This is a genomic window from Acidimicrobiia bacterium (genome assembly GCA_040878325.1).
GTDB lineage: Bacteria > Actinomycetota > Acidimicrobiia > Spongiisociales > UBA11373 > JAUYIV01.
This window is the reverse complement of record JBBDMM010000014.1, coordinates 1-56,747: the sequence shown is the minus strand read 5'-3', so window position 1 is coordinate 56,747 and position 56,747 is coordinate 1. Positions and strand designations below refer to the sequence as shown.

The following is a 56,747-nucleotide window of genomic DNA, read 5'->3' as shown; positions in this document are numbered from 1 at the left end:
GGGCGTTCGCCCGGCAGACGGAGGGGGCAGCGGAGACAGCGAGCACTCCAACCACTTGGCCTCTGGGAAATCGGATCCCGGGCGGAAGCCCGGAATCCGAAGAGGCGGGCAACCTGCCCCCACAACCTTCTCTCCAGGGGTGGCGTACTCTGGCTTGGTGACTCTCACTCAGAAGATCTCGATTCCAGCGCTGGTGGCTCTGGTTCTCGGCCTTCTCACGGCGACACCGGCCGGAGCGGGCTTCGGTCCATTCTGCGACGAAATCGCCTACGACTCCGGTGACCCGACCCATGTTCTGTACGGCGACGGCAGCCCGGTCGACCCGGTGTCGGGGTTGATGCTGCTCGATCTCGGCAGCGCCGGCGGTGGCCGGGTGGTGTTCTGGGACGGGATGTTCCCCGGGGGGGCCGTCGGCGTCCTGATCTTCGGCTCGGACTTCGGCGATGTGATCTGCGGGACGACCGGCGACGACGAGATCTGGGGTAAGCAGGGGAGCGATCGCGTTTTCGGGATGGGCTCGATGTCCGACTTCGACCCGGACACCGGTGTCGGTGGCGACCGGCTGTTTGGGAACCGAGGCCACGATCTGGTGGTTGCCGGCACGGCGACCGACGCACCCTCCTCGGAGGGAGCGCTACTCGGGGGCGGGCGGGGTCGCGACACCCTGGTGTTGGGTGACGGCACTGGCGCGCTGGGTCGGGGCGGGCAAGACGACGACACGGTTCTCGGGGGGAGTGGCGCCGCGCAGGAGCTGCGCGGGGGCGACGCTGCCGATGTGGTGCTGGGTGGTGCGGGTGCCGGCCAGAGCCTGTACGGAAACGCAGGGGACGACGACCTGCTTGCCGGATCCGGGGCGAGTCAGCTTCTGGTCGGCAACAGGGGCGATGACACGCTCGGCGGGGGCATCGGGGCCTCGCAGCGGCTGTTTGGTGGTCGAGGCGACGACACCCTCACCGGCGGTTCCGGCGCGGGCCAGGGGCTCTACGGCGGTGACGATGACGACACGCTGACGGGCGGCGAGGGATCCGTTCATCTGCTCAACGGAGGCCGGGACGCCGACCTGCTCGCCTCGGGGTCAGGTCCTTCGCACACGGTCTACGGGGGCAAGGGGGTGGACACCCTCAGCGGTGGAACGGGGGAGGGACACTCGTTCCTCGGAGGCGAGGGCCACGATGCGATCGTCATCGGCCAGGGCGTCGGCCACGCGGGCTACGGCGGGCCCGGCAACGACTTGCTCGTTGGCGGTGAGAACCCTTCGATGATGTCCGGTGACGACGGCGGTGACTCGCTCGAGGCCGGAGACGCCGGAGACACCCTCCTGGGCGGCGCCGGAATCGATTTCCTCGCGGGGGGTGCCGGCCCCGACGACCTCGATGGCGGTGAAGGGAACGACGAACTCCATGGAGGCGAAGGCGCCGACACCCTGGCCGGGGGCACGGGACACGACCTCTTGTACGGGAATCACCCCAGTGGTCCCGGGGGATTCGACGTTTCCGACGACGCCATCGACGCGATGTCGGGCGACGCCGGAGACGACACCTTCTTCGGTAACTGCGACGACGGTGCTTTCGACACCGCAGACGGGGGGCCGGGCGACGACGATCTCTCTTTCAGCACCGCCGACAACACCGGGGTGGAACTGGCCCTCGACCCGTGTGACTGAGCCCCCGGCCGGCTAGGCAGCCCGGGGATATCATCGACAGCCGCGCCGTGCTCTCATGTTCGGGGGGTTTGTGACGAAACCGACGATTGCGGGGGCGATTCAATCGCTCGATGAGCGGTTCGGCCTCGCACCCCTCCCCGAGGCCGACGGCCCGGTGTTCGTCCTCGCCAGCGGCTGGCGCTCGGGCTCCACTCTGATGCAGCGCCTGGTCGCCTCCTCCAACGAGATCCTGATGTGGGGTGAGCCGTACGATCTCGCGGGCCTCGTCGATCGGATGGCCGACTCGTTGCGCCCCGCCGGTGACCGCTGGCCCCCGAAGGATTCGATCGTCGACAGTGCGCCTGACCCGGGGGATTGGACCGCCAAGGCGTATCCGCATCCGGAGCACCTGCTGGCGGCCCACCGCGCCCTGTTCGATCGGCTGTTTGCCACCCCGGCTCATGAAGCGGGGTTCGGCCGGTGGGGCCTCAAGGAGGTGCGACTCGACGGCGAGCATGCCTACTACCTCCAACGACTCTTCCCCGACGCCCGGTTCGTCTTCGTGCACCGCAACCCCTACGACGCCTTTCTGTCGTATCGGGTCTTCCACGACCTTCGACCCAAGATGGGGTCGTGGTGGTGGCGGTGGCCGGATGTCCAGGTCACCACCGCCGAGGACTTCGGGGCGATGTGGCAGACCCTCACCGAGTCGTTCCTCGAATGGTCGCCCCGGCTGGGTGGTGAGGTCATCGGGTACGAGGACTTCAGTACCGGCACTGGTTTGGACCGTATCGAGCGGCTCATCGGGGCCTCGATCGACCGGAAGGTGCTGCGGGTGAAGCTCGCCCGCAAGCCAGGGAAGAGCAACGACGACGGAGTCGCGCAAGCGCCACTGTCGGAGGCGGAGCGCGCCGGGATCGAGGTTACCGCCGGTGCGCTGGCTCGGCGGCTCGGCTACGAGGGGCCCACCGGAGATGCTCGATGACCCGGGGATGGCGGCGAATGGTTCCGGGGCCGGTGAAGCGGATGGTCAACCGCTATCGGACGGGGAACGCGGGCAGCGGCCGGAGCGGAGGGAACTCTTCGCAGGCGGCACGGGACCTTCGCAAGGCGCGCCAGAGGATCGCCGTCTTGAAAGAGCGGACGCGTTCCGACGGGGACCGATGGGCACGCCAACTCAAGGACCTCGTGCCCCGCCAGAGCCAGCCCTTGGACGACCTCGCCTATTACCCGGCCGGCAACTGGAACGCCTACATGCGGCTGCTCTACGCCCGGGCTCCCGAGTTCGGATTCGCCCCGCGGCCGCTTGACCGTATCGAGCGCGTCGACGACCTTCCCCCGACCTCCGTGCTCCACCTCCACTGGACACGGTCGGCCCAGGTGGGCGCCGAGACCGTTGCCGAGGCCCGGGCGAAGACCGAAAGCTTCATCGAGCCGATCGAACGGTTCGTGGCCCGCGGTGGGGTGCTTGTCTGGACGATCCACGAAGAACTCCCTCACGATTGCCGGTTCCCTGAGGTCGAGGTCGAACTGCGGCGCCGGCTTGCAGGGTTGGCGCACGGCATCCATGTCCTCCACCAGTCGACGGAGGAAGCGGTGGCCGGGCTGTACCCGCTGGATCCGGCCAAGGTTTTCGCGATCGAACACCCCCTCTACACGGGGGCATACGAGGACTTCGTCGGCCGCGACGCGGCCCGTGCCCTGCTCGACCTTCCCGACGACGCGGTGATGCTCCTCGGCTTCGGCGCGATCAGGCACTACAAGGGTTTCGATCGGCTGGTGGGTCTCCTCCCCAGATTGCGCGGGGAGACCGGCCAGGACGTGCGGGTGATGATCGCCGGCCGGACCCTGGCAACCGACGACAACTCCGGGTTGCGACGGCTCGTGTCGTCGACGGCGGGAGCTTCGATGACCGAGGATGGACCGCCGGAAGCCGCGGTCTCCATCCTCTTCAGGGCTGCCGACGTCGTGGTGCTTCCCTACCGGGAATTCTTGAACTCGGGCGTGCTGCTGCTCGGGCTCTCGTTCGGCGTGCCCGTCATCGTGCCCCGGACCGCGGTGTCGGCCGACTTTGAGCGCTCCGGTCTGGTGAGGCTGTTCGAGGCCACCGACGACGAGGATCTCGCCCGGGCCCTCCGCGAGGCAGTGGGCCACCGTGTCGCGGTGCCCCGACAGGTTTCGGCCGAGGTGTTGGAGCGCCACGACCCGCATCGGATCGCCGGTCGATTCGCCGAGCAGGCGCGCGAGATCGTCACGCTGGCGCGCCGATGACCGACAGGTCCGGTGGGGCGGTCCCCAGGGTTTACGCGGTGGTGCTCAACCACCGGCATTCGCGGGATGCCCTGCGGGCGGTGGCGAGCCTCTTCGAATCGACCCCGCGGCCCGCCATCGTGGTGGTCGACAATGGGTCACCCTCGCGCCAACTCGAAGTTCTCCGGTCGGGGCTGCCGGCAGATGTCTCGTTCGTCGAGTCGCGGGAGAACCTCGGCTACGCCGGGGGCAACAACCTGGGAATCTCGGTGGCATTGCAGGCAGGCGCCGACTTCGTGTGGATGCTCAACGCCGATGTCGTCGTGGAACCCGAGGCGCTGAGCCTGCTGCTGGCGGCCGCTGCCTCCCATCCCCGGGCGGGGATCATCGGATCCCGCGTGCTCCACGGCCACAGCGAGGAGATCTGGTTCAACGGCGGGGAGATCGTGTGGGGGAGGGGGGGAGCGACCCGCCACCTCGCCATGGGAAAGCGCGATTCGGAAGTACCCGCGCTCGGCCCGTCCGTCGTCGACTACGTCACCGGGGCGGCGATGCTGGTGAGGTCCGAGGTGTTTGCCGACGCCGGACTGCTGCCCGAGGACTACTTCCTCTATTTCGAGGAGACCGACTTCAGCGTGCGCGCCCGGCTGGCCGGGTGGTGGGCGATGCACGAGCCGCGCTCCCGGGTCCGCCACTTCAAACGCTCCTCAGGCGCCCTGCCGCAGCCCTATTTCGTCTATTACTTCATCCGCAATCGGATCGTCTTCGGCACCAGATACACCGGGTGGACCGCGGCGCGGATCGTCGAGGACCAGCAGCGATTCATCGAGTCATGGCGGCGCCGCGTCGCCAAAAGAGCCTACGACTGGCTCCCGGTATACGAGCGCCTGGTACAGATGGCGATCGACGACGGCACCACCGGTCGAACAGGGCGCCGAGAGGACATCGAGGAGGTGCCGGGTCCTGGTCACGGCGAGGCTCGGTAGAGAGGTTGGTCCTGTGAGGGTCCTCCGTTGATTTCCTTGCGTCTCCCCCCGGTATTTCCGGGGGGAGTGCCCCGAAGGGGCGAGGGGGGCAGCCGACCCTGCGAGCAGGACTGGACCCGTCAGGCCGTCTTCGGTTGACGGGCGGCCCGTCAACCGTCCTCCAGAGGCACCGTGGTCAGGGTGCTCGCTGTCGGCTCACTTCGTTCGCTGGGCTGCCCCCTCCTCAGGAACCCGGAGGGTTCCCCACCTCCCCCGTCGAAGACGAGGGAGGATGCCACCGTGAGCGGGACTGGGCCCGTCTTCTGGCTTCAACCGGACTTTGCGTCCTACTGATGGCTCATGATTCGGCGATGCGAGATGAACTGAGACCACTGAAGCCGTTCGCGAGCCACAACCGGGGCCGGATGCCGCTGGGGGAGGTCCGACTCTGGATGGAACTCCGGAAAGGTGCGCTGGGGTATCGGTTCCGGCGGCAGCATGTGATTGGCCGATACATCGTTGACTTCGTGTGTCTCAAGGAGAGACTCGGCGTCGAGGTGGATGGCTCACAGCACTATCGATCTGAGACCGATGCCGAGCGAGATGAGTACTTGAATCGCCACGGTTACCGGGTCCTGCGGTTCTGGGCCTGGCATGTCCTCGAGTTCAGCCCTGCCGTCGTTGCGGAGATCACTCGGGTCCTCAACGGCCACCCGATCGTCGAGTCGCTTCAGCCCGGCGACGAAGTCTTCGAACGCAAGATCCGTGCGGCGACCGAAGCCGGCGAGTTCGGACGGAGCTAGGAAGGGAACTGGGCCATGTGAGCGTCCTCCCCCTGCCGTCTTCGGCGGGGGAGGCGCTTCTTCCCTGCCTCCTGCCCCCTCCGCCACTGCCGAAGACGGCGGCGCGGGAAGCGGGAAGCGGGAGGCGGGAGGCGGGCAGGCTTCCTGCATCGGTGGGCCGGATCGTTACGCTTGCGACGTTGAAGCAGTCTCCCGAGATCGCCTGCATCGTGGTCAGCTACCGGAGCCAACGGGACATGGTGGCCGCCGTCCGATCCATCCTCGTCCAGGACGTCCCCGTCGAGGTGGTTGTGGTCAATTCCGGGGGCGGGGAGCCGGCCGCCGCCCTCGCCGCAGCCGGCATCGAAGTTCCGGTCATCGACCATCCCGAGAGACTGTTCTTCGGCGGTGCCGTCAACCTGGGGATCGCCGCCACTAGCGCCCCTTTGGTGTCGTTCCTTGCGGCGGACTGTATCGCAGAGGCCGGTTGGCTGGCGGCGCGCGTCGAAGGGCACAGATCGGGTGCGCCAGTCGTGGCCGCTGCGGTCACCAACGCCTATCCAAAGAACGTGTTCTCCTGGGCGGCACACGTGTTGCTGTGGTCGACACGCATGCCCGGGATCCCTCCGGCGCAGGCGCTGCTCTACGGTTTCTCGTTCAAGCGGGAAGTGCTGGAGGCAGTCGGCGGCATCCGGTCCAACCTGCGAGCTGGGGAGGACACCGACATCAAGGAGCGCCTATCAGGCAGGTACCAACCGGTGTGGGAGCCCAGGGTTCGGACCGCCCATCGCAACCCGAGGGGCATCTTCTCCCTCCTTGCCGATCAGTACCGCCGTGGTTCCCGCAGCGTTCGGACGTGGCGGGACCTGGGTCAATTCGAGGTGAGCCGCACGGTGGCCCGCAACGCGCTCCGCCGCTTCCCCTCGCTGATCAGGGTTGCGTGGGCGGCGGCGCTCCCCGGCGAGCGTCGCTGGATCGCCCTGGCCACCCCCCTGGTGCCGTTGGGTGCATTCGCTTACGCCTTGGGAGCGGCGATCGGGCGTGGAAAGGCCTGAGCCCGACCCACAGCCGCTGCCCGCGTGGCACGGGCTACAGCTCCCGATCGCGCTCCGGCAGTCTCCCCCCAACCAGCAGCCGATACGAGCGGGCCAAGATGGGGTGAGCCCTCAACCAGGTTTGTAGTCGCACAGCGCGCGAGGAGCGCAGCAGCTCCAGGTCGGCCTGGAGTGACTCCACCTGGACGGTCAACTCCCGGGCGAGGGAAACGGATGCGGTCGACGCCTCGAGGGCGGCATCCAGCCGCTCGCGGAGCACCCCGATCTCGGCTCGGGCCGCCGAAACGCGTCGTCCGATGTCGAGCTCGGTGTACCCCTGGGCCTCCCGCATCGCCTGGGGAATCACCAGGGTGTGCAGCCGGTGCAGATACGCTGCCAGCTCGGCTGCCTCGGAGGCAGCGGCGACGCCGGCTTGTCCGGACCAGCCGGCAATCACGTCCGCATACACCTTCTCGATGCGATCGACCGCTGCCTCGATGCCAGCATGTTCTCTGATCCAGGCCTGCACTGCAGCGGCATCGACAGGGTCGTATTGGTCCAGGCGGTCTCGAATCAGATCGATCCGGGGCGCATCATCCAACGCAGCCATGCCGAAGTTGGCGGCGGCAAGTCCCTCGACCGTGGCACGGGTCACCATCGGTCCCAAACCCTCCGCGTCGCACATGACCACGGCGCACCCGACCGCCATGGCCTCCATGGCGGCCCGGCCCCGGGCGAACACGATGTCGTAATCCGCCAGGACGTCCTCGGGCCGATCGAGGAATCGCCCGGTCTGGACCCCAAGGCTCTCGACCTCGATGCCGCGCTCCTCACACGCGATCACCGCGAGATGATGAAAGCCTTCACCCGGTACCGCATTGTTGCCGAACACCAGGGCGCGTTTCGCCCGCCCGGGAAGCGGCTGCGGACGCGGACGGAACCGCGCTAAATCGACGAAGTTCGGGACCACCTCGACCATTTCAGGGGGGATGCCCTCTTCGGTGACCAGGCGATCGCGGCGTAACGCATCGACGGCGACATAGCGCACGATGCGAGAGAAGCGAGGTGGCATCTCCTGCCACGGCAGCCACCCGTGGCAGAAGAAAACCGCCGGGACTCCCGGAAGGTGCAGCAGGGCTTCGACCGTCGGGAGGTGGTGCTGACCGTGGATAAGATCCGGGGGATCGTCGAGCAGTGACAGGTCCCGGACCACCGGTACTCCACATTCCCGCACATCTTCGGCGGCCCGTCCGAGGAACGGGGAGTAGGCCATGGGGTGATGACCCCGCCGCCTGAGCGCCGCGGCGACGTCCCGCAGATACAGTTCCGAGCCTCCCCTGACATCGAGCTGATGGTTGGTGAGCAGGATTCGCACGGGTGGACCATAGACTCTGCTGAGTTCGAGAGCGGGGGAGCCTCATTCCACGGTTTCATCTTCCACGAGTGTTGACGCGCCGTCGACCCGCCCGCTTGTTGTCGCTGCTCGCCTTCCGCGACGAGATGCGCTTCCTGCCCGGTTACTTCGTCAATGTGGCTGCCGAATTGGACGGGGTCGTGGCACTGGATGACGGATCCACCGACGGGTCCGCGGAATACGTGATGGGCCGGCCCGAGGTCCTCGAGCTGATCCGGCAGCCGGTGCGGGAGCCGCACCACTGGGACGACGCCCGTAACCACCGTCTCCTCGTGGAGGCGGCCCGACGTCATCGGCCCGACTGGCTCCTGGGCCTGGACGCTGACGAGCGCCTGGAGCACGGATTCAGGGCGCGTGCCGAGTCCGAGATCAATCGGGCGCGGCGCGAGGGGTATTCCGCATACTACGTATGGTTTCGCGAGGTGTGGGGCTCCCCAACGACGATCCGCATCGACGGCATCTGGGGACGGAAGCAGCAAGCCCGCATGTTCGCATCCCGCGACGACCACGAGTTCCACGAGCAGAGGCTGCACGGTCATTGGGCACCGCTAAACGGTCGCCTGGCCGACGGGAGCTTCCCGTCGGCTGATCTCATCATCTACCACCTGCGCATGCTGCACCCCGAAGATCGGATCGCTCGCCGGGACCGGTACAACCGCCTCGACCCCGACCACAAGATGCAGGCAATCGGATACGACTACCTGACGGATGAAACCGGCATCGAGTTGGCTCGGATCGATCCCGCGCGCTCCTACCGCCCGACCCCCGCCTGACCGGAGGCGACTGGCGATTCGCCGTACCGCGGCGCCCGCGGAACGATGTCTTGAAGGCAGGGACGGAACGATGTCATGAAGGCTGCCGGGAGGCGGGAGGAGGGAGGCGGGAGGCGGGCTGCCACTATCGTCGCTGGGCGACCATGAAGAAGATCGACCTTGGACTCCGCGGACCTGTCTTGCTCGACCCCGACGTCTTCCGTGACGACCGTGGCTTCTTCATGGAGAGTTGGAATCGGCGGACCTTTGCGGAGGTCGTGGGGGAAGACGTCGAGTTCGTGCAGGACAACCACTCGCGATCCTTCTCGGGCGTGCTGCGAGGCGTTCACTATCAGTTGCCGCCACATGCCCAGGGGAAGCTGGTCCGGGTGACGCGGGGCTCGGTGTGGGATCTGGCCGTCGACCTGCGGCGGAGCTCACCCACCTTCAAGAAATGGGTGGGGGTCGAGCTGACCGAGGACAATGCGCTGCAGTTGTGGATTCCTCTCGGATTCGGCCACGGCTTCCTCACCCTCAGCGAAGTGGCGGATGTGCTCTACAAGTCATCGGCTCATTACGCTCCCGACGTCGACCGCTGCCTGCGATGGGACGACCCCGAGATGGCCATCGACTGGCCTCTGGACGGACGGCAGCCGACGGTCTCGGAGCGAGATGCCGGGGGCGCAACCCTCGCCGAAGCCGCGTTGTTCGACTGATGAAGGCACCGGCATGACACGTAGATATCTGGTCACCGGCGGAGCGGGCTTCATCGGCTCGAACTTCATTCGTCATGTTCTCGAGAATGAGGCGGGTGCCCAGATCACGAATCTTGATGCCCTCACCTATGCCGGCGTCGAAGCGACCATCGACGAGTTGAACGGGCTCGAGGGCCACACTTTCGTTCATGGCGACATTCGCGATCCGGAACTCGTCGAGACCGTCGTCCCCGGGCACGATGTGGTGGTCAACTTTGCCGCCGAGAGCCATGTCGATCGCTCGATCACCGGTCCTGTGGTGTTTCTCGAGACCAACGTGGTGGGAACCGGCATGGTGATCGACGCCGCCCGCCGCCACGGGGTGCCGACCTTCATCCAGATTTCGACCGACGAGGTCTACGGCTCCCTCGAGAGCGGCTTCGCCTCCGAGGCCGCTCCGCTGGTGCCTTCCTCCCCCTATTCGGCGTCGAAGGCCGCGGCCGACCTCCTGGTGTCGTCGTACGGGGTCACCTATGGCTACCAACCGATCGTCACCCGGTGCACCAACAACTACGGCCCGTACCAGTCACCCGAGAAGGTCATCCCCCTGTTCGTCACCAACCTGATCGACGGCGGGAAGGTGCCGCTCTACGGCGACGGGGGCAACGAGCGCGACTGGCTTCACGTCGACGATCATTGTGCGGCCATCCACCTGCTTGTGGAGGCGGGTGTCCCCGGCGAGATCTACAACATCGGCGCCAACGCCCAGATCACCAACATCGACCTCACCCGCTCCCTGCTCGAACTGATGGGGGCCGACGAATCGGCGATCGAATTCGTCACCGACCGCCCCGGCCACGATCGGAGGTACGCCGTCGACTCGTCCAAGATGAGAGCGCTGGGGTGGGCCCCGCGCCATACCCTCGAGGAAAGGCTCGCTGACACGGTGGAGTGGTATCGGCAGCGGCAGGACTGGTGGAGGCCGTTGAAGGCGCAACCATCATGAAAGGCGTCGTTCTGTGTGGTGGAACCGGCAGCCGCCTCCGACCGATCACCTACTCCATTGCGAAACAGTTGGTGCCGGTCGGCAACAAGCCGATCCTGTTCTATGGCCTCGAGGACCTTGCTTCGGCCGGCATCCGGGAGGTGGGGCTCATCGTCGCCCCGGACACCGCCGGGGAGATTCGGCAGGCGGTGGGGGACGGAGCCGCCTTCGGCCTCGAGGTGACATACATCGTTCAGGACCAGCCGCGGGGGCTGGCCCACGCCCTCAAGACGGCTCTGCCGTGGGTCGACGGCGACGACGTGCTCATGTACCTGGGGGACAACCTGCTCAAGCATGGCGTCAACGGGGTGGTCGACGACTTCCTCCGCGAGCGCCCCAACTGCCAGATCCTCCTCGCCCGGGTGGAGGACCCTGGTGCTTTCGGCGTGGTTGAACTCGACGGCGCCGGCGCCGTGGTCCGCCTGGTGGAGAAGCCCAAGGATCCGCCCTCCGATCTCGCCCTGGTGGGGGCATACCTCTTCGACTCCACGGTCGCTGAGGCGGTCGGCGCCATCGAGCCATCGGCGCGCGGCGAGTTCGAGATCACCGATGCCATCCAGTACATGGTCGATTCCGGGCGGACCGTACGGCCCAGCCTGGTCACCGGGTGGTGGAAGGACACGGGCAAGAAGGAGGACCTCCTCCACGCCAACGAGCTCGTCCTCGAGGAGCTCGAGGACGACATTCGGGGGCGAGTCGTCGACTGCACCATCGAAGGGCCGATCCACGTCGATGAAGGGGCGCAGTTGGTGGGCTGCACGGTGCGGGGACCGGTGGTGATCGGGCGGGATGCCGTGCTCGAAGGGGTGTCGGTAGGCCCGAGTACCTCGATCGGAATGGACTCGATCCTGACTGATGCCGTGGTGGAGGAGTCGATCGTGTTCCCCGGCGTGCAGATTCACGACTGGCGGCTGCGAAACAGCGTCGTCGGTCGAGACAGCCGCTTGCTGGGCTCAGGCCCGTCGGGCTATTGCGAAATGATGCTCGGCGAACGGTCGGAGGTCCGGGGCGAGTGATCCTGGTCACTGGAGGATCGGGGCAACTCGGTTCGGCGTTTCGTCGACTGCTACCCGGCGCGTCGTTTCCCTCACGACGACAACTCGACCTGACCCAGCCCGGCACCATCGGGGAGGCCGTGGCGGCGCTGGCTCCGACATCGATCATCAACTGCGCGGCCTACACCGTGGTCGACGAAGCCGAGGACGATGAGGAGATGGCTTTCGCCGTCAACGCGGTGTCGGTGGGCGTGCTCGCCCGGCTGGCCGCCGAGCGGTCGCTGCCATTCGTCACGTTTTCGTCCGACTATGTCTTCGATGGCCGCGGCGACCGCCCCTATGTCGAATCGGATCCGACCTCACCCGCGAACGCCTACGGGCGGTCCAAGGAGGCGGGGGAGCAACTCGCCCTGGAAGCGCACCCCGGCGCGCTCGTCGTCCGCAGCTCCTGGCTCATCTCGGCGACCCATCCCAACTTCGTGGACACGATTCTCCGACTGGCCGGCGAAGGTGCCGGTGAATTGCGGGTCGTCGACGACCAGTTCGGGTGCCCCACGATCGCCGACGACCTCGCTGGCGCCGTCCTCGGAGCGGTCGACGCCGAAACGACGGGGTTGCTCCATCTGACCAACCAAGGTGAGACCACCTGGTTCGGGCTCGCTCGAGCTGCGGTGGGTTTCGCCGGCCTGAATCCGGAGCGCGTGGTGCCCGTTTCCAGCGCGGAGTATCCGCGCCGAGCGGCTAGACCCGCGTACTCGGTGCTCCGATCGGAGCGCCTCGCCGGCCTCGGGTTGGACCCCCTTCCACCGTGGGAGGCGTCGCTGCTACCGCTGGTCGCGGGGCTGCAGCGGTTGCGCTCGCAGCGGCGCTGAGCCGGGCCGTCAGGTCGAGGGGCGGCTGAACCGCGGTTCAAGGCGTTCGAGCCGCTCCTCGACATCGGCCGGGATGAATGCCTTGGTCACCTTGTGGAAACCGCCGTTCAGGTGGGGGTTGTAATAGGGATCGGGCTCGTCGAGCTGCGCCCCCCACAGGAATCGCATCCTCGCCAACGTGTAGGGGCTGCCGGCGCCGAGGTGCCCGCGGCTGGCCGACTCGTCGTGGGTCAGGGGATAGGTGGGGTCGTACATGAATGTGCCGCCGGTCTCGGCCGCGAGCCGGAGGCAGAGCTCGACGTCCTGGAAGTCGATGGCCAGGTCCTCGTTCATCCCCCCTACTGCGTGGAAGTCGGCGGTCCGCACCAGGAGGCATGCAGCGGTCAGACACGACACCTCGCGCGCCTGGTCATGAAGGCTGCTCGGCCGGGGCCGATTCGGCTGGGTCCTCGCGTAGTGGCCCGCGAACGGCCCGAAGTTGAGCCGGACGCCGCCGTGCTGGACCCGTCCATCGGGGTAGAGCAGCATCGGCCCCGTGCCGATCACCTCGGGATCTCGCAACCATCCCGAGAGCTGCAACAGCCAACGGCGGTGGCGTATCTCGATGTCGTTGTTGAGCAGAAGCACGAGGTCGGAATCCGGCCCCGCGGCAACACCCTCATTGCACAGATGAGAAAAGTTGAACGCGTCGTCCACGGTGTGGACGGTGACGTCGTCGCGCTTCCCCACCTCGTCCAGGAACTCGATGGCGGCGGGTGCCCGGGACCCGTTGTCGACGATCACCAGATGGGTCCGGATTCCGTCGGTGCGGCTGAGCACCCCATCGACTGCGCGGCGGAGCAACCTGGCGCGATCGCGGGTCGGCATCACGACCTTGACCAGCGGCGGTTGGGGCTCCGGGTCGAACAGGACGCGGTAGTTGAAGGGAGCCCCGTTCCCCAAGGAGGCGCGAGCGTTCCACCCCCTTCGCTGGATTGCCTCGTCGACGATGGCGATACCGCGAGCCTCGATGTGCAGCTTGTCCTGGGGCTTTCCGGCGGCTGAGCCCTCCCAGGCTCGCCAGTGATACAGGATGTTGGGCAGGTGGGCCACCGACATCGGGTGTTCGGACAACCGCAGTAGGAGGTCATGGTCCTGGACGCCGTCGAGCCCTGTGCGCAATCCACCGGCCTGGCGAAACACTGAGGTCCGCAGGCAGGTGATGTGGTTCACGTAGTTGACGCCGAGCAGGAGGCGGGGCGACCAGGCCGGCTTGAAGAATGCGGCGCGATGTCTTCCCTCTTCGACCTTGTCCTCGTCGGTGTAGATCAGGTCGGCTTCGGGGGCGCAGGTGCTCAGCCAGCCGAGGGCGGTGGGGACGAGGAGATCGTCCTGGTCGAGGAACACCAGATATTCACCTGAAGCCAGCTCGGCGCCGGCGTTGGTTGCGCCGGCGATGCCAAGGTTCGTCTTCAGGCGCTCGACGCGGATTCGCTCGTCCAGCCCGGCCAGCTTGTCCAACTCGCCGATGGTTCGAGGATTCGACGAGGCATCGTCGACGAGGATCAACTCCCAGTGGGGATGGGTCTGTGCCAGCACCGACTGCACGCACTTCCGGAGATACTTCGGGGGGGCGTCGTGCACCGGGCAGATGACGGTGAATCGCGTGGGACCGGGATCAGGCGGCTCGATCGACCCGTAGGCGTCGAGCCATTCCTGAACCGTCGGCAGGCGCTTCTTAGGGTTCTTCTTGCGCTTGCGCCCGCCTCGGCCTCTCTTGCCCTGGGGCCGGCGGCTTCGATCCTTCGGCTTGTGGCGTTGGTCGCGGAGGCCCTTGGCGCTCGGGGTTGGATCTGCAGTCCGGCGCAGTCGCCGCCACACCAGCCCGAAGGCGGCTCGCCAGCCGCGCCGTCGGCGCTCTGCATTGAACCGCTTCATGGCCCGGGCGACTCGGCTCACTGGCCCTCCGGAGTGGGGAAGGCTCCCGATATTACGTCTCCAGTCTCCAGTCTCCAGTCTCCAGTCTCCAATCTCCAGTCTCCAGGAAGACAGGAAGAGAACAGACGTCCTCCCCGCCGAAGACCGGGGGGAGGACGCTTCTCGGACCCTCTGTCTCTGGGGACTGGGTACTGGAGACTCGGGGAGGGCCATAGCCCTCCCTCAGGGCGTCAGCAACTCGAGGCCAATTCGACCCCACCGCAGGTATCCGTCCCGGCGTCGCCGGATCCGGTGTCGAAACCCGATCCGCCTTGCAGCTTGTCGTTGCCTTCCCCGCCGTGAAGAGCGTCGGCGCCCACGCCGCCCCTGAGGAGGTCACCCTCCGCGCCGCCGTGCAGGGTGTCGGCACCAAGGGCGCCTCTGAGGATGTCGCTGCCCTCGTGGCCGTAGAGCGTGTCGCCCCCGGCATTGCCGATGAGCAGATCGTTCCCAAGTCCTCCGTAGAGGGTGTCCGGGCCGCCCCGCCCCTTGATCTCGTCGTTGCCGGCGTCCCCATAGACGACATCGACTCCCGATCCGCCTCCGATGACGTCGTCACCGTCGCCGCCGTAGGCGATGTCGTCACCGGGTCCGAGGCAGATGGTGTCGTTGCCGGCCAGACTGACGACGGTGTCGTTGCCGCCGGCGGTCCAGATCACGTCGTCACCGGTGGTGCCGACGATGGCGTCGTCGAAGGGAGTGCCGACGATCGTCGGTACCAGCCCGGCGCACTTCCTCAGGATCGTGCCGAAGAGCCATGTCGACGCCGTCGAGCTTCGCACGATGATCTCGACATCACCGGCGTGAGGGTCGGCCAATGTCGTCCGGGATGCGACGCATGGGTCTGGCGACGCCATCGTGTCGACGCAGCCGGGCACGGCCACTCCGTCCTTGAACACGACGATCGCCCTGTCAACGGTCCCTGCGGGGATAACCGAAGCATCGAGCGTGAAAGTGATCACCAGTGGCACCGTCGCCGTCTGGGCCGGCGCGGTGATCACTACCTGGGTACCGAAGAGGGTGTAACCGCTGACCAGCTCGCCGGTGGTCTCGGTGATCGTCACCGGGCCGGCGTTGCCCCCAACCGGGATCGACACTTCCACTTCGACCGGTACCTCCGATGACGCCCCATCGGCGTCGAAGTCGGTCGTGAGGGATTCTCCGGTTCCGACGGTTTCCGAGATGCACAGCTCGTAGAGGTCGTCCGTGGTCAGCCAGGGGGTGAAATCCGCGCCGGGCGACACCGTGCTGCCCGAGCCGGAGCCATCCCCCGATGGGCCGGTGGCGTCGCCCCACCAGTTGCACTCGGCATCGGCCGACGGCGCCCCTGCCTCGACCACGACTCCCGTCGTCAGCGAGGTCCCTGCGATCGAATTGTGATTGGCGGTGGCATCGATGTCCTGGCGAATTCGGATCGCGGTGGTGTTGTCGGAGAACGTGTTGCCGGTCACGGAAACCGCGATCCCCGAACTCGCCGTCGAGCTGGGGCCGAGCCGCAAGCCGTTTTCGAAACCCGCAACGATGTTGTCGGCGATCACGATGTTCGACCAGGCACGTGAGCCGACGAAGTCGTTGACCCGGATGCCGTTGGTCCCTGCTGTCTGCGGCGCGATCGTGGAGGCGACCGTGTTCCCGACGACGGTCACGTCGTCGGACTCCACTGAGATGCCCACGAAGAGGTGCTGATCGAAGGTGTTCCCGCTGATCGTCACCGATCCCGAGGTGTTGGGGTTGATATAGATCGCCTCGGCGCCGTTGGCGGCTCCCGACCCGGTATCGGTGGGGTCACCATGGAAAGCGTTGCCCGAGATGACCAGGCCACCCACGTTGGCGTCCTTGCCGGTGGTGATTCCGAGCCCCTGCCCGGCACCCGCCGCGCCTGCTCCTACCCCCATCTGAATGTCGTTGTTACGGATCGTGACGTCGGTGACATCGGGGCCGGCGAGGTCGGAGATGAGGATGCCCCAGCCCCCGCGGTTGTCGGCGGCGCCGTTGAAGTCGAACGAGATGCTCTCGATGATGGTGCCGTCGGCGGCATCGTCGATGTCGACGTCGGCGTTGGCGCCGTGGCCACCCCCGGGCGGCGCGAACGATGGTTGAACGATGGTCGAGCCGATGCCGGAGCCGGTGAGGGTGATCTGGACGTCGATGTCCAACCGCTCGTCATAGGTACCAGGACAAACGAACACCGTGTCCCCGGCAACGGCGACGTCGATCGCAGCCTGAATGCTCGTAAAGGCCACCGTGACGCCCTCGTCGCAGTTGGCTGCCGTTCCAAACCCGTCGCCGTCGACGACGAGGGTGACGGCGGCGCCTACGGAGACCACCGGGAACAGCATCGCCCCCACCATGAGCACAACGGTGAGCGCTCGGCCTGCGGTGCTCCAACGCCTGGACATTCGGTTGGTGCCTTGCTCGAGCATGGTTGGTCTTCTTTCGTCGCGCATCAGGGCGCTCGCGGAGCGGCCGTGGCGGTTGTCTGGAAACTGCTTCCTCTCTGAGTATCGGCCCGGGGAGTCCGCAGCCTTAGGACAACCCGCTGGGGCTTTCCTCTTGTTTTGTGGCCCAGGTGCCGAACCATGCCAAATGGGACCGAGCCACGCGAATGCTGCACAAGTCCGCCCCTGTGACACAATCGGGCGGGTGCAAGCAACTGCTGTCCGAGCCCTCGCGTTCGCCCTCGCCCTAGTCGGAACCCTCATCCCGCCCCTTCCGGCCGATGCCGCCGGGGGCCAGGTGTTCACCTTCGAAGGCGGCGGCTGGGGACATTCCGTGGGAAAGAGCCAGTACGGCGCCTTCGGGATGTCGAAGGAGGGCTACTCCTACCAGCAGATCGTCGAGCACTTCTACACCGACTCGTCGGTGGTGAATCTCTCCCCGGCGCTGGCAAACGAGCCTCTATGGGTGAATGTGGCGACTTCGACATCGCTCGGCACGGTTTCGCTGCGGGTGGTCTCGATCGCCTCCGGCCAGTTGCCTGTCACCGTTTCGTCGGATTCGGAGAGCTTCACCGCGGTTGTCGGCGACACCATCGTGATCGAGGCGATCGGCAACCACAACTGCACCGTAAGTGGGCCGGGCGGCACGATCACCGGGCCTTGCGACATGGACATCGAGTGGGACGGCAACGAGGACTCGCCCACCAGGGCGTTACAGATCGTCGGCTGTTCCACCTGCACCTATGCCCGCGGTGAGCTGCACGTGCGCCCGCACACCGGGAAGGGGAAGTTCAACCTTTCGCTCGAGATCGAGGTCGAGGACTATGTCCTCGGCATTAGGGAGATGCCGTATTCATGGGGTCTTCCCGAGTACGGAGGGATGGCGGCGCTCGAGTCCCAGGCGGTCACCGCCCGGTCCTATGCGGTCCGCACGGCCCTCGACCGGGGTGACCCCAGCAACCGGACCGACTGCTGGTGCCAGCTGTCGGTGACGACCGCCGATCAGGTCTATGTCGGGTATGGGTTCGGGTGGCAGGTGTGGATCGACGCGGTGCACAACACCGCCGGGAAGGTGGTGACGCACCCGGGCCAGTCGAACAACAAGCCGGTCAAGACCTTCTACTCGTCGAGCACCTACGGCTTCACCGAGAACTACGAGGACGGGTTCGGGGGGTCGACCGCCGTTCCCTACCTGAGGGCTGTCGACGATCACTGGAGTGCCAATCCCGATCTCAATCCGAATGCTCGATGGGAGCGCGACTTCACCGGCCAGGAGCTGGCGGCGGCGCTGGAAGGTCGGCCCGGAATTCCCTCCCTGGGGGTGGTCACCGGGGTCTCGATCTCCGAATGCTCGGTGTCGGGGGCGGCGCTGGAGATCACCTTCCAGGGGACCGGGGGCTCGGCCGCGGTCAGCACCCGGCTGCTGCGCACCTATCTGGGGCTGAAATCGATGCAGGTCTACAACGTCGGATCCCCGCCGGGCTCGCCACCGTGCCCGGGCGCGGTCGGCTCGACCGGGGGAGTGCCGTCGTGCAACGGCATCGCCTACCAAGCGGGCAATCCCGCCCACGTGCTCTACCCGGGTGGGTTCCCCTCGAATGCCGACGGGACGGTGATCGTGAACCTCCAGCAAGCGTCCGCGCCGAGGGTGGTGTTCTGGGACGGCTTTTACGAGGGCAGCGTCCGCATCGACGGAACCTCGTTCGGCGACACCATCTGCGGGGGTGACAACACCGGCGGGCATTCCGACTGGATCCACGGGCGCGGGGGCAGCGACCTCATCTTCGGCCGGGGTGCCGCCGACATCCTCAGCGGTGGTTCGGGCAGCGACACCATCTACGGCGAGGACGGCGCGGACACCCTTCGGGGCGGCCAGGGCGACGACCATCTCGATGGAGGCAACGGCGACGACTCACTCCTCGGTGGGTCTGAGAACGACACGATCTTCGGTGGCGCGGGCTCCGACGACTTGTTTGGTGGCGCCGGCGAGGACGCGCTCCATGCCGTTGCCGGCGACGGCAACCTGTTGTTGGGTGGCGCGGGCCGCGACCACCTCGAGGCGGGGCCGGGCAACGGCGATGTGCTGCGAGCCCGTGGCGGCCACGACACGCTCGTCGGCGGCAGCGGCGACGCCACGCGAATGTATGGCAACAAGGGCAACGACACGATCAACGGCGGCTCGGGCGCCGGTCACCAGCTGTTCGGGGGGCCGGGCGACGACATGCTGTTTGGAGGCCCGGGACCCGACCACGTGCTCGACGGCGGAACCGGCACCGACACATTGACGCCCGCATGACCGGGCGATTTCGCGAGAATCGGGGTTCGGGCCGCGGCGCGATCGCGGCCGGAGGGCGGATGAAACTCAATCGATGGCGCCGGATCGGCTTACTACTCGCCGCCGCCCTGGTCGCGGTGCCCGTCGGCGGTGCCACGGCCGGCCCCACTCGCAGGTCTGATCCCCCTCCCAAGATCGACGCTCGTCTCGCCGATCTCGCCGCCGGCCAGATCGCGATCGGGGAGGCCCACCGGCGCGGCGTGCCGGTTGTGGGCGACGACATCCTGGTCGAGGTGGTGGGGGGTGGAGATTCGGCCGGCACCCGGTCGGCCATCGGCCGGCTGGGCGGAACGATCCGCGCCGAGAGGGGCGGCACCTTCCTGGTGGAGATCGATCCCGGTTCGTTGCTCGACCTGGCGGGGGACGCCACGGTGGAGTTCGTCTCGACCCCGGCCGAGGCTTTGCCCGATGGCGTGATCGGTGAAGGGGTTGCGGGTCAGGGGGCGGACGTCTGGCACGACGCGGGACGCGATGGGGCGGGCATTCGGGTGCTCGTGGTCGATTCGGGTTTTTCCGGGCTGGGAAGTGCCCAGAACGCCGGTGACCTGCCCAACCCGATCGCGGGCAGTGCGGTCGGCCCGACCTGCGGGGGCGGGCTGGGAGGGGACAGTGACCACGGCACCGCGGTCGCCGAGATCGTCTACGACATGGCCCCTGGAGTGGAGCTGTATCTCTATCGCACCTGTCTCGTCTGGGACGGCCCCGACATCGCCGACTTCGTCCGGACTCGGCGCATCGACATCGTCACTCAGTCCCTCGCCTACTTCAACACCGTACCCCTCGATGGCCGGGACCCCTGGGGAGTCTTCGACCACATCGGCGAAGTGGTCGATTCCGGAGCCGTCTGGTTCAACTCGGCCGGCAACTACCGCCAGCGCCATTGGCGCGGATTCTGGGCGGGGGGTCAGACGCTCGATTTCGGGGAACCGATGGAGATTGCGCTCCAGGCCGGCAACTCGGTCTACCTGCGGTGGGACGACTGGCGTCTGAGCCTCGGCCAGTGCAACCAATGTGCCACCGACATCGACGTCGATCTGTATCTCGTCGACGGGAGCGGGGACACTGTCGACTCATCGACCACCATTCAGTCGCCGGCCGATCCCGGGCCGCCGATCGAAGCGGTCACGGCGCCCTACAACGGGGTCTTCCGCATCGAGATTCGAACGAAGGCGGGCGTGGTGGTCTCGCCCGGCGTCGCTCTGGACCTCTTCGTACCGTCGCAGAACCTGCCGAGCGGGCTACGGGTCGCCGCGGGGAGCCTGAACGACGCGTCGACTCTGGACTCTGTTCTCGCCGTCGGTGCGGTGTGCCGTACCGACAGCGAGATTCGGCCCTACTCGTCTGAGGGCCCGACCGCCGGGGGAGCCCGGAAGCCTGATCTCAGCGCCTTCGACGGGGTGTCGACGGGCACCTTCGGGCCGTCGGATTCGTGCGACTCCGGATTCCTCGGAACCTCTGCCGCCTCCCCCCATGCCGCCGGCGCAATGGCACTGTTCATGCAGGCGACAGGAGCGCGCGGCGCCGAAGCGTGGGATCTGCTGGCGCGAAGGACCATCGATCTCGGGCCGAGCGGCCACGACAACCGGTACGGCGTGGGCAGGATTGCCCTCGCCTCCGTTCCGCAGGGAAAATGCGGGGGGAGCGACGCCACCATCGTCGCGGTCAGCGGTCAGGTGACGATCCAGGGCACAAGCGCTGACGACGTGATCACCGGCAATTCGGGCGCCAACCAGATCAGCAGTGAATCTGGAGACGATTGGGTGTGCGCGCTCGCGGGCGCCGACATCATCGATCTCGGCGACGGCACCGATCGGGCGTGGTCCGGCAAGGGCGGCGACCTGGTGTTCGGTGGTCCGGACGCCGACGACATCCGCGGTGGCAAGGGCCATGACGATCTGCGGGGTGGATCCGGCGCCGACTCCATCTTTGGCGGGAAGGGGCGGGACTCGATCTTCGGTGACAGCGGGGCCGACTTCTTGAAGGGTGGCCAGGCTGACGACACGCTCGATGGTGGTCCCGGCACGGACGAATGCCGGGGTGAGATCGTGTCCGGCTGCGAGGTGTGACGCGTTGTTGGGCCCCCGCTTGCCGCCGGCGGCCGGGTCACGGGCTGCCAAGGGGTAGGTTTCTGGCTCCCCGTCCCCGGAATTGGAGGGCTGGCGAGTTTGCTGGAGCAGGAATTTGCTGACGTCTTGCGCGCCGCGCAGGCGGGCGGCGCGTGGGCTTGGAGAAGGCTTCACGACGACCTCGCCGGCCAGGTCCTCGGGTACATCCGCGCCCAGGGCGCTCGGGAACCCGACGATCTCCTCGCCGAAGTGTTTCTCCAACTCGCCCGGAACATCCACAGCTTCGAGGGTGTGGAGAAGGGATTCCGGTCGTGGGTGTTTCAGATTGCACACAACCGCGTGATCGACGAACGACGGCGGTTGCGGCGCAATCCCGTCGATCCCACCGATACGATCGCCGACCTGCTCCCGGACGAGGGCGATGTCACCGCCGGTGAGGTCATCGACTCGTCTCAGGCTGAGCGGATTCGCGCCCTCATCCTCAAGCTGGTCCCCGCCCAGCGCGATGTGCTGCTCTTGCGCATCCTGTCGGGCCTGACCGTGCCCGAGATCGCCGCGGTTGTCGGCAAATCAGAGGGTGCGGTGAAGGCCCTGCAGCGCAGGGGGCTGGCTGCGCTGGGCAAGCATCTCGAAAGCGAAGGCATACCCCGATGAGCGTGTTTGGCGGTTACAGGGGTGATGAGAGTGATGCCATGCCGCGCGCGCTGAGTGATCAGGCTGTCGAAAGCCTGTTGTCCGGCCGCGTCCCGGATGACCGGCCGGACCTCGCCGGTCTGGCCGATGCTATCACCCGTTTCCGCTCGGTAATGGTCGCCGATACGCCCCCGGGCTCGGCAGATCGGCTCGCCGAGATGGCTGCGGCCACCGCTCGCGACGCCATGGGTGCGCCGGTTGCCGCTGCCGCATCCGCCAGGGGGCCGCTGGGTGTCCGCCGGTTCGTCCTTCACGGCGTCGCCCTCAAGGTGCTCATCGGTTCGATGCTGGCGCTCACCCTCGGTGGTGGGGCGGTCGCCGGCGTATTGCCCGATCCGATTCAGCGGGTGATCGCCGACGCCGCCGACGTGATCGGCATTGACCTCCCCCGGCCCGAATCAGGTATCGCCATTCCCGACCCCGATCCCGACGATCAGATCGCGCCGTCGACCACCGTCGGCCAGCCCGACCCCTCGACCACGAACCCGCCGCTGCCCCCTCTCAACGCGGTGCTGGCGGTGTCGGCCGACCGAGACTCCGTCGATGAGCCCGGCGGACCGGTCGTCTTCGCTGTCGAGTTGACCAACGATTCAGATCGCCGCGTCGAGGTGACCGCCCTTGCCGATCAGTTGTTCGGCGACCTCCTCGACCCCGACAACTCGCTCGTCAGCGAGAACACCTGCGCCACCGCCGACCTGACCATGGAGCCCTGGGGCAGTCTCTCGTGCACCTATGTGGGCGTCGTCTCCGGATTCGGTGGGGAGCCCGACTACTCGGGCGTGTTGACCGTCCGCACCGAAGACGCCGTGGGCTACGTGGCTACCGACACCGCCACCCTGGTGGTGGCGTTCAACGATGTCGATCCGATCGTGGCCTTCGAAGTCGTCCCGTCGGCGACCACCCTCGATGAGCCCGGCGGTGCCCTTCCGGTGGCGCTCACGATCACCAACCGATCGGAGGAGCAGGTGAGGCTCACCTCGCTGACCGACTCGGTGTTCGGCGACCTGCTCGATCCGAACAATTCCCTCGTCGCCGACAACACCTGCCCCGCCCTGGCACGCACCCATCGTCCGGGTGTCACGATCAACTGCAGCTTCGTCGGAGCAGTCCTCGGCGACACCTCCACCGGGCCGAGCGCCCATTCCACCCGGGTCGTGGTCGTCGACCGCCAGTCGAATCGAGCGACGGCATCGAGGTCGTTCAGTGTCCAGTTCGCCGACTCCCTGCCTGCCGTCGCGGCGTCGATCACCCCATCGTCGATCGTCGTCGTCGAGCCGGGTGGCCCGATCACCTTCACCGTTCGACTCGTCAACCAAAGCGTCGAACCGGTCGTGTTGGCGGTCCTCTACGACATGACATTCGGCAATCTTCTGGATCCGAACAACCCGGCGGTGTCCGCCAACTCGTGTCTCCCCAAGGCCGGGCTACCGATCAGCGTCGGCGGCGTCCTCACCTGCACCTTCAGCGGTGCGGTCGAGGGCGAGCACGGTGACGGCAACTACACCAGCAACCTGATCGCCCGGGTCACCGACAACGAAGCCAACCCGGCCACCGGCGTCTCGGCTACTGCCATCGGTTTCACCCCGGCGGGGACCACCGTGGGCGGCCTGGTGTTTGCCGATCTCGATGGGGACGGCGTCAGGGACGGGGGCGAACCCGGCATAGGCGGTGCCCGGGTGTCGGTGACGATCGGTGGGCTGGGCTCCATGACCGCGGTGACGGGCAGCGGCGGGTCGTGGTCGGCCCTGGTGACCCCGGGCCCGGTCGAGGTAGAAGTGCTCGCCGGCTCACTGCCACCCGGCATGGGGCTGACCACCGGCAATGCCCGACAGACCATCGTGGCGAGCGGCGGAAGCCACATAGCGGCGGCGGCCATCGGGTACGAGTACCTGCCCCAGATACTCGAGGGCGACGTCTTCGTTGACTTCGACGGCGATCAGGCGATGGACGACGATGAACCGGGGATCCCGGGCGTGGTCGTCGAACTCCTCGATTCGAACGGTGCGGCCATCGGCTCGACCACCACCGACGCGGCCGGAAGGTTCGCCCTGAGCCCGTCCGCCGCCGGCCAGTACTTCATCAGGGTCATTGGGGGGGTGCCTGCCGGTCTGTCCATTACCACCGGCCCCGATGGCACCGCTGACGCCGAGTCCGCCGTCGCCGTGGGGCCGGGCGAAACGGTCTCGGGCCTCGACTTCGGCTACCGGGGTCGCAGGATCATCAACCAGTCCTTCCATCCGGTGGATCCGGGCGCAGTCGTGATCCTGACCTGGGCCGGCTTCGACGCCGCCTTCGGAACTGCCGACGACTACACCATGTCGACCGTGGCCGACGCCCAGGGCGCGTACTCCTTCACGAACCTCCCCCGCGGCAAGTACGACGTCGACAGTTAGAGGGCCTCGCTTCGCTCGGCCCGGCTGCCCGCTACCCGCTGCCCGCTGCAGAATCCGGGGGGTCGGCGATCACTTCTTCGAGGCGCTTTCTTTGGATGTCGGGTACCACGCAGTCGGGTGCCGGGTAGCCCACCGGGAAGAGGGCGAACGGTCGCTCGTTCTCGGGCCGGCCGAGCACCTTCGCCAGGAATGCCATGGGGCTGGGGGTGTGGGGCAGCGTCGCCAGGCCGGCGTGGTGCACTGCCGCCACGAACATCCCGGCGGCGATGCCGACGCTTTCCTTGACGTAGAAGTTCTTCCGCCGTGCGCCGTCGGCGTCCACCTGGTACCGCTCCTCGAAGAGCACCACCAGCCAGGGGGCGATCTCCAGGTAGGGCTTGTTCTCATCCGTGCCCAGCGGAGCGAGGGCTTCGAGCCAGTCCGGGGGGAGGCGGCCCCCCAGGTAGTTCTCGCGCTCCTCGGCCTCGGCGGCGTCGCGGATCGCAGTCTTCACTTCGAGATCACCGACCAGGACGAACCGCCACGGCTGCCGGTGGGCACCAGAGGGAGCGGTCGACGCGGTTCGGACGAGGTCTTCGATGACTTCGCGGGGCACCGGGTCGGGGGAGAACATCCGGACACTACGCCGGCCATCGAGCATCTCGTAGAACTCCCGCGCCCGCCGCCGGGTTTCCTCGGGGGGGAGCCGGGGTGGTCGGTAGGGGATGAATCTCGGCTCGGTCATCGCCGGCAACGATAGGGGGGAGAGCTGGGGTTGGGCCGGGGATTGAGGAGGTCATTGACCAGCACGAGGACCTTCTGTCCGAGCGTCTCCCCCCGGTATTCCGAGGGGAAGTGCCCCGGAGGGGCGAGCGGGGCAGCTAAGCGAACGAAGTGAGCCCCCTGCGAGCAGGACTGGATCCGAAAGGGCCGTCTTCGGTTGACGGGCGGCCCGTCAACCGACTTTCGGAGGCACTGTCGTCGGAGTGCCTCTGTCTCCACTGCCCCCTCCGTCTGCCGGGCGATTGCCCGGCAGCCACCTCCCCCGTCGAGGACGACGGAGGAGGACGCTTCTTTTTTCTGCGTCTCCCGGGGAGTGCGGGAACCCTTTGGGTTCCTTGCGAGGGGGGCAGCTGACTCTGCGTGCGAGCCTGGGCCCGGTCTTGAAGATCTCGTTGGGCCGCACGCTGTCGGCTCACATCGTTCGCTTGGCTGCCCCCTCCGCCTCGCTGCGCTCGGCACCTCCCGCGCCGAGGACGGCGGAGGAGGACGCTTCTTTTTCCGGCAGCCACCTCCCCCGTCGGAGACGGCGGAGGAGAACCCTTCTCTGCTGCCCTCTCCGTCCTCTAGGGGAAGAAGAAGAAGCCGTTCGCGTCGAACATCCCTGCCAGTCTCACCTCGTTCATGAACGAGAAGTACACGTCCCACGGGTCCGGGTAGCTCATGAAGCCGATCACCACGTTTCCGTCCGCGTCGGTCTGGATCGGACCGATGTGTTGGGCGTTCGGGTCGCCAGGGGTCCCGCCGGTTTGCCATGTGCTCCCGTAGAAGTCCATTCCGGCCGCCGGCGTCCCAGTGGGATCGGTGACGTGGGCCTGCAGGTTGAACGAGTCGCCCGCCTGCTCCGGCAACTTGGTGGTGACGGTGTAACCGCCGATGTCGAACCGGTTGCAGCCCACGTCATTGTCCGGATCGCACAGAGCGTCGGTGTCACCGGATTCGACACACGTGGCGATTCCGCTGATGGTGATCTCTGCGGTGACCTCCACCACGGCGCGACCTTCGGTTACGGCCTTGAGCAGTTGCTCCAGGACCGTGAGTTTCTCTCCGTCCTGCTCTATGGCCACGTTGGAAAGCGGGGCGGCGGTGAGTCGAACGTCGGCGGCGTACTCCGAAGTACCGGGCGCAATGCACGTGAAGGTGGTGCCCATCGAGGTCTCTGTAACGCCTCCCGCGAGCACGCTCGGATCGAAGTGCCACTCGTCCACCAGGACCCGGTCGTGGTCCTCCGAGAACATGGCCAGAACCGATTTGGCCACGAAGGACTCGCCCACCTTCCGCTCGACCGAGGGCGGATCCATCGCGACTCTGGCACCTGCGCCATGATCCCCCTCAGGCCCCAATGCCACGAACGTCAGCAGGCTGAAGTGCTCCGTCGTTCCGGTCACGATCGCTTGGGACTCACTCACTTCCACGTGGATGTCGACGAGCGTGTCGAAGGTCCCGTCACTCGAGAGGAGAACGGGAAGGAGCAGGGTGCCCGGGTGCCCGGGCACGTCGTCGGCGTCGAAGGTTGCCGTGATCGTCACCGCGGTGCCGAACGTGGCTCCGTCGGGACCCAACTCATAGACGGGCCCGACGAGCGGGAGGCCCTCGAACTCCTCGGGAACCTCCGAGACCGTGGCGACAGTGACCTCGGCACCGGCGTCGGCCGGTACCTCGATCTCGATGATCCCGTCGTCGCTGGTGACGGTGGTGGCTGCGCCTGTCGTCGTCGTCGACGCGGTTTCAGTAGTCGACGTCGAATCCGCCGAGCCGCCACATGCCGCGACCACCAGAACGAATGCCAGAACCAGCGCCCGAGTACCCCTCAAGTCATCCCCCCTGCTGAGTTGCCGGGGAGCGTACTCCTAGACACCACTCCGTGTCGGGCAACCCGGGATGCCCTGCATGGCCCCCTCCCTACACTCCGCGATCATGGGAGGCCACTCCACCGTCGCCATCCTCGGTGCGGGCGCCATCGGCGAAGCGCTTGCCACGGGGCTCGTGAAGGCCGGGTGGCCAATCGGTTCGATCGTGCTGGCGGCCCGGCGCGAGGAGCGGCGCCGCGAAGTGGCGGAAGCCACCGGGGTGCGGTGTATCCTGGACGCCGCGGAGGCCGCTGCCGGCCGGGACATCGTGGTGGTGGCCGTCAAGCCCAACGATGTCGGCCGGCTCCTAGAGCACTTGGCCCCGACGGTCACCTCCGTCCAGGTGATCGTTTCGCTCGCCGCCGGAGTGCCCATCGCGGTGTTCGAACGGGCCCTGGGAACGGTCCCGGTGGTGCGGGCGATGCCCAACACGCCCGCCCAGATCGCCGAGGGAATCACTGCCCTCGCCCGTGGCACCCACGCCTCGGATGATCACCTCGCCAAGGCGAGGACGGTGCTCGAAGCGGTTGGCCAATCGGTGGTACTCGACGAGTCCCTGCTCGATGCCGTCACCGCGGTGTCCGGTACCGGGCCGGCATATGTGTTTCTGCTCGCCGAGGCGCTCTGCGACGCGGCCATCAGGGAGGGGATCCCCCGCCACCTCGCCGAGAAGCTGGTCGAGCGAACATTGCGAGGGGCGGGGATGTTGCTGGCCGACTCGGACCTCAGCCCGACCCGGCTGCGAGCCCAGGTCACCAGCCCGGGGGGAACCACTGCGGCCGCGGTGCACTTGCTGGAGGAAAGAGGCTTTCGGGCGTTGGTGGAGGACGCGGTACGGGCAGCCGCCGCTCGATCGCGTGAGATGGGACAGCGGGCTGCGGACCCCGGGGAGGCCCCGTGAAGGGGTTCATCGTGCGTCTCGTGCTTGGCATCACCCGGTGGCGTTGGGTGCGTTGGCTGTTCACCGATACCCGGGTGGGCCGACGGGTGGCATTGCGGTTCGTTGCCGGTGAGTCGCTCGACGAGGCGGTGGCTGCCGCCCGACGCCTCAATTCATCGGGCGTGCCGGTTTCGCTGGATCATCTCGGCGAGCACGTGACCGATCGGGTCTCCGCCGAGGCGGCGCGCGATGCCTATCTGGCATGCCTCGACCGCATCGCGGCGGAGCGACTCGATGCCAACATTTCGATCAAGCTGACCCAGTTGGGGATGGGGTTTGACGACGACCTCTGCGCCAGGTCGCTCGAGACACTGGCGGCCACCGCGGCCGCCTCAGGGCTCACGGTGACCATCGACATGGAGGACAGTGACCACACCTCCGCGACGCTCGGTCTTTACGAGACGACGCAGCGAGTGCACGGCAACCTCGGCGTTGCCCTCCAGGCATACCTTCGCCGAACCCATGCGGATCTAGCCAGGGTGGCCCCGCTGGGGGGCCACATTCGCCTATGCAAGGGCGCCTACGACGAGCCAGAGGAGATCGCCTTTCGATCGCGCAAGGAAGTGGACCGGTCCTTCGACCGGCTCTGTGGTGTGCTCATGGCGCAGCGATCGGCGAAGCCGGCGATCGCCACGCACGACGAGGCGCGGATCACCCTCGCTGTCGGGCTGGCCGAGCGGAGGGAGGAACCCTGGGAGCTGCAGATGCTTTACGGGATCAGGGAGTCGCTACAGCGCTCGCTCGTCGCCGAGGGGAAGCCTTTGCGTGTCTACATCGCCTACGGCGATGCCTGGTACCCGTACCTGACCCGCCGTATGGCCGAACGCCCGGCGAACCTGTGGTTCTTCATCCGGGCCCTCTTCGGGAGGTGATGGCCTGAGCCATCTCACCGGGCTCGCCGCCGCCGACTGGTTCGTGATCGCCGCCGCCTCGCTGGCCCTGGCGCTGGTCATCCAGTCGCCCCGCCAGATCGGGGGCCGGCGGGCGCTCGGCGTAACCGTCGTGCCTGCGGTTGCGGGGACGGTGGGCCTGGTGGCGATCATTGCCTTGCGGCCCGCGACCTTCGAGCGGTTTTGGGCGAACTTGGACCGGCTCTGGACCGTGATCGGGCTGGTGGCCGCAGTGGCAGGCTCACTCATCCTCGTCGACTACCTGTTCACGCGGGTATTGCCCCTTCTGAACCGGAGGCAGGACCGCCGTCCCAGCACGATCGAACAGTTGGCGCTGTTCGGGACACTCGCCGCGCTCGGGCTGGCGGCCGTTGCGGTGACGGCGACGCCCGCCATCGACGTCGAAGCGGTGGGGGCCACCACCACGACCACCATGACCACCGGGTCGTCGACCACGGCCACCACCGAGGCCGGCACCGATCCGGCCCTGTCCCTGGGATTGACGCTGGTCGCCTTCCACGAGTTCGACGGGTCTCCGCTCGGGATCGCGGTGGACCGGGAGCGCGATCTCGGTTACATGACGATCGGGCAAGGCCGGATCGTGATGTTCCGGCCATCCGACGCCGCGTCGACGGACCCGCTCGAGCTGGTCACGGTCGCCGAGGGCCTCGAGTATCCGCGGGGGTTGGCCATCGTCGGCGACGAACTCTTCGTGAGCGAAATCGGCCCATTGCCATGCGACGAGCCCTTCCCCACCTGCAAGGGCGAGCACGTCGACGAGGCGATGCCGGCGCAGGGGGAGGTTGCGATCGTCGAAGGCTCCAGCGGCCGTCTCACTGCGTTCACCATCGGACCGGACGGAGCCTTGCTGGGCGGCCGGTTGGTGCTCGATGGCCTACCCGTGGCCGGTACCGATCACGGAGTCAACGGCCTGGCTGTGGGACCTGATGGCCGGGTCTACCTGTCGGTGGGCAACTTCGATCGCCTCGGGCTCGCCCCCGAGGTGATTGAGACGCTCCACCATCCCAACCGAACCTGGCTCGGTTCGATCCTTCGAGTCGATCCCGATGGAGCCGGCGTCGAGGTGTTCGCCGGCGGGCTCCGGAATGTTTATGGCCTCACCTTCGCCTCCGATGGGTCGCTGTGGGCCGTCGACAACGACGGGCCCACCCAGTCGGGTGCGTGGCGACGCGAGGAAGTGCTGCAGATCGACGAGGGAGACGACTTCGGTTTCCCCGTCGACGGGACCTTTGGCGAGCCCCGCCGGCGGACTCGGGGGCCGGTGTGGGTGACCGACACCGTCGGCTCGGCCGGTGTCGCATGGGCCGACGAGGTCGGGCTCGGTTCCACTCTGCTGATGGGGAGCTGCGGCCGGCTCCAGGCGCTCCAGGTGATCCATCGCGAGGGAGCATGGACGGTGGACTCCCGTACCGCCTATGTCGACATTATGGCCACCAGAGGCTGTGTGACCGGGATCGCCACCGTGGCGCCGGACCTGATCCTGGCGGTCACCTTCTCCGGGCGGATGTATGTCCTCAGGACCGCGACCTCCGACGGGTGATGCCGAACTCAGGTGACGGTGGCGGCCCTGCGCGCATGGCCCCGATCGGCGGGGCACCATCTAATCTCCTGGCCGTGAAGAAGCTCGCCTCCGTCTCGACCGCACTGTTGTTCTCGGCGTTGCTGATCGCCGCACCCGCCCTCGCCCAGGATGCCGATTCGGTGGCGGTCGAATTGGAGCAGTTCGGCTTGTATGTGGATTCGGGCCTCGATCGCAACGAATCCGAGATTTCGGATGATGTCGCCCGAGCCCGCAACGCCGGCTTCCTCTTCTATGTCGTGCTGCTCGAGGACGATCCGGCCGGAGGCGCCACCACCTTCGCCGACTCCCTGCTCAACCGGCTCGGGGTCGGCACCATTTTGGTGCTGTCGGCCAGCGACGAAGGCATGGTCAGCAACGAGCTGACCCAGGACGAGATCGAGACTGCGCTCGATCGCGGCTTCGCCGGATCAGAGAGCGGTGGCGACGAGGGCTATGTCTCGGGGGTGGTCGACAGCATCACCGGCACCGAGACGCCCACCGCCCCGGTGTCCGGATCGGGCTCGGGGTCCGGACTGCTGATTCTGGTCGCCATCGTCGGCGGATTGGTGCTGCTGGTGTGGTTGGCGATCCGCAAGAGCAAGAAGTCGTCGCATGCGGCGAATGTTCGGGCGGTGGAGGAGGCACGGACCGAGATCCGCTCTCAGCTCGATGCCATAGCGAACATCCTCCTCGAGATCACCGATCTCGTGTCTGCCTCCACAACCTCTCAGGACGACACCTATCTGCGTCAGGCGAGCGCCACCTACACCGAGGCCGAGGAATCCTTCGGGACCGCGACCGATCTGCGTGCCCTGGAGAGCCTGTCGGACCGCCTCGGCGAGGCCCGGTGGCAGCTGGATGCCGCCGCCGCCATCGCCACCGGCAAGGAGCCACCCGACAAGCCGGCGAAGGAGCAGCGCTATGAATGCTTCTTCGATCCGACCCACTCCAACGCGACCGAAACCGCGGAGATCTCCACGCCGGCGGGCAAGAAGACGGTGCGGGTGTGCCGCGAGGATGCCGAGAAGCTCCGCCGGGGCACCCAGCCCCAGCCGCGGATGATCGACGTAGAGGGTCGACGGGTGCCTGCCCCGATGGCGCCCCGGTCGCACGGCGGGGGCGGGTTCAGCTGGTTGGACACGTTCAGCATCCTGGCCGGTGGAGCCGGGCAGGCCGCCTCTTACGACTGGGGTGGGTCGCGGCGCACGGCCGCCCGGTCGTCGTCCACCTCTCAGACCCCCACCCCGCAGCCGACCCGGCGCCGGTCCACCACTTCGTCGGGCACGCGGTCTCGCGCGGGAAGGGACCGTCGGCGGAAGCGCTGACGGTCTCGCCACTGCGCGCGATCTCTAGACTCCATCGCGATCACGGCAGTAGAGAGGATTCTCAATGTTCAAGCGTTTCTGGGGTTACCTCAAGACGCTGTTTCGGGTGAAGACCGAAGCGGCGATGGACCCTGAGATCGAGATCGAGCAGGCGATCCAGGAGGCAAGGAAGCGCGACCAGGAACTGCGCAACCAGGCCGCCAAGGTTGTTGCGCACCGCATCTCGCTCGAGGGCAAGATCGAGCGTGCGGCCGAAGACGTCGGCGAGGCGCGTGAGCTCGCCAAGCAGGCGCTGTTGCGAGCGAAGGACTCGGGCGAGAAGGGCGACTCGGCCGGGTTCGACAAGTGGACCCGGGCGGCCCAGGGCCTCGCCATGCGGTTGCAGGCTTCCGAGAACAACCTCGGTTCGCTCAAGAGCCAGTACGAGTCGTCGATCGGTCAGGCCGACGACGCCAAGAAGGCGGTCCAGCAGAACGCCATGCGGCTGCAGGAGTTGGCTGCCAAGCGGATGGAGATGCTCGGCTCGCTCCAGCAGGCAAAGATGCAGGAGTCGGTCAACAAGGCCATGGACTCGATCTCGTCGTCGGTCAGCGACGACAGCGTGAGCCTCGAGAAGGTCGAAGACAAGATCGAGCAGCGCAAGTCCGAGGCGATGGCCAATGCCGAGCTGCGCGAGTCGACCCCCGAAGGTGCCGAGGTCGAACTGCGCGAGGCCATCTCGATGACCCAGGCCGACGCCAAGCTCGAGGAACTAAGGGCGGAATTGGGGATATAAGGTCGCCCGGATCCGCGGTTGGCTTCGCTGTGCTCGCCGCAATTCGCAATTCGACAGAGGACAGAGTCTTTCTCTTGCGGAAGGCGGAAGGCCTCGCCTTAACTCTTGATTCTTGACTCTCCTACGGACATCCGCCTCCCTCGGGTGGGGATCCGATGCGCATGTCTGATAGCTCCACCCGATCGGCGCGTGGTTGGATCGTGACCGTCACGGAGGGCGACAAGCGGACTGCGGCCACGACGCGTCCCTCCATGATCAGCGCGGCCGATTGCCGGCCCACGACGATGGCGAACCCCTTGGGGCCGTCGTCGATCAGCGTGTGTGTCTCGTAGAGGCTTCGCTCCGACGCCGAGAAGACTTCCGTTCTCAGGATGGTGAAGTGCAGCGGCTCGGAGCCACCGGTCGCATCGTGGAAATAGATGCTGATGCCCTGGCTCCGGCCGGCGGTCCATGAGACGGTGCCCTCGATCCGCGAACACGAGGAAGCAATCGGGTGAAGGTCGGTCTGTGCGGGCTCCGACGCCGGTGTGTAGACAAGCACCTCGCCCTCCATGGACCATCCGCTTCCCGGTCGTGAAGGCTGTGGTTCCCAGCGGGTGTGCGCGCTCGGCCCGATGAAGTCTCGTGCCACGTCGTTGCGAAACGACACGATGACTTTTTCTCTCATGTAGACGGGGGTGAAGTTGTCGCCGGCATAGGACGCAAAGGGGGTCTCGGACGGTATCGCCGAGCCCACTTCGATCAGCGTCGTCGGGTCGCTCTCGTTGATGTCCTCGAAGAACCACGGCCAGGTCTGTGGAAGCACGTAATCGGGGCTCGTGGCTCCGAGGTAGATTTCGCCGACGAGCGGCCGGACATAGCCGAACCGTGTCGCCGACACCCGCTCCATCAGCATGAATTGCGTCGGATCGTGTTGCCAGGCGAGCAGCGGGTCGCCCTCGGCGGACACGAGGTCGAGTATGGCTCGCATGGTGCGGTTTTGGGGGCCCAACCGGGCCGCGCGCTGCTCGGCCACCGTGCTGACTCCTCTGAAGTCTCGGACCTCCTTGAGCGCCGACCACACCGCCCCGGGGGCAACAAGATGCCCTGCGACCGCCAATGCGACCACTGTGGCCGCGGCTGCCACTCGCGGCGCCCGAGAGCTGGAGGCTGCCGCCGCCGCACCTATCAGCAGGGCGGCCATGATCACGACCGGGACCGCCACCACCGAAAAGTAGTGGGTGGAGTATCGCTGTGACACGACGAGCTCGGCCCAGCCGGCCACCCACCAGGCGATGGCCGTGCCATGGACGATCCGTTGGCGCCGGTTCCACGAGCGCCATCTGACGGCGACCAAGATCCCGAAGAGCACCACCACGACGAGGACCAGGGGGTTTTCGAGGTGGTGGGTTCGCAGCTGCTTCCAGCCCAGCGTCAGCTGCTCCCCGAAAGTTCGCTCGAGGCCCGACGCACTGAAGCCTGCGTGTACCCACCATCCCGCCCAGAACGCATCGAAGGCGCCTCGGGCCCAGTACCAGATGGGAGCGGTGAGAAAGGCCAGGGGCAGGCAGATGAGGGAGACACCGACGAGTTTGATCTGCTCCCCCGATGGGGCTCTTTCACGCAGCAGGAGGTGGGTTGCGGCCAGCAGCACCATTGCGGCGAGCGCCGTGGTGAGCAGGGTCTGGACCGCCACTGCCACCGTCACCGAGACTGCCGCGGTTGCGATGAGGCGACGTTTCTCGGTGAGCCATGCGCGCTCGGAGATCAGGACGACCCACCCCACCGCGAGCAATGCCACCATGAGGTACCGCACGTAGACGGCCCCGGCGTAGTCGGACTTCGAGAAGGCGAAGTGGATGAAGGCAACGGTCCCCACGGCCAGGGCACCCAGAACCGTCGCCCCGGAAAAGCGCGTGGTCCGCGCCGCGGCCAGTGCGATGACCAGCGTGAGCAGCCCCTGGATTGCGGCGATCCCCAGCCAGTAGGTGTCGTACGAGGTGACGAGGCTTGCTATTTGGTGAAGCAGTGGCTCGAGCGGCCCCTTGTTGTAGATGAGGTTGTCGTAGAAGGTTCCGCCATAGGCATGGGTCCGCTCGACCATTACCCGCACATATGTCGGATCGACGTTCGAGACTCGGCTCTCGTTGGCGATGGTGGCGATGACTACGCCGGTGACGATCAGCGCGAGCACCGCTCCCCGGATCCAGCGGGAGCGGCGCGTCGAACGGGCCTTCGGCTTCACCGCTGCCTCAGCGCCGGTCGTGGAATCCACCGGCTCTCTCATCGGCGTGCCGGCGGCGGCCTTCGCATCGCCCGGCAGAAACCCCACAGGGTCACCAGCCACATCGCCTCGAACACGACGTCCCCGCCGAGTTTTGACTTTCCTGCGGTGCGTTCGCTGAACGTGATGGGGACCTCGACGATGTGCATGCCTGCATGATGGGCCCGCCATACGGTTTCGATCTGGAATGCATACCCGTTCGCCCGGCAAGACTCGCTTTCGAGTCGTTGGAGCGAGTGGGACCTGAAGGCGCGGAAGCCGCTGGTCAGATCGCGTACCGGGACGCCGAGTGCCACCCGGGCGTAGCGGTTCCCCCACCGCGACAAGAGGCGCCGGCCCGCCGGCCAGTCGACGATCGCACCGCCCGGAATGAGACGGCTGCCCACGGCGAGGTCTGCGCCGGCCTCGACCGCGGCGACCAATGCCGGTAGGCGTTCGGGGTCGTGCGACAGGTCGGCGTCCATCTGACACACGATCTCGGGGTCTCCCCGCAGGGCCGCTTCGAATCCGGCGGCATACGCGCGACCGAGACCCTGCTTGGTGGGACGGTGGAGGACCGATATGAGCCCGTCGCGCTCGCTGAGTCGGTCGGCGATCTCGCCGGTGCCGTCGGGCGAATCGTCGTCCACCACGAGAAGGCGGTACCCGTGGGCTCTCACACCCCGGGCGACGCTCTCGATCGACTCACGTTCGTCGTAAGTCGGGATGACCACAGTGACCTTGTCCCTCGGTACGGGCATCGTGGCCTCCGTCGGCGAATCCGGCAGAGGCTAGACAGCAGAATCGATGCGGCCAGCGATTGGCCTCGCTTCGCTCGGCCCCGCAATTCGCAATTCGCAATTCGACAGAACGCGTCGGGTACCCCCCGACGCGTTCTTGCTTCTTGGTCCTTGGTTCTTGATTCTTGAATCTTGACTCTCTTGGTAGCGTCTCTTCATGTCTGGCCCCTTTCATCCGACCGCCCACCTCTACGACCGGGCTTATGCGCACCTCGACTATCCGGGACATGCCGCGGTGGTGGAACGGATCATCCGGGAGCGCAACCCCGGGGCCGGGTCGCTGCTCGATGTGGCTTGCGGCACGGGGAAGCACCTGGAGATCTGGCAGGACCGTTTCCGGGTGGAAGGCGTGGATGTCGACCCGGCGATGATCGAGATCGCCCGGACGCGGGTACCCGAAGTGCCGTTGCATGTCGGCGACTTCACCGACTTCGATTTGGGGAGGACCTTCGACGCGGTGACCTGCCTGTTCTCGTCGATCGGCTACGCCGACACCGGGGACCGACTCGATGCCGCCATCGCCGCCATGGCCCGGCACCTGGCCCCCGGGGGAGTGCTGGTGGTGGAGCCGTGGCTGATGCCCGACAACATCCACCCGCCCTGGATCCGGGTCCTCACCGTGGAGGCCGACGAGTGGGCGATGGCCCGAACCTCCCGGATGCAGTACGACCCCGATGCCGGCTGTAGCGATATGGAGTTCACTTATCTCGTGACCACACCCCAAGGGTCGGAGACCTTCACGGAACGCCATCTGATGGGGGTCCACCCGCCGGAGCGACTTGTGGAGGCTGCCGGGAGGGCCGGGCTGAAGGCCCAGTTCGACCCCGTCGGCACTCACCTCGAACGCGGTCTTCTCATCGGAACCAGGTAGTCCGATGAGTGCCATCGGGCGACAAGCCCGTCCCGGAACGGTAAGGCCTGCTGATTGGGAAGAGGATTTGCGATTGGCGATGGGCATGGGCGTTGGGTGGCTGTTGGCTGTTGGCCTGTGCCCGATAATCTCACGGCGTGGGTATTCGCGTTTCGCTCGTCGCTTTCCTGAAAACCCGGAACTTTCGGGTCCTCATCCTCGTCGGCGTGATCGGGGTGCTCTGCATCGTCAATCAACGGGCCGGCCACGACTGGGGCGACGACTTCTCCCTCTACCTCCGCCAGAGCCAGGCTCTGGTCGAGGGCAACGTCGGCGAGGTGCTTGCCACCACCCGAATCACCGTCCAGGAATCGTCTTCCCACGCCTTCAGCCCGTACTCCTACCCGTGGGGCGCTCCTTTGTTGCTCTCACCGGTGGTCGGACTGTGGGGACTCGACTATCCGAAGCTGAAGATCCTCGAGACCCTCTTCTTTGCCGGCTTCCTGGTCGTGTTCTTTCAGATCGTTGCCCGGCGAGTCGGCGAGGTCGGCGGTCTGGTGATGGTGAGCCTGATCGGTTTCAGCGTCATCTACGTGGGCGCGACCGACAGCGTGCTGGCCGACTTCCCGTACCTGTTCTTCGTGGGCCTGTCGCTCTGGTGGATGGACCGATTGCGCTTGCGCGGGCTCTGGCTGGCTGGCCCGGCCCGGCCGTTGATCGGGATGGGGCTGTTGCTCGCGTTCACCTTCAGCATCCGCCGCGAGGGGGTGGCCCTGTTCCTTTCGCTTGCCGCCGTTCACGGGGGACTGCTGTGGCAAGGGCGGTCCGCCCGTGACGGGGGGCCGGCGCCGCGGCGGCGGCTGGCGACCCCGTATGTGACCGCGGCCGGCTTCCTCGTCTTCCTGCAGTTGGTCCTGCCGACCGTGGTGTGGCCGAAGTACGAAGGTGGGGGGCTGAACCAGATCAGACACAATCTGATCTGGTTCAGGGACATCCTCGGCGAGCACATCGGTCTCAAGGACCAGGGTGTTCCCGGGTGGAGCCTCCTCGGGAGCCATGACCTCGCCCTCGTGGCGTTCACCGTCTTCCTGATGCTTGCCGTCCTCGGCATCCTGGTTCGGTTGCTCAACCATTACCGGGAGGATGCCCCGCTGATCCTCTACCTGCTTGCGGTCGCCTTCATCATCTCGACGCTTCCCTTCCACGAGGGGCGCTACCTCTTCTCGATCACGCCCCTATTGGTCTACTTCGCCTACCAGGGGATTGCCTCGACCCCCATCGATGCGGCCGGCTCCAGAGCCGGGTCGTGGTCGAAGCGGACGCGCATGCTGCCGGGGACGGTGGCTGCGGTGTTCATGATGATATTCGTGGTCGGCAACGCCTCCGGCCTCTACAACAAGACGCAGTACCGGCTCGCCTACGACTACCCCTACTGGGGCCCGGAGCACCCATCGTCGGTGGAGATGTTCGATGAGGTGAGGTCGCGCACGCGCCACGATGAGGTGGTGTCATTCTTTCGCGCCCGATCGATGAACCTGTATTCCGATCGGCAGTCGCTGCAGCTGACGAATAACGCCCACCTCCTCGCCCGGGCAGATTGGTTCGTGATGGTGAAGAACTCGACCTATGTCCAGGTGCTGCTCACCGACGCGGAAGCAGCCGATCTCGGATTGACCCTCGAGTGGGAGAACGATCGGTTCGTGCTGTGGCGAGTGCCATGAGCGCCCTCGAACTCACGGTGCTGATGCCGTGTCTGGATGAGGCGGAGACGGTTGGCGTCTGTGTGACGAAGGCGATCGGATGGATGGAGCGCCACGGCGTCGAGGGTGAGGTGCTCGTCGCCGACAACGGTTCCACCGACGGCTCCCAGGCCCTGGCGGCCGCGGCGGGCGCCAGGGTGATCGATGTGCCCGCCAAGGGTTATGGGGCGGCACTTCGGACGGGGATCGCCGCGGCCCGAGGCCGTTTCGTGATCATGGGCGACGCCGACGACAGTTACGACTTCACCGCCCTCGAACCGTTTCTGGCCGAGTTGCGTGGCAGAGCCGATCTGGTGATCGGCAACCGTTTTCGGGGCGGGATCGAGAAAGGGGCGATGCCGTTCCTGCATCGTTACGTCGGCAATCCGGTGCTCTCGTTCGTGGGTCGACTGTTCTTCCGGGTCCCGGTCGCCGACTTCCACTGCGGGCTGCGCGGTTTCCGACGCGATCGCATCCTCGATCTCGACCTTCGCAGCAGTGGAATGGAGTTCGCCAGTGAGATGGTCGTGCGGGCCGGGCTCAACCACTTCGACATCCGCGAGGTGCCGACGGTGTTGCGGCCCGCGGGACGAACTCGGCCCCCCCACCTGAGGACCTGGTCGGACGGGTGGCGCCATCTGCGCTTCCTGCTCCTCTACAGCCCGCGGTGGCTGTTCCTGGTACCCGGGTTGGTGATGCTCGCGGTCGGCCTGATCCTCACCACCGTGCTGGTGGTGGGTCCGGTGGAACTGGGCGGGGTGACCCTCGACCTGAGTGCCCTGGTGTATGCCGCCGCGTTGACCATCATCGGGACACAGTCGATCACGTTCGCCCTCTTCACCAAGATCTACGCGGTCTCGAAGGGGTTTCTCCCCGCGGACGACCGCATCGATCGCTTGGGGGCGCGGTTCCGGCTCGAACGGGGCTTGTTGCTGGGATTCCTGGTGTTCCTGGCGGGGCTGATCGCCGCGGTGTTGTCCTTCTGGCGCTGGCGTGAGCAGGGCTGGGGTGACCTCGACCCGGGCGAGCAGCTGCGAATCGTGATTCCCGCTTCGCTCGGCCTGGTCCTTGGATGGTGGGCCGTGCTCGCCAGCTTCTTTCTCTCCATCCTCGGCATGGACAAGAAGGTCGATCTCGGCTGAACTCGCCCGCATGGATCGCTAGGGCTTCTCGAAGACGAACAGGTGGTTCAGGCCGAGTTGGAATCGGCGCCGCTTCAACAGCCGGAAGCCGGCGCACTGGAATATCGGCACCGTCTCAGCGACCTCGAAACCGTGGTGCTCCTCGACGTGCATCCCCCTGATCAGGCGCAGGAACACCAGCACCGCGAGGATTCGATCGACGAATGGGTGCGGCACGGTCAGCACTGCCCTCCCCCCGCTGGAGAGCACCCGGTGGCAGGCGTTGGCGAAGGCGTCGGGATCCTCGACGTGCTCGAGCACCGCCAGGCAGGTGACGCAATCGAACGATCCGGGGTCGAACGAGAAATCATCAGGGAAACGGCCCTTGAGGAGGCGGACTTTGCCATCGTCGGCCGGAGCAACATCCACATCCACCCCGACGGCGCTGACGACCCGATCGCCGACCCGGTCGATCAGGCTGCGGTCGTAGCAACCGATGTCGAGCAGCCGATCCCCGGCCCGCACCCAAGGCAACGCCTTGCGAATCCGCCACCGCTGCAACAACCGATCGAGGGGGCGCATCCGGGGGAGGCTAACGGCCGACGGCCTGCCCCACGTGCGTCCTCCTCCGCCGTCTTCGGCGGGGGAGGTGGCACCGCCGTCTTCGGCGGTGACGGAGGGGGCAGCGGACCCAGCGAGCACGCCAACGCTAAATGCTTCCCGCCAATCGCCAATCGCGGGAGGTCGCCGAAGGCGGCCGACCCTCTTTACACTCCCGTCCCAATGAAGCGCTGGAGCATTCGCATCGTCTGGGCTCTGGTCGTCTTGCTCCCGGCGAGCGTGCTCCTGCTGTGGTGGGGCGGTTCGATTCCGGATGATCACGAGCCCGAGGTGGGGCGGGTGGTGTTCGGGAACATCCCCGACCCGGTGATCGTGCTCTTCTATGTGGCGTCGACGATCTTCGTGGCGCTGTTCGCCTACTTCTTTGCGGTCCGGGCGAAGAACTGGATGCGCGGCGCCGATGAGAAGCGGGTCGACCGGTGGTGGCAGCGGATCCGGGCGTTGGAGCGGGGACTCTCGCATCGGTCGGTGTTCGAGGACCGCGCCGCCGGCCTCATGCACCTCGCCATCTATTCGGGGTTCATCGTGCTGTTCCTCGGCACGGTCACCCTCGAGATCGACCACCTCGCCCCTGCCAACCTGAAGTTCCTCGAGGGGGCGGTGTATCAGTGGTACTCGGCCATCCTCGACGGGTTCGGGCTGGTTTTCCTCGGCGGTCTGTTGATGGCGGCCGGCAGGCGGTACGGGCTGCGTCCCCGCAAGCTGCGCACCAAGACCCGGCCGGAGGATGCCTTCAACCTGGCTCTACTGTTCTTGATCGGCCTCACCGGTTTCGCCGTCGAAGCCGCCCGGATCACCGTGGACGGTCGCCCCGACTTTGAGACCTGGTCGTTCGTCGCCTACCCACTGAGCGCATTGGTCCCCGAGTCGGCGGCATCGGGCCTCCACCAGGGTCTGTGGGTCGCCCATGTGGTGGCGTTCCTCGCCCTGTTGGTGGCGATACCCACCACGAAGCTGCGCCACATGATCACCTCCCCGCTCAACATGGCGCTGTCGCCCCGTGACCGCCACAAGGGGGCGATGCGGGAGATGCCGAACCTGGTCGAAGCCGCCGAGACGATCGAGACGATCGGGGCGTCGAAGGTGTCCGACTTCACCTGGAAGCAACTGCTCGACACCGACGCCTGCACCGTCTGCGGCCGGTGCACCTCGGTGTGTCCTGCCAACCAGACGGGCAAGCCGCTCGACCCGCGCGAGATCGTCCTCAAGCTGGGGGAGGTGGCGGCCCGGACCGGTAATCCGCCGGTGAGCCCGCCGGTGGGGGTGGACCGGGGGATCACGGTCACCGCCGACTCGGTGTTCGAGCGAATCACCGCCGAGGAGGTCTGGGCCTGTACCTCGTGCCGGGCGTGCGACGAGGTTTGCCCGGTGGACATCGAGATCCTGGACAAGATCCTTGACATGCGCCGCTACCTGACGCTGATGGAGGGGAACTTTCCGCAGGAGTTGGGCCAGACGTTCATCAGTCTGGAGAACTCGTCGAATCCCTACGGCTCCAGCCAGCAGGGGCGCGCCGACTGGACGAGGGAACTCGACTTCGAGGTGAAGCGTCTCGGTGACCCTGGCGTCACGGCCGAGTATCTGTACTGGGTGGGCTGCGCCGGGTCGTTCGACGATCGGAATCGCAAGACCACCGTGTCGACGGCCCGATTGCTCCACGAGGCCGGGGTCGACTTTGCGATCCTCGGACCGATGGAGCTGTGTACCGGCGACCCGGCCCGGCGCGCCGGCAACGAGTACGTGTTCCAGCAGTTGGCGCTGCAGAACATCCAGACACTCAACGACCTCGGGGTGAGCAAGGTGATCACCCAGTGCCCGCATTGCTTCAACACCATCTCCAACGAGTACCCCCAATTCGGCGGCGAGTACGAGGTGATGCACCACAGCCAGGTGCTCATGGGCCTGGTGAAGGATGGCCGCCTCAAACCGAAGGCGAAGACCGGGCAGACGATCACCTTCCACGACCCCTGCTACCTGGGCCGCCACAACGACGTGTTCATCGCCCCGCGGGAAGTGGTGAAGCGGTCGGGCGACCTGGTGGAGATGCCTCGCAACGGCACCGGATCGTTCTGTTGCGGCGCCGGGGGGGCCCGGATGTGGATGGAGGAGTCGGTAGGCAAGCGGGTCAACCTCGAGCGCACCGAGGAGGCCCTGGCGACGGGGGCGGATGTGATCGCCACCGGCTGCCCCTTCTGCTTCGTGATGCTCGACGACGGCGTAAAGGAACTCGGCGCCGACGTCCAAGTGAAGGACCTGGCCACCCTGCTCGACGAGCAGGTGCGCTGAGACCCAGTCTCCAGTCCCCAGTCTCCAGGCAGGAATGGCGTTGAGTCTCGGACGCGAACGCCGGGTTTCGCCTTTCGCTCTTCCGCACCATTCTTCTTTTTGCTTATGAAGGGCGCGACTTCGACCGAAACCCCTTCGTATGGAATGCACTCAGTGCGGCGGAGATGCGGTCGTCAAGCGTGGCGAGACCATGTTCTGCGGCAATTGCGCCATCAACGCCGATTGGCAGGAGATCATCGCCTTGATCCAGGACGCCCACGTGGAGTCCCCGGTAGCCACCGAACTCAGCAAGTCGGCGTGAAGACGTAGCAAGTAGCCCGCCCTGACCCTGGGTGACGGCTCAAGCGTCTGTCGAATCGCCAATCGCCAATCGCGGGGGCGGCGCGAATGCGACGCCCCCCTCTTGAATCCCCAACACCCTGTGGACAAGTTGATAGGGTGACTCTTCGCATCGGGAGGTCACGCGCGGTGGCGACGGAGACCGCCAGTTTCGGCGCAGGTAAGAGGGAGAGCCACGACGCCTCGGCGTTCTATCGCCGCCGTCTGCTCGACCACGCCCCGGAGACCGTCCTCGGAGAGCCCCAGCCGGTGCCTGTGGATATTCTCGACCAGCTGATCTGCGGTTCGTCGGAGGTGATGGAGATCGTCCCCGACGACTGCGTCGCCCTGATGATCACCTCACCGCCCTACAACGTGGGCAAGGAGTACGACGAGGACCTCTCTCTGGCCGACTACCTCGACCTGCTCCACCGGGTGCTGAAGGAGACCTACCGGGTGCTCGAGCCGGGTGGCCGGGCGGCGGTGAATGTCGCCAACCTGGGGCGAAAGCCCTACCTGCCGCTCAACCACCACGTCGCCGGGCTAATGCACGACATCGGCTTTCTGATGCGCGGGGAGATCGTGTGGGTGAAGGCCGCCGGTGCCGGCGGCTCGTGCGCCTGGGGCTCGTGGCGATCGGCGAAGAACCCCACCTTGCGCGATGTCCACGAGTACGTTCTGGTGGCGTCGAAGGGGTCGTACAGCCGGGCCCGGGTCGGCCCCGACTCGATCACCAAGGACGAGTTCCTCGCCGCCACCACCTCGGTGTGGAACATCAAACCCGCCTCGGCCCGCCGCCTGGGCCATCCCGCCCCGTTCCCTGTCGAGCTGCCCCGCCGCCTGATCGAGCTATACACCTTCGAGGGTGACCTGGTGCTCGACCCCTTCATGGGCTCGGGCTCCACCGCAGTGGCCGCCGTCGAGACCGGCCGTCACTTCATCGGCTACGACAACCAGCCGGCGTATGTCGAGATCGCACAGCAGCGGGTGGAGGCGGCGCGAAGGTCTTGATCTCCAATTGCCGCCCAGGGGGCGTTTGATGATTGCGCGATGCCTGATTCCGTGTGTGGCCGTTGCCATCTGAGCCGCTGCTTCATGTCCGCGGCTCACCGGCCCCGTCGGATTGGGGTTTGGACTGCTCAAGGGAACGCTTCATGGCGCGTCTGACACCGGGATCCGCATCTTTCAGAAGGGCCGCGATCTCCGGATAGACGAAGGGTTCGGCCTCTCTCGCGTCCAATGGTTCGGCGTCTCTCCCTTTCGATCGGGGTTCGTACGCTACGACGGACTTCAGGTTTGCCCATCCAGCGGCGGCCGCAATTCGGACTTCAGCGCGTGTATTTTTGCTCGCCGCCTGTAGTACGGCTGCCCTGCCAGGGACATCAAGGCGGCTGGCGAGATATGCCGCTCGGGCAGCCAGCCTGGGGTCATCACCTTGCACGATGGACATCAACTCGGGCAATGCTTCCGCCCCGAGGTTTGAGGCGGCAGCGGAGTAATCGAGCTCGACGTGTTCAAGAAGCTCCAGGATTTCATCACGCATGGGTTCGTTCCTCACAGGCGAGCGCCCAACGGCTCCTCTTCATCGTTTTCTGCTCATCGTCGGTCACGGTCGGGGGGGGATTGATCCTGCTGGCTGAACGGTACATCAGCCGGTTGATATCGTCCGCATGCTCGAGCCCAAGAATGTGTCCCAGTTCGTGAGCGAGCGTCAAGATTGGGGCAAACCTCGTAACGATCGCCGCCGGGAAATCCATGTGCAGAGCGCAGCCGTCGAGAGGCGGCGTCGTCGTTCTAACGAAGAAGACGACGATTTCGTCGCTAGCGGCAGAATCCCGAATCGAAAGGAGTTCTCGATGGTCATCGGTGAGACTGGCGCGCGCAGAGCAGTCTCCGATGCTGAGGTCGGCCAGAGGGTTGTCCTCAAGGACGAATGTCGAAGCGTGAACCAGTGTGATTCCTGCGTGGGATAGCACCGTCGTGGCTGATTCGACCATTTGATCGATGGATACGTCGGGTTCCGCGAGGACGGCAATGTGTAGGCGAACGCACTTGGGTATAGGCATGTCTGCCTTAGCTCATGGAGTTTCGGGGGGAAGCGTTGTTGTAGGGTCGTCGGTGGGAACCGTTGTTGAGACAGGTGCGACGGTTGTGGTCGTTGTGGTGCTTGCTGCATCGAGACTCTTCCACGTCACCATGGTGGCCATCACGAGACATGCGATCGCGAGGATGCCTACTGCCGCAGTCGTCTTGAGTTTCGCAAATTCACTCATCGCCTTGGGAATTGCTTCCCATGCCGAAGACCCCAGCTTGTCGAGTTGGTCAAGTCTGACCCCCCGTCCGCGGAGTTCGATGAGTGACATGAATGCAGCCACAGCGGCAAGGAATGCACCAACGATCAACAACTGGACCGCTATCGCCCCTTGGAAGTGCGTCCCAACGTTTTCTGTTCTTAGCACCGAGTAGGCGACTACCCACATCGGTATGAGCATCAGCACGAACGCAAACGAGACGACGAGACCGGCATTGGATGCGAAGCTGTCGCTCCAGATGAAGACGGGCTCTCGGTCGGGAGGAGTGGTTACCTCAAGCTTTGCCCATCGAGACGACTTAGTTTTCGCTTTCGGTTTCGTGCTGTCGGTGACTTTGACTCGATACCACTTGGTCACAGCCTCTTTGGCAGTGGGCGGGGCGTACGCCTGCTTGTTCCCGTCTGGGGAACCGATTTCTTCTCCTGTCGTCTCCTTCTCGGTGTTCTTCTCAGACCATTGATACTTGTACGGGACCGTTCCACCCGTGACGGATACTTCGAGTGTCGCTTGGTTCCCAAGCTCAATCGTCTGGTCGGTCGGCCCTTCGATCTTGATGGGCTTGGTGGTGGCCATGGACCCCCCTGGGATTAATCGGAAAAGAATACTCATGCTTGCTGCAGGATTGCACCCAGACTCTGAAAGGCCTTTGCCGTTCCAACCCCTTGCCCTTCCCGGCTACTTGGCCGTGACCATTCGGATTGCGCCGATTCATGATCCGAGGTCAGCGACCTACGGGACGGCGACAGTGGATCCGTCTGACGCATGGTTTCGGAGCTTCGCGAGGAAGCAGCTGGCGGGTGCTCAGCGCACCGAAACCGCGACCTCCTGAACCAGGTTGTTGCCCATGCCCTGGATGTTCCACGGAGGCGCTACGGGCTGAGCCGCCCCGTCGGCGTCGAACGCCCGGCTGGTGAGTACGTGGTCTCCGGGGGTGGCGTCCCATTGGAACGACCAGCGACGCCCAGAGATGCCTTTCGCGACCCTGGTCACTGGAGGTCAGGTCGACGAGGCGGATCAGCCCTCAGGAGGTGGTGGCGGCGGTGGGGGCGGGGGAGCGGGTCGGTGCGATTCCCGGCGGCCGGCATACGCGATGCCGCCGACGAAGGCCCCGGTCAGCACGAGCGCCCCTATCAGGATCCAGACGAGGGCCGGCACGCCTCCCTTCGGGTCGGCTGGTCCGGCGGCGCCCACGGTGGTGGTCGCGGCCGCAGCGGTGGTGGTCGTCGCGCCGGGCGACGCCGCAGTCGTGGTGACGGGAGCAGCCGAGGTGGTGGTGGCGTCTTCGCCGGCCGTCGTCGTCGTGGTCTCGGTTCCCGGGCTGGGGTGCTCGGTGGCGGTTACCCCGTGGTACCAGACCGGGTCGCGGTAGCGAGGCTCCTCGAAGGGGGAAACGACCAGATCGGTGACCGAACCGTCGACCGACAAAATGACGAGCGCGCTGGCCGAGTCGCGAATGGACTCGAAGGCTACCCGGTCGCCCGTGGGTGAGACGGCAGGGTGGAAGTCGTTGGTGAGCCCGAGGTCGTACAAGGGGCGCTGAAGGGAACCGTCGGCGTTCATCACGAAGACCGTTTGGTCGACATCACGGCCGGTGGTGCGGAAGAAGATGAAGCGGCCGTCGAGCGACAGGGCGGGTTCGATGCTCGACCCCTCATCGGTTAGTTGCGTCAACTCGAATCCCGGCATGCTCAGCGAGTAGATCTGGATCGGCACGCCCTCGGGCTCACTCATCTCGAGCACGATCGCCGATCCGTCGGGCATCCACTCGACATCGTGGATTCCCTTGTCAGTCTCGAAGACCAGCCGCTCGCCGCATCCCCGGGCGTCCACGAACCACAGGCCGCCGGACCCGCTGAAGGCGATGGTCAGCCCGTCGGGTGACCAGTCGGGCGATGTGCCGAAGGTCCGAGTGACCTGGCGACGGTCGGTGCCGTCGACATCGATCACCCAGATCATCGGGAGACCGGATTCGTCGGATGAATAAGCAATCTGGTCCCCGACGGGGGACCACGCCCCGTCGAACGCCTGAAAGCCGAAATCGCCGGTGAGGTCGATCGCCTCGGCCAAGGTGTCGAGGTCCCAGATCGATAGCGAGGAGATGCCAGCCTCGAAGTCGTCGTAGTTGAGGAGCAGAAAGTCGCCGTCGAGCGGTGGGGGACGGGTGCCCGGTGCGGGTTCTACCGAGCCGCAGTCGATCGGCTCACCGGCGCTCGCCGGGGTGGCAGCCAGAGCGAGGAGCACCACCGCCGCGCCGAGCGAAATCCGTCGGGACCGCATTCCCGGAGGGTATCGGTGGAGATGGTGCGATCAGGGGATTGCCAGGCGTTGGCCGAGCGACAGGCTGGACTAGCCGTCCCACCGCAGCCACACCCCGTGGTAGTGGGCGGTGCCCAGCCGCCGAGCAGATCATCGAGGCGGGTGCGGTCCCCGGGTGCCCACTGGTTCAGTACGAAGGAGTGGAAGACGAGCGCGGCGGCATCCTCGGACGGGGGAACGACTGACCCGCGATTCCCCCGTATCGATCTCGCCTTCTGCGACGATTAACAGGCGACACTCCGGGGAGCGCAATGTTGGATCCGATTGATCGCATGGTTTCGGAGCTTCGTTCAGAAGCCGACCGGGCTGTATTCACCGACCTCACTGAAAGGGCCGTCGCCCTCGGTTTGCGGCCCCGGCTCGCCGGTCGACTCCGGACGCGTCTTGCCACCGTCGCCGCCTCGATCACCCTGGCGTTCGGCGGGTTGGGCGGGGTGGCGTTCGCCGCCAATGGATCGGCACCCGGTGACTTCCTCTACGGCGTCGATCGCGCTCTCGAGCGGGTCGGCCTCGGCAGCGGCGGAAGTGCGGAGCGACTCGGCGAGGTCACCGCCCTGATAGAACGCGGCGACACCGTGCGCGGACTCCAGCACGCCACCGAATCCCTATTGGGTGAAGCGGACGATGCCGGCAGCGAAGCCGCCCGCCTCGCCCTGCTGGCCGCCGCCGACCGGATTGCGGCGGTGGGCGACACCGGCCCACCCGTTGGCGTTGCCGACCTGCTCACCTATCTGTCGGACAATATCGATGCGGTTGACGGTCTGAGGGTGGCCGAGTTGGCCGGGGCGATCGGGGAAGCCGACGGCGACTCCGGACCACCCGACGAGAATCCCGGCCCACCCGACAGCACTCCTGGTGGACCGCCGGACGGGACGCCTGGAGACGACACCTCGGGCCCGCCCGTCGAACAGCCTGGCCCGCCCAACGACAAGCCGGATCCTTCGGACGACGCCGGCCCCCCCGACATTCCGCCGGATCCTCCGGACGACGCCGGCCCGCCCGGCACCACCCCGTAGCCTGTTTCGCCTAGCTGCCTCCGGTCGGCCGCCGCCACCAACGCCTCCCGCCGGGGGAGAATGAACCGGTGGCGCCATCCGCTGACTCCGATTTCGCCGCCCGCCTGGCTGCCGCCAAGGCGGGCGACGAGTTGGCGTGGCGCGCACTGTTCCGCCTGGTCTCAGGTCGGGTGGTCGGGTTCCTGGTGGTACGGGGGGCTGCCGACCCCGAGGGCGTCGCCGGGGACACCTTCGTCGACATCGTTCGTTCGATCCGCCGTTTCACGGGAGGCGAGCGCGAGTTCGTCGCCTGGTGCCTGACGATCGCCCATCGCCGCCTGGTCGACTCATGGCGTTCGGCCGGTCGCCGGCCTGAGGTGCTCACCGATCCGTCAGATCTCGAACAACCAGATGATCTGGATGTAGAGGACACCGCGCTCGGCCTGATGGGGGCGGCTCGAGCGCGCGCCCTGATTGATCGACTGACCCCGGATCAGGCCGATGTGATTGCGCTGCGCATCTACGGCGACCTGACCCTTCCGGAGATAGCCAAGCGGCTGTCGAAACCTTTGACCGCGGTCACCTCGCTGCAACACCGTGGCCTCGAAGCCCTCCGGCGCCTTATCGCCGACAAGGACGATGAACTCGGTGCCGACTGAGGCGCCCCTCAACCCTGCCCCTGCGCCGTCCGATAGAGCCTTCTGTGAACCTCTTCCAGCGGAGAATGGGCGTAGAGGGGCCGGATTCATCCCGGCGGTGGGCGGCTGCCTTCTTTGGCTTGTGCCTGGGTGGATCCATCTTCCTCGGTGTGGGCTATGTCGCGTCCCGCCACAGCCATGACCATGAACTTCTCTCCACCCGTGCGCAGGCAGTGAGTTTGGCGATCGAGACCATGGTCGACGACGCCGGCTATCAGGCGATAGCGGTGGCAGCGCTGTTCCGGGGCAGCGTCGAGGTGACGGAAGGCGAGTTCAACGGGTTCGTCCAAGACGTCGGGCTGACCGAGGGGATGTTCGGTCTCGGGTTCATTCCGATCGTGCCACGAGCCGACCTCGCCGAATTCGAAGAGGAACTTGCCAGGGGCCATCCCGGCGCCTTCGTGTTCGAAGTGGATGGCACCGAGCCGGTTCCGGTCGGGGTGCGCGACACCTACTTTCCCATTCGGTTCTTCTGGTCGAAGGACCAGCTTCCGGCATGGGGCTTCGACGCCGGCAGCGACCCCGAATTCGCCAGCGCCATCGATCAGACCCTGAACTCGCTCCAGTTGACCATGTCGGAGTTTTTCAGGTTCTCGAGCAATCCGGGCAGAGATGGCTTCGTGATTTTCGAACCGGCCTTCGGGCCTGATGGGTTGCTGCTGGGAGTGGTGGCCGTAGCGATGGACCTCGATGCGGTTCTCGCAGCCGCGCTTCCACCCGATGTCGGGTTGCCACTCGCGCTGGCGGTTCACGACGTGACCGACGGTTCGCCGCCGGTACCCGAAGGTACGTGGTCCGAGTCGATCAGCGCGGCCAGTCGTGCCTGGCGGGTCGACGTGAATTCTCAGGGCCATGACTCGTACATCTGGGGGGCCCTGGCATTCATCGCCGGGGGTCTGGCCATGGGTACCGCCACGACTCTGGCGGCGCTTGCTCTGGGTACCCGGGCCCGTCACCGAAATGAGGTCGCGAGGCTGCGTATCCTCGACCGGGAGAAGGACGACTTCCTCGCCGTGGTGAGTCATGAACTGCGGACGCCGCTCACCTCGATCGTCGGGTTTGCCGACGCCCTCCGGGGGGGGGATGGCGAGCTGACCCGGGCCGACCAGGTGGAGATGATCGATTTCATCGCCGACGAGGCCGACGCGATGGAGGGGATCGTCCAGGACCTGCTCGTTGTCGCCCGTCTCCAGCAGGGCGGGGTGGTGCCGATCACGTGTCGGGCAATCGACGACCTCGCCGCCGAAGTGACCAAGATTGCCGACCAGGCCGCGGTCGTTCGCTCCAGCCCCACCACGGTGAGCGGCAACGCCGCCGCTTTCGCCGACCCGGCCCGCCTCCGCCAGATACTTCGCAACCTGTTCGACAACTCGGTACGGCACGGCCTGCCTCCGATCGCGGTGACCATCGAGGCGGACGGCGAGCAAGTGCGGGTGAGGGTCAAGGATTCCGGCCCGGGCGTCGGGGCGGTCGAGGTGCCCAAACTGTTCGACCGCTACCGATCGGGCCCCAACCCCGAGGGCCTGCCCACCTCCACCGGCATCGGCCTGTGGTTGTCCCGCGAACTCGCTCGCCTCATGGGCGGCGACCTGAGGTTGGTCGTCACCGGCAAGGGTGCCACATTCGAATTGACCCTGCCCGCCGCGACCGGAGGCGGACAATGCGTCATCGAACCCGCAGCGCTCGCCGGGCAGGCAGTGGGGTTCTAGGGGACTCGTCGGGGTTCGGCACACGAGCGAGCGGTCGCCCATTTGCTCGATGCCCCCACGATCGAGAGCAACGTCGGTCTCACCTGGATCGACACGGAGACGCACACCCGTTCCTCGGTGATGTCGGTGACGACCTGGTGCCAGGGCCCACTTGCCACGGCTCGGGCGGCAGATCGGGCTCGCCCGCGGTCGACGAGAATCTCGCCGCCATAGGCGGCCTCCTCGTCGATCCACCCCGCTCCGGCTTCGGCGGCAGTGGCGGCGAGGTGTGACGCCTCCCGCCATGCCGCACCAAACCGGGAGATGTCGACGGCGACACCGAGCATCAACATGCCCCCGAAGAGCAACGCGACGATTGTGAGGTGGACTGCCCCGTTGTCGTTCAACGACCGGACCGGTATGGCGCGATCGGAACGACCGCGTGGGAGACGATGGTCAGGCGCTTGGACAGAAGGACCGGATGCGGGAGACGCACTTCTGATCGCACCTCGACCCTCACTGTGCCACCGGCGACCTCGTGGTCCACACTGGCATTCGGCGGGGCGAGCCATTCTGCGCGGCGTACCGCGGCATCGGTTCTCACACCCCGTGCCAGCTCGACCGCGCCCGACCGGGCGGCCTCCCGCGAAGCCTGGCCTGCGTCGATGATCATCCCCGTGGCTGCTGCCGCGGCGGCAAGCACGAGAACGATGGCGGCGCCGATCACCAAATCGGCGACGATCGCAGATCCGCTGTCACGGTTCGATGACACGCGGTATCTCCGTTATCAGCACGATGGTCAGGCGGGTCAAGACCGGGCCTGGCGGGGTCCATCTGAAACTCGCGGTCGCGACCGCCGCCCTCCCCGTGAGCCTGACTTCGGCGAACACAGCGTCCGCTCCGGGGACAACGCGTACGAGCGCCTCCTCGAGACGCGCCGTTTCTGCCGAGAGATCGACTCCGGGTATCGCTGCTCGCCGCGCCGCCGATGCCACGACGGCGTCCGCGGCGGACCGGGCAGTCATGGCCATCGCAACCTGGACGAGGAGCAGAAGAAGGATGAAGGTGGCCGCCATCGCGGCCACCTCCTCCACGATCGCGGATCCCGAGTCGTCTACGAGAAGAAGCCGCTCATCTGGCCCGCGATCGAGTTCCAGAGATCGCTCGCCGCGGAGCGAACCTGAGGGAGAAGGACCGCGATCACCAGGACGGCGATTGCGGCCATTCCCAGCCATTCCACGGTTGTGACGCCTCGCTGGTCCGCGTTGAGGCGATGGAGTCGGAGCATGGTGCCTTCCTTTCATGGTCGTGACAGGGCGTTCAACCCCGCGAGCGTCGGGTACATCAGGAACAGCAGGGTCACCGGGATCATCAGCGCGAGGATGGGGCCGTACGTCGTGAGAGCACGGCGGCCCCCTTCGGCGGTGAGCTCGCGAGTCAGCAGCGCCCGATAGTCGGCGGCGAGAGCGGTGAGGGCATCGGAGAGACCCCCACCCGTACGGTGGGCGTGCCCGAGAAGGTCGTACAGGCGGGCGGCTTCCGGATATACGGTGTCCCGCGCCGCCCGCCGAAGCGAATCCTCGAGCCCCAACTCCGAGTCGCGGACGGCTTTGAGTTCTTCAGCGGCGACTCCGCGGCTCGCGGCGACGAAGCGGGAGACGGCGGTCGCCACCGACTCTCCGGCCAGCACGTGAAGGGCGATCGTGTCGGCGACCGTGGGCAGCTCCTGGGCGAGCCGCGCCGATCGACGCTCGCGCGCTGTCGATCTCGCCGCCCGGCCGACGATGGTGCCTCCGACGATCCCGATCACAGCGAGCGACGCAGTGTTCGAGGGATCGAGAGCCATCGCTGCGACGACGCCGAACGCGGCGCCCGCCACCGCCGGACCGGCCGGGGGCAGGCGGAAGCGCCGCACGTGCTCGGGGTGCGGCGCGCCCAGGTAGTCACCGATGGACACGACACGGGAATGCAGTGAGGCGATGAGGAGAAACACCCCCGTCGAAATGAGTACAGCCGTCACGAGAAGAGCCTCGGTGCTTGTGACAGGCGCGCCGACCGACGCGCGAGGAGGAACCCCGTCACGGTCGCGGCCAGGCCGCCGATCACGATCCGAGTTCCGGTGGCTGTCGAATACGACTCGGTGGCAGTCGGATTGGTGGCGATGCTCAGACCGAGCATCGCCCACGGGGCAACCAGGGCTATGCCCGCCGTGAGTCGTTGTTGGGTGAGGGCGGCGTCGTGCGCACGGCGAAGCCGCAGTTCGTCACCGACCGAAACGGCCAGCGCGGCGAGGACTGAATCCACATGTCGGCCGCCGACGCCGGCAGCGATCGACAGCGTGGTGAGGACACGATCGGCGAGGGGATCGGCCCAGTCCGAGCGAACTCGATCGAGCCCTGCGGCAAAGTGTTCGCCTCGCCCACGGTCGATCTCGGCAAAGCGGCCACCCAGGTGGCGGGCAGCAGCACGGGTCGCCTCGGGGAGCGAGGCACCGGTGGAGATACGAGCCCTCACCGCAGCCAGGAAGTCGGGCCACCGCGAGGCCTCGCGCATCGCCTCCCTCCGGCGAACCGAGAGTCGTGCCGATACCGGGAGCGGAGCGACCAGTACCCCTGCGGCGATTGCCACCATGTCGGGCAGGCCAGCCGACGAAGCGACTGCTGCGCTCAATGCACCGACGACGGCGCCGGAACCGAGGTCGACGACAAGGCGGGGGTGCAGCGAGAACGATCGGTACACCCTCGGGACCCCGAGAGTGACGGCGCAGAGCATGGCGGAGCTCACGGCTATCGCTCTCATGGCGAATCCGCCCGCTGGTAGATGCGGTTTACCTGGAATTGCCCGTCCTTGCGTCCCAGGACGCCCACCACTTCCTCGACGACCCGATGGGTGGGCATTCGGCGGAGGAAAACGACGAGATCGACCACTGACGCCAGGGATGCAGCCACGTAGTCGACGATCACGTTCTGGCCCGCGAGCACGCAGTAACCGACGACCTTGTCGAGGGCGTCGACGGCTGAGTTGGCGTGGAGGGTGGCGAGCCCGGAGCAGCCTGCGTTCAGAGCAAGCAGAAGATCCAATGCCTCAGGACCACGAACTTCGCCCACCACGATGCGATCGGGTCTCTGCCGCAGCGACGAACGCACTAGGTCGCGGAGGGTTATCTGCCCTCCGCCGTCGAGCCCGGCCTCGCGGGTCTGCATCTGCGTGATATCTGGAATGTCGGCCGAGATCTCGAAGACCTCTTCACAAGTGACAACTCGTCGATCTGGTGGGACGGCGGTGAGCAGGCAGTTGATCATTGTTGTCTTGCCCGCTCCCGGCGCGCCGGAGACGAGGATTGTCTGGTCCGATCTGATCGCGTCCGCCAGCAGGTCCGCCAGAGTCTCGGGAAGCGTTCCGAGTTCGACTAGGCGGTCGAGCCCGCTCGAGGCGAGGACGAAGCGCCGAATCTGCACGTTGAGCCGAGCGGGGTGTGTCACCGGGGGTCCGGTGACATGGACCCGGCTGCCGTCTTCGAGCTGGGCGGACACGATGGGGCTGGCGAGGTCGAGTCGACGTCCGGTTCCAGCGAGGATCCGATCGACGAAGTGGCGCAGGGTGTCGGTATCGATGACCTCGGGCAGGAGCGTCTTCACGCCGTTACGGACGACGAAGGTGCGCTCGCCTCCAAGCACGATGACCTCCTCGACCTGGGGATCGGACAGGACGGAGCCGAGGAACCCATCCCCGTTCACGGTTCGACCCCCAGTGGCGCCACGAGCGCCCGCAGCTTGCGGACGGGGGCTCCTGCGCCGCGTACGCTCCCGGCGATCCTGGAGATCGGAGGGATCACGGCGGCAGGCTCGAGGCCGGTCCAGCGGCGGATCGCCTCCACCACCTCTGATCGATCGGCCGACCGCACCCGGTTCAGGACGAGTCGTGGTGGCGGACCGGTCCACTCAGAGGTGACGGCAGCAGCTCTGACGATCCCCAGCGGCGAGCCCTCCGCCACGATCACCGCCTCGGTGGCAGCCTTGGTGACCTCCAGATTCGCCGGCCACGGACCAGCGTCCACTACGACCTTCCGCGAGTAGCGCGCAGCGTCGACCACATCGAAGATCGGTTCAGGGCGCAACGGCGGCTCACCCGGTCGATGAGATCCCGGCAACACCGCGAGGCGGCCGATGTCATGGAGCATCGCCAGGGGGAGTGACCCGCTGCCATGAACCGAGTCGACCGCGTCTGCGAGGTCCGGTCGGGGCGGAATGCCCAAACGAACTGCGAGAGCGGGCGCGTCGAGGTCGGCGTCGATCAGGGTGGTGGGCACACGGCCACTCGAGTTCCAGGCGAGTGCAAGGGCGATTTCGGTACGGCCCGGAGCTCCACGAGGGCCGGTGACCACGACGAGGGGAGCGGTCCCCTCGGCTCGGTGAGCCGCTGGCTCGATGAGCCGTATTTCCCGCAGCATGCCCTCAGCGCCGAGGTCGTCGGGCAGGACCAGATCGACTTTTGCCGCCCTGAGCCGGTCCGCAGCCGGGCGATCACCCACCGGGTGAACCCCGACGACGCGTAGCCCGTCACGTCGCCATGCCATCAGCCGCGCAGTGGTCGCCCAAGGAGTCTCAGACCCCACCACAACTACGTCAAGTGACTCGGTCTGTTCGGAGACCTCCCCAGGGAGGAACGCCCGCAGCACGAGCCGCACCGTTGCCGAGGAGCGAGCGGCAGCGACGAGGCGCGACTCCCACTCGCGGGCGGAAAGCACCGTGGCGACCCGCAAAGTCATTCTGTCACCCGCACGAGGTCGATCGCCGCCGTCTGCATCGCGGCTACGAGCCGAGGGGCGAGGGCGTCGTCGACTGCCAGCAACAGTGCCACGTCGCTTCCCACGAGTCCTACGGTGTCGACTTCGGCCGAGATCACCTTCACCGAGGCGGCGAGGAGCCTGGTCTCGAGGTCGTCCGTCACGTAGATGTCGACCAGATCGCCGGCGATCAGTTGGCCTTGCACGGCGTGTCCCATCTCGAGGGTGACGGCGATCAGGTGAGGTTCGGCGCCGGGTGGCGGCTCCAGGATCGAATCGGTCAGTGGGACACCCTCGGGTAGGTCGACCGCAAGTGTCCATCCGACGAGTTCAGGGGCCTTGGCGGCCAGAACGAGCCCGGCGATCGGCTCGACGCTGGCCTTGGTGAACGCAAGAGTGTCGAGAGGTACGCCTGCCGGCAGCGCCTCCGCCGCCACCAGTACGTCCACGCGTGCGGCCGGTCGGGTCAGCGACAGGACGGTGAGGCCGGCAATGAGGGCGAGGGCGCCGGCTGCGACCAAGCGGAGGTCGAGTCGAACGCGGCTCATCGTTCCTCCAGCGACACGAGATGAATGAGGGCGAGGATCCGGCATCCGGTTTGGTTCGAGATCTCGATGTGGTCGACACCCACCGCGGTGATGGTTCCGGTGTGCACTGATCCATCGGTCGTACCGAGGAGCACGCTCGACCCGCGGTCTTCGGCCGCGATGAGGACATCCCGCAGTGCTCGCATCCGCCGTGCGGCGGCTCGGGCCGCCTCCATCTCGGCCTCGAGGGTGCGGTCCATGCGCTCCCTCAGAACCCGGCCAATGCCGACCAGATCTGGGTGCCCATTCGTCTCCACGCGCGTCCCCTTCCGGTGCCGTCCGAGGGAGTCAGCGCCGTTCGGCGAGTGACGGTGGCGAAGAACTATCAGCCAAGGAGGCGCGACTCAAGGGGTACGCGAAGTGAGGTTTTCGCGAGGCTCCCTTTCCGGGCCAGTCCGCGCCAGGACGATCTCGTGTTGAGGCTTACCCTGGGGGGCTGAGGCACCCGATGACCAGACCGACCTTCCTCTACGACGGCGACTGCGCCTTCTGCACGAGCTGCGCTCGGTTCGTCGAGCGGCATGTACGGACTGAGGCGGAGATCGTCCCCTGGCAGTGGGCTGACCTCTCCGCCCTCGGGGTCGAGCAGCAAGCAGCCGAGGCGGCGGTCCTGTGGGTGGAGCCCGGTCTGGCTGCAGCCGGGCCGGACGCCATCGCGGTGCTGCTCCGTCGTGCCCAGTGGTACTGGAGGCCGCTGGGCTGGCTCGGCTCGCTCACGCCGGTGTCGTGGCTCGCCTGGCCCGTTTACCGCCTGGTCGCCCGCCATCGTCATCGGCTCCCGGGAGGAACCCCGGCGTGTTCGCCGCCGGAGCGTGAGTAGCCCTTCTTGCTCAGTGTTGTGCGGATGCCGGGCGATGCCCGGCATCCGGTTTCCCGAGGCTGGGTTGTGGGAGTGCTCGCAGGATCAGCTGCCCCCTCCGTCTGCCGGGCTTCCGCCCGG

General features: G+C 66.7%; 53 protein-coding genes. 30 read left to right on the top strand and 23 right to left on the bottom strand.

The genetic code is table 11. The features are described 5' to 3' along the window. The first annotated feature begins 157 nt into the window (after nt 1–157). The 6 genes from WD184_08620 to WD184_08595 all read left to right on the top strand — a co-directional run bounded on the left by WD184_08620 (nt 158) and on the right by WD184_08595 (nt 6,694). Nucleotides 158–1,663: a calcium-binding protein gene (locus WD184_08620; protein ID MEX0826795.1), complete on the top strand. Its 1,506-nt coding sequence runs from the start codon at nt 158–160 to the stop codon at nt 1,661–1,663. 70 nt (nt 1,664–1,733) lie between these two features. Beyond that, nucleotides 1,734–2,627, top strand: a complete 894-nt coding sequence (locus WD184_08615; GenBank protein MEX0826794.1) for a sulfotransferase — start codon at nt 1,734–1,736, stop codon at nt 2,625–2,627. Continuing rightward, nucleotides 2,624–3,913: a glycosyltransferase gene (locus WD184_08610; GenBank protein MEX0826793.1), complete on the top strand. Its 1,290-nt coding sequence runs from the start codon at nt 2,624–2,626 to the stop codon at nt 3,911–3,913. Before WD184_08615 ends, WD184_08610 begins: the two co-directional genes overlap by 4 nt. Continuing rightward, nucleotides 3,910–4,878: a glycosyltransferase family 2 protein gene (locus tag WD184_08605; protein MEX0826792.1), complete on the top strand. Its 969-nt coding sequence runs from the start codon at nt 3,910–3,912 to the stop codon at nt 4,876–4,878. The genes WD184_08610 and WD184_08605 overlap by 4 nt, the downstream gene beginning before the upstream one ends. 332 nt (nt 4,879–5,210) lie before the next feature. Next, nucleotides 5,211–5,660, top strand: coding sequence for a DUF559 domain-containing protein (locus tag WD184_08600; protein MEX0826791.1), 450 nt, complete (start codon nt 5,211–5,213; stop codon nt 5,658–5,660). Between the two features lie 179 nt (nt 5,661–5,839). Next, nucleotides 5,840–6,694, top strand: coding sequence for a glycosyltransferase (locus tag WD184_08595; GenBank protein MEX0826790.1), 855 nt, complete (start codon nt 5,840–5,842; stop codon nt 6,692–6,694). A gap of 34 nt (nt 6,695–6,728) precedes the next feature. Here the strand turns inward: WD184_08595 and WD184_08590 are convergent, their stop codons facing one another. Continuing rightward, complete coding sequence (locus WD184_08590; protein ID MEX0826789.1) at nt 6,729–8,048, bottom strand: glycosyltransferase family 4 protein; 1,320 nt, start codon at nt 8,046–8,048, stop codon at nt 6,729–6,731. A 68-nt stretch (nt 8,049–8,116) separates the two neighbouring features. On the opposite strand from WD184_08590, the gene WD184_08585 reads away from it, so the two are divergent. The 5 genes from WD184_08585 (at nt 8,117) to rfbD (ending at nt 12,446) form a co-directional block, all read left to right on the top strand. After that, nucleotides 8,117–8,860: a hypothetical protein gene (locus tag WD184_08585; protein ID MEX0826788.1), complete on the top strand. Its 744-nt coding sequence runs from the start codon at nt 8,117–8,119 to the stop codon at nt 8,858–8,860. A 143-nt stretch (nt 8,861–9,003) separates the two neighbouring features. Then, nucleotides 9,004–9,555: a dTDP-4-dehydrorhamnose 3,5-epimerase gene (gene rfbC / locus WD184_08580; protein MEX0826787.1), complete on the top strand. Its 552-nt coding sequence runs from the start codon at nt 9,004–9,006 to the stop codon at nt 9,553–9,555. Between the two features lie 13 nt (nt 9,556–9,568). Beyond that, on the top strand, nt 9,569–10,540 hold the full coding sequence (gene rfbB / locus WD184_08575) for a dTDP-glucose 4,6-dehydratase (GenBank protein ID MEX0826786.1): 972 nt from the start codon (nt 9,569–9,571) through the stop codon (nt 10,538–10,540). Then, a complete protein-coding gene (locus WD184_08570) occupies nt 10,537–11,595 on the top strand; it encodes a glucose-1-phosphate thymidylyltransferase (protein MEX0826785.1) in 1,059 nt (352 codons plus the stop codon). Before rfbB ends, WD184_08570 begins: the two co-directional genes overlap by 4 nt. Beyond that, on the top strand, nt 11,592–12,446 hold the full coding sequence (gene rfbD, locus WD184_08565) for a dTDP-4-dehydrorhamnose reductase (GenBank protein MEX0826784.1): 855 nt from the start codon (nt 11,592–11,594) through the stop codon (nt 12,444–12,446). Before WD184_08570 ends, rfbD begins: the two co-directional genes overlap by 4 nt. A 9-nt stretch (nt 12,447–12,455) precedes the next feature. Here the strand turns inward: rfbD and WD184_08560 are convergent, their stop codons facing one another. Continuing rightward, nucleotides 12,456–14,384 (bottom strand): glycosyltransferase, encoded by a 1,929-nt coding sequence (locus WD184_08560; GenBank protein ID MEX0826783.1) that lies wholly within the window; start codon nt 14,382–14,384, stop codon nt 12,456–12,458. Nucleotides 14,385–14,593: 209 nt separating this feature from the next. Continuing rightward, complete coding sequence (locus WD184_08555) at nt 14,594–16,825, bottom strand: calcium-binding protein (protein ID MEX0826782.1); 2,232 nt, start codon at nt 16,823–16,825, stop codon at nt 14,594–14,596. A 220-nt stretch (nt 16,826–17,045) separates the two neighbouring features. Between WD184_08555 and WD184_08550 the strand changes: the two genes are divergently transcribed. The 4 genes from WD184_08550 to WD184_08535 all read left to right on the top strand — a co-directional run bounded on the left by WD184_08550 (nt 17,046) and on the right by WD184_08535 (nt 24,327). Then, complete coding sequence (locus WD184_08550; protein ID MEX0826781.1) at nt 17,046–19,136, top strand: SpoIID/LytB domain-containing protein; 2,091 nt, start codon at nt 17,046–17,048, stop codon at nt 19,134–19,136. A 59-nt stretch (nt 19,137–19,195) separates the two neighbouring features. Further along, a complete protein-coding gene (locus tag WD184_08545; protein MEX0826780.1) occupies nt 19,196–21,241 on the top strand; it encodes a S8 family serine peptidase in 2,046 nt (681 codons plus the stop codon). Nucleotides 21,242–21,340: 99 nt separating this feature from the next. Continuing rightward, nucleotides 21,341–21,895, top strand: coding sequence for an RNA polymerase sigma factor (locus tag WD184_08540; protein MEX0826779.1), 555 nt, complete (start codon nt 21,341–21,343; stop codon nt 21,893–21,895). Next, nucleotides 21,892–24,327 carry an SdrD B-like domain-containing protein gene (locus tag WD184_08535; protein ID MEX0826778.1) on the top strand — a complete coding sequence of 812 codons (2,436 nt, stop codon included), beginning with the start codon at nt 21,892–21,894 and terminating at the stop codon, nt 24,325–24,327. The genes WD184_08540 and WD184_08535 overlap by 4 nt, the downstream gene beginning before the upstream one ends. Nucleotides 24,328–24,358: 31 nt before the next feature. Here WD184_08535 and WD184_08530 read toward each other — a convergent pair whose 3' ends face one another. Together WD184_08530 and WD184_08525 are read right to left on the bottom strand one after the other, a co-directional pair. Next, entirely contained in the window at nt 24,359–25,051 is a 693-nt protein-coding gene (locus tag WD184_08530) for a nitroreductase family protein (protein ID MEX0826777.1), read from the bottom strand. 601 nt (nt 25,052–25,652) lie between these two features. Beyond that, the gene (locus WD184_08525) at nt 25,653–26,900 is read right to left on the bottom strand and encodes a hypothetical protein (GenBank protein MEX0826776.1); all 1,248 of its coding nucleotides are present in this window, start codon (nt 26,898–26,900) and stop codon (nt 25,653–25,655) included. Nucleotides 26,901–27,003: 103 nt separating this feature from the next. Between WD184_08525 and proC the strand changes: the two genes are divergently transcribed. The 5 genes from proC to WD184_08500 all read left to right on the top strand — a co-directional run bounded on the left by proC (nt 27,004) and on the right by WD184_08500 (nt 32,448). Then, entirely contained in the window at nt 27,004–27,837 is an 834-nt protein-coding gene (gene proC, locus WD184_08520; GenBank protein MEX0826775.1) for a pyrroline-5-carboxylate reductase, read from the top strand. Beyond that, nucleotides 27,834–28,748 carry a proline dehydrogenase family protein gene (locus WD184_08515; protein MEX0826774.1) on the top strand — a complete coding sequence of 305 codons (915 nt, stop codon included), beginning with the start codon at nt 27,834–27,836 and terminating at the stop codon, nt 28,746–28,748. Before proC ends, WD184_08515 begins: the two co-directional genes overlap by 4 nt. Before the next feature lie 43 nt (nt 28,749–28,791). Beyond that, complete coding sequence (locus tag WD184_08510; protein MEX0826773.1) at nt 28,792–30,327, top strand: PQQ-dependent sugar dehydrogenase; 1,536 nt, start codon at nt 28,792–28,794, stop codon at nt 30,325–30,327. Nucleotides 30,328–30,401: 74 nt separating this feature from the next. Continuing rightward, nucleotides 30,402–31,673, top strand: coding sequence for a DUF6676 family protein (locus tag WD184_08505; protein MEX0826772.1), 1,272 nt, complete (start codon nt 30,402–30,404; stop codon nt 31,671–31,673). 64 nt (nt 31,674–31,737) lie between these two features. Continuing rightward, nucleotides 31,738–32,448 (top strand): PspA/IM30 family protein, encoded by a 711-nt coding sequence (locus WD184_08500; GenBank protein MEX0826771.1) that lies wholly within the window; start codon nt 31,738–31,740, stop codon nt 32,446–32,448. 121 nt (nt 32,449–32,569) lie between these two features. Here WD184_08500 and WD184_08495 read toward each other — a convergent pair whose 3' ends face one another. Beyond that, a complete protein-coding gene (locus WD184_08495) occupies nt 32,570–34,774 on the bottom strand; it encodes a hypothetical protein (protein MEX0826770.1) in 2,205 nt (734 codons plus the stop codon). Beyond that, nucleotides 34,711–35,451, bottom strand: coding sequence for a polyprenol monophosphomannose synthase (locus WD184_08490; protein ID MEX0826769.1), 741 nt, complete (start codon nt 35,449–35,451; stop codon nt 34,711–34,713). The genes WD184_08495 and WD184_08490 overlap by 64 nt, the downstream gene beginning before the upstream one ends. A 196-nt stretch (nt 35,452–35,647) precedes the next feature. On the opposite strand from WD184_08490, the gene WD184_08485 reads away from it, so the two are divergent. The 3 genes from WD184_08485 (at nt 35,648) to WD184_08475 (ending at nt 39,221) form a co-directional block, all read left to right on the top strand. Continuing rightward, entirely contained in the window at nt 35,648–36,361 is a 714-nt protein-coding gene (locus tag WD184_08485) for a class I SAM-dependent methyltransferase (protein MEX0826768.1), read from the top strand. A gap of 137 nt (nt 36,362–36,498) precedes the next feature. Further along, nucleotides 36,499–38,061 (top strand): hypothetical protein, encoded by a 1,563-nt coding sequence (locus WD184_08480; GenBank protein ID MEX0826767.1) that lies wholly within the window; start codon nt 36,499–36,501, stop codon nt 38,059–38,061. Then, complete coding sequence (locus WD184_08475; protein ID MEX0826766.1) at nt 38,058–39,221, top strand: glycosyltransferase family 2 protein; 1,164 nt, start codon at nt 38,058–38,060, stop codon at nt 39,219–39,221. The genes WD184_08480 and WD184_08475 overlap by 4 nt, the downstream gene beginning before the upstream one ends. Nucleotides 39,222–39,239: 18 nt before the next feature. Here WD184_08475 and WD184_08470 read toward each other — a convergent pair whose 3' ends face one another. Continuing rightward, on the bottom strand, nt 39,240–39,782 hold the full coding sequence (locus WD184_08470; GenBank protein ID MEX0826765.1) for a class I SAM-dependent methyltransferase: 543 nt from the start codon (nt 39,780–39,782) through the stop codon (nt 39,240–39,242). A gap of 201 nt (nt 39,783–39,983) precedes the next feature. Between WD184_08470 and WD184_08465 the strand changes: the two genes are divergently transcribed. The 3 genes from WD184_08465 (at nt 39,984) to WD184_08455 (ending at nt 43,436) form a co-directional block, all read left to right on the top strand. Beyond that, nucleotides 39,984–42,107 carry a heterodisulfide reductase-related iron-sulfur binding cluster gene (locus WD184_08465; GenBank protein ID MEX0826764.1) on the top strand — a complete coding sequence of 708 codons (2,124 nt, stop codon included), beginning with the start codon at nt 39,984–39,986 and terminating at the stop codon, nt 42,105–42,107. Between the two features lie 139 nt (nt 42,108–42,246). Further along, nucleotides 42,247–42,408, top strand: a complete 162-nt coding sequence (locus WD184_08460; GenBank protein MEX0826763.1) for a hypothetical protein — start codon at nt 42,247–42,249, stop codon at nt 42,406–42,408. A gap of 167 nt (nt 42,409–42,575) precedes the next feature. Then, complete coding sequence (locus WD184_08455) at nt 42,576–43,436, top strand: site-specific DNA-methyltransferase (protein MEX0826762.1); 861 nt, start codon at nt 42,576–42,578, stop codon at nt 43,434–43,436. A gap of 82 nt (nt 43,437–43,518) precedes the next feature. Here WD184_08455 and WD184_08450 read toward each other — a convergent pair whose 3' ends face one another. The 5 genes from WD184_08450 to WD184_08430 form a co-directional block, all read right to left on the bottom strand. Continuing rightward, entirely contained in the window at nt 43,519–43,968 is a 450-nt protein-coding gene (locus tag WD184_08450; protein ID MEX0826761.1) for a hypothetical protein, read from the bottom strand. Further along, nucleotides 43,961–44,491, bottom strand: a complete 531-nt coding sequence (locus WD184_08445) for a matrixin family metalloprotease (GenBank protein MEX0826760.1) — start codon at nt 44,489–44,491, stop codon at nt 43,961–43,963. The genes WD184_08450 and WD184_08445 overlap by 8 nt, the downstream gene beginning before the upstream one ends. A gap of 12 nt (nt 44,492–44,503) precedes the next feature. Further along, nucleotides 44,504–45,310: a SprB repeat-containing protein gene (locus tag WD184_08440; GenBank protein ID MEX0826759.1), complete on the bottom strand. Its 807-nt coding sequence runs from the start codon at nt 45,308–45,310 to the stop codon at nt 44,504–44,506. 228 nt (nt 45,311–45,538) lie between these two features. Continuing rightward, the gene (locus WD184_08435) at nt 45,539–45,727 is read right to left on the bottom strand and encodes a hypothetical protein (GenBank protein ID MEX0826758.1); all 189 of its coding nucleotides are present in this window, start codon (nt 45,725–45,727) and stop codon (nt 45,539–45,541) included. A gap of 24 nt (nt 45,728–45,751) precedes the next feature. Continuing rightward, the gene (locus WD184_08430; protein MEX0826757.1) at nt 45,752–47,014 is read right to left on the bottom strand and encodes a hypothetical protein; all 1,263 of its coding nucleotides are present in this window, start codon (nt 47,012–47,014) and stop codon (nt 45,752–45,754) included. 311 nt (nt 47,015–47,325) lie between these two features. On the opposite strand from WD184_08430, the gene WD184_08425 reads away from it, so the two are divergent. From WD184_08425 to WD184_08415, 3 genes are all read left to right on the top strand, one after another. Continuing rightward, nucleotides 47,326–48,069: a hypothetical protein gene (locus WD184_08425; GenBank protein MEX0826756.1), complete on the top strand. Its 744-nt coding sequence runs from the start codon at nt 47,326–47,328 to the stop codon at nt 48,067–48,069. A gap of 68 nt (nt 48,070–48,137) precedes the next feature. After that, on the top strand, nt 48,138–48,707 hold the full coding sequence (locus tag WD184_08420; protein ID MEX0826755.1) for an RNA polymerase sigma factor: 570 nt from the start codon (nt 48,138–48,140) through the stop codon (nt 48,705–48,707). A 65-nt stretch (nt 48,708–48,772) separates the two neighbouring features. Next, the gene (locus tag WD184_08415) at nt 48,773–50,455 is read left to right on the top strand and encodes an ATP-binding protein (protein MEX0826754.1); all 1,683 of its coding nucleotides are present in this window, start codon (nt 48,773–48,775) and stop codon (nt 50,453–50,455) included. Here WD184_08415 and WD184_08410 read toward each other — a convergent pair. The 10 genes from WD184_08410 to WD184_08365 are packed head-to-tail and all read right to left on the bottom strand — an operon-like array spanning nt 50,452 to nt 56,007. Next, nucleotides 50,452–50,841, bottom strand: a complete 390-nt coding sequence (locus WD184_08410) for a hypothetical protein (GenBank protein ID MEX0826753.1) — start codon at nt 50,839–50,841, stop codon at nt 50,452–50,454. The genes WD184_08415 and WD184_08410 overlap by 4 nt on opposite strands. Next, on the bottom strand, nt 50,838–51,206 hold the full coding sequence (locus WD184_08405; protein MEX0826752.1) for a hypothetical protein: 369 nt from the start codon (nt 51,204–51,206) through the stop codon (nt 50,838–50,840). Before WD184_08405 ends, WD184_08410 begins: the two co-directional genes overlap by 4 nt. Then, nucleotides 51,190–51,510, bottom strand: coding sequence for a hypothetical protein (locus WD184_08400; GenBank protein MEX0826751.1), 321 nt, complete (start codon nt 51,508–51,510; stop codon nt 51,190–51,192). The genes WD184_08405 and WD184_08400 overlap by 17 nt, the downstream gene beginning before the upstream one ends. Nucleotides 51,511–51,548: 38 nt before the next feature. After that, complete coding sequence (locus WD184_08395; GenBank protein MEX0826750.1) at nt 51,549–51,722, bottom strand: hypothetical protein; 174 nt, start codon at nt 51,720–51,722, stop codon at nt 51,549–51,551. Nucleotides 51,723–51,734: 12 nt separating this feature from the next. Continuing rightward, nucleotides 51,735–52,454, bottom strand: coding sequence for a type II secretion system F family protein (locus WD184_08390; protein MEX0826749.1), 720 nt, complete (start codon nt 52,452–52,454; stop codon nt 51,735–51,737). Next, the gene (locus WD184_08385) at nt 52,451–53,233 is read right to left on the bottom strand and encodes a hypothetical protein (GenBank protein ID MEX0826748.1); all 783 of its coding nucleotides are present in this window, start codon (nt 53,231–53,233) and stop codon (nt 52,451–52,453) included. Before WD184_08385 ends, WD184_08390 begins: the two co-directional genes overlap by 4 nt. Further along, nucleotides 53,230–54,171 (bottom strand): ATPase, T2SS/T4P/T4SS family, encoded by a 942-nt coding sequence (locus WD184_08380; protein MEX0826747.1) that lies wholly within the window; start codon nt 54,169–54,171, stop codon nt 53,230–53,232. Before WD184_08380 ends, WD184_08385 begins: the two co-directional genes overlap by 4 nt. After that, nucleotides 54,168–55,202, bottom strand: a complete 1,035-nt coding sequence (locus WD184_08375; GenBank protein ID MEX0826746.1) for a hypothetical protein — start codon at nt 55,200–55,202, stop codon at nt 54,168–54,170. Before WD184_08375 ends, WD184_08380 begins: the two co-directional genes overlap by 4 nt. Next, entirely contained in the window at nt 55,199–55,768 is a 570-nt protein-coding gene (locus WD184_08370) for an SAF domain-containing protein (protein MEX0826745.1), read from the bottom strand. The genes WD184_08375 and WD184_08370 overlap by 4 nt, the downstream gene beginning before the upstream one ends. Then, nucleotides 55,765–56,007, bottom strand: a complete 243-nt coding sequence (locus WD184_08365; protein ID MEX0826744.1) for a hypothetical protein — start codon at nt 56,005–56,007, stop codon at nt 55,765–55,767. The genes WD184_08370 and WD184_08365 overlap by 4 nt, the downstream gene beginning before the upstream one ends. Nucleotides 56,008–56,255: 248 nt before the next feature. Between WD184_08365 and WD184_08360 the strand changes: the two genes are divergently transcribed. Next, nucleotides 56,256–56,627, top strand: coding sequence for a DUF393 domain-containing protein (locus WD184_08360; GenBank protein MEX0826743.1), 372 nt, complete (start codon nt 56,256–56,258; stop codon nt 56,625–56,627). The last annotated feature ends 120 nt before the right edge of the window (nt 56,628–56,747 follow it).

What these genes read in the sequence shown, in the direction of transcription:
- WD184_08395 (MEX0826750.1), bottom strand. Translation starts at nt 51,722, where the DNA reads ATGCTCCGACTCCATCGCCTCAACGCGGACCAGCGAGGCGTCACAACC.
- WD184_08470 (MEX0826765.1), bottom strand. Translation starts at nt 39,782, where the DNA reads ATGCGCCCCCTCGATCGGTTGTTGCAGCGGTGGCGGATTCGCAAGGCG.
- rfbC (MEX0826787.1), top strand. Translation starts at nt 9,004, where the DNA reads ATGAAGAAGATCGACCTTGGACTCCGCGGACCTGTCTTGCTCGACCCC.
- WD184_08610 (MEX0826793.1), top strand. Translation starts at nt 2,624, where the DNA reads ATGACCCGGGGATGGCGGCGAATGGTTCCGGGGCCGGTGAAGCGGATG.
- WD184_08385 (MEX0826748.1), bottom strand. Translation starts at nt 53,233, where the DNA reads ATGAGAGCGATAGCCGTGAGCTCCGCCATGCTCTGCGCCGTCACTCTC.
- WD184_08500 (MEX0826771.1), top strand. Translation starts at nt 31,738, where the DNA reads ATGTTCAAGCGTTTCTGGGGTTACCTCAAGACGCTGTTTCGGGTGAAG.
- rfbB (MEX0826786.1), top strand. Translation starts at nt 9,569, where the DNA reads ATGACACGTAGATATCTGGTCACCGGCGGAGCGGGCTTCATCGGCTCG.
- WD184_08535 (MEX0826778.1), top strand. Translation starts at nt 21,892, where the DNA reads ATGAGCGTGTTTGGCGGTTACAGGGGTGATGAGAGTGATGCCATGCCG.
- WD184_08600 (MEX0826791.1), top strand. Translation starts at nt 5,211, where the DNA reads ATGGCTCATGATTCGGCGATGCGAGATGAACTGAGACCACTGAAGCCG.
- WD184_08460 (MEX0826763.1), top strand. Translation starts at nt 42,247, where the DNA reads ATGGAATGCACTCAGTGCGGCGGAGATGCGGTCGTCAAGCGTGGCGAG.
- WD184_08605 (MEX0826792.1), top strand. Translation starts at nt 3,910, where the DNA reads ATGACCGACAGGTCCGGTGGGGCGGTCCCCAGGGTTTACGCGGTGGTG.
- WD184_08530 (MEX0826777.1), bottom strand. Translation starts at nt 25,051, where the DNA reads ATGACCGAGCCGAGATTCATCCCCTACCGACCACCCCGGCTCCCCCCC.
- WD184_08570 (MEX0826785.1), top strand. Translation starts at nt 10,537, where the DNA reads ATGAAAGGCGTCGTTCTGTGTGGTGGAACCGGCAGCCGCCTCCGACCG.
- WD184_08375 (MEX0826746.1), bottom strand. Translation starts at nt 55,202, where the DNA reads ATGACTTTGCGGGTCGCCACGGTGCTTTCCGCCCGCGAGTGGGAGTCG.
- WD184_08465 (MEX0826764.1), top strand. Translation starts at nt 39,984, where the DNA reads ATGAAGCGCTGGAGCATTCGCATCGTCTGGGCTCTGGTCGTCTTGCTC.
- WD184_08445 (MEX0826760.1), bottom strand. Translation starts at nt 44,491, where the DNA reads ATGCCTATACCCAAGTGCGTTCGCCTACACATTGCCGTCCTCGCGGAA.
- WD184_08425 (MEX0826756.1), top strand. Translation starts at nt 47,326, where the DNA reads ATGGTTTCGGAGCTTCGTTCAGAAGCCGACCGGGCTGTATTCACCGAC.
- WD184_08430 (MEX0826757.1), bottom strand. Translation starts at nt 47,014, where the DNA reads ATGCGGTCCCGACGGATTTCGCTCGGCGCGGCGGTGGTGCTCCTCGCT.
- WD184_08450 (MEX0826761.1), bottom strand. Translation starts at nt 43,968, where the DNA reads ATGCGTGATGAAATCCTGGAGCTTCTTGAACACGTCGAGCTCGATTAC.
- WD184_08400 (MEX0826751.1), bottom strand. Translation starts at nt 51,510, where the DNA reads ATGGCGGCCACCTTCATCCTTCTTCTGCTCCTCGTCCAGGTTGCGATG.
- WD184_08485 (MEX0826768.1), top strand. Translation starts at nt 35,648, where the DNA reads ATGTCTGGCCCCTTTCATCCGACCGCCCACCTCTACGACCGGGCTTAT.
- proC (MEX0826775.1), top strand. Translation starts at nt 27,004, where the DNA reads ATGGGAGGCCACTCCACCGTCGCCATCCTCGGTGCGGGCGCCATCGGC.
- WD184_08415 (MEX0826754.1), top strand. Translation starts at nt 48,773, where the DNA reads ATGGGCGTAGAGGGGCCGGATTCATCCCGGCGGTGGGCGGCTGCCTTC.
- WD184_08440 (MEX0826759.1), bottom strand. Translation starts at nt 45,310, where the DNA reads ATGGCCACCACCAAGCCCATCAAGATCGAAGGGCCGACCGACCAGACG.
- WD184_08555 (MEX0826782.1), bottom strand. Translation starts at nt 16,825, where the DNA reads ATGCTCGAGCAAGGCACCAACCGAATGTCCAGGCGTTGGAGCACCGCA.
- WD184_08370 (MEX0826745.1), bottom strand. Translation starts at nt 55,768, where the DNA reads ATGAGCCGCGTTCGACTCGACCTCCGCTTGGTCGCAGCCGGCGCCCTC.
- WD184_08490 (MEX0826769.1), bottom strand. Translation starts at nt 35,451, where the DNA reads ATGCCCGTACCGAGGGACAAGGTCACTGTGGTCATCCCGACTTACGAC.
- WD184_08365 (MEX0826744.1), bottom strand. Translation starts at nt 56,007, where the DNA reads ATGGACCGCACCCTCGAGGCCGAGATGGAGGCGGCCCGAGCCGCCGCA.
- WD184_08360 (MEX0826743.1), top strand. Translation starts at nt 56,256, where the DNA reads ATGACCAGACCGACCTTCCTCTACGACGGCGACTGCGCCTTCTGCACG.
- WD184_08475 (MEX0826766.1), top strand. Translation starts at nt 38,058, where the DNA reads ATGAGCGCCCTCGAACTCACGGTGCTGATGCCGTGTCTGGATGAGGCG.
- WD184_08545 (MEX0826780.1), top strand. Translation starts at nt 19,196, where the DNA reads ATGAAACTCAATCGATGGCGCCGGATCGGCTTACTACTCGCCGCCGCC.